67 protein-coding genes (1 of these 67 only partly in view) are annotated in these 55836 nt (G+C 50.1%); 36 read left to right on the top strand and 31 right to left on the bottom strand.

What is annotated here, in order from left to right; translation table 11 throughout:
* On the top strand, positions 1-99 hold the 3' portion of the coding sequence (locus Q4491_RS19330; RefSeq protein ID WP_368393618.1) for a LysE family translocator. It extends 576 nt beyond the left edge of the window; only the last 99 of its 675 coding nucleotides appear in the window; its start codon lies beyond the left edge, outside the window; the stop codon is at positions 97-99.
* An 81-nt stretch (positions 100-180) separates the two neighbouring features.
* Here Q4491_RS19330 and fliJ read toward each other — a convergent pair whose 3' ends face one another.
* Genes fliJ through Q4491_RS19290 form a run of 8 tightly spaced genes read right to left on the bottom strand, consistent with a single transcriptional unit; the run spans position 181 to position 8100 of the window.
* Positions 181-615, bottom strand: coding sequence for a flagellar export protein FliJ (gene fliJ, locus Q4491_RS19325; RefSeq protein WP_218384747.1), 435 nt, complete (start codon positions 613-615; stop codon positions 181-183).
* Between the two features lie 17 nt (positions 616-632).
* On the bottom strand, positions 633-1970 hold the full coding sequence (gene fliI, locus Q4491_RS19320) for a flagellar protein export ATPase FliI (RefSeq protein WP_303460018.1): 1338 nt from the start codon (positions 1968-1970) through the stop codon (positions 633-635).
* Complete coding sequence (fliH, locus tag Q4491_RS19315) at positions 1963-2760, bottom strand: flagellar assembly protein FliH (RefSeq protein WP_303460016.1); 798 nt, start codon at positions 2758-2760, stop codon at positions 1963-1965. The genes fliI and fliH overlap by 8 nt, the downstream gene beginning before the upstream one ends.
* Before the next feature lie 3 nt (positions 2761-2763).
* A complete protein-coding gene (locus Q4491_RS19310) occupies positions 2764-3792 on the bottom strand; it encodes a flagellar motor switch protein FliG (protein WP_303460013.1) in 1029 nt (342 codons plus the stop codon).
* Positions 3770-5479 carry a flagellar basal-body MS-ring/collar protein FliF gene (gene fliF / locus Q4491_RS19305; protein WP_192016561.1) on the bottom strand — a complete coding sequence of 570 codons (1710 nt, stop codon included), beginning with the start codon at positions 5477-5479 and terminating at the stop codon, positions 3770-3772. The genes Q4491_RS19310 and fliF overlap by 23 nt, the downstream gene beginning before the upstream one ends.
* 3 nt (positions 5480-5482) lie before the next feature.
* Positions 5483-5833 carry a flagellar hook-basal body complex protein FliE gene (gene fliE / locus Q4491_RS19300; protein ID WP_192016560.1) on the bottom strand — a complete coding sequence of 117 codons (351 nt, stop codon included), beginning with the start codon at positions 5831-5833 and terminating at the stop codon, positions 5483-5485.
* Between the two features lie 18 nt (positions 5834-5851).
* Positions 5852-7216 carry a sigma-54 dependent transcriptional regulator gene (locus Q4491_RS19295; RefSeq protein WP_303460008.1) on the bottom strand — a complete coding sequence of 455 codons (1365 nt, stop codon included), beginning with the start codon at positions 7214-7216 and terminating at the stop codon, positions 5852-5854.
* Positions 7216-8100: an OmpA family protein gene (locus Q4491_RS19290; protein WP_192016558.1), complete on the bottom strand. Its 885-nt coding sequence runs from the start codon at positions 8098-8100 to the stop codon at positions 7216-7218. The genes Q4491_RS19295 and Q4491_RS19290 overlap by 1 nt, the downstream gene beginning before the upstream one ends.
* Before the next feature lie 517 nt (positions 8101-8617).
* Here Q4491_RS19290 and Q4491_RS19285 point away from each other — a divergent pair.
* From Q4491_RS19285 to Q4491_RS19240, 10 genes are all read left to right on the top strand, one after another.
* Complete coding sequence (locus tag Q4491_RS19285) at positions 8618-9433, top strand: FliM/FliN family flagellar motor switch protein (RefSeq protein WP_192016557.1); 816 nt, start codon at positions 8618-8620, stop codon at positions 9431-9433.
* A gap of 29 nt (positions 9434-9462) precedes the next feature.
* The gene (gene fliN, locus Q4491_RS19280; RefSeq protein ID WP_027252352.1) at positions 9463-9861 is read left to right on the top strand and encodes a flagellar motor switch protein FliN; all 399 of its coding nucleotides are present in this window, start codon (positions 9463-9465) and stop codon (positions 9859-9861) included.
* 2 nt (positions 9862-9863) lie between these two features.
* Positions 9864-10640, top strand: coding sequence for a flagellar type III secretion system pore protein FliP (gene fliP, locus Q4491_RS19275; protein ID WP_051288165.1), 777 nt, complete (start codon positions 9864-9866; stop codon positions 10638-10640).
* Positions 10641-10649: 9 nt separating this feature from the next.
* Positions 10650-10919: a flagellar biosynthesis protein FliQ gene (gene fliQ, locus Q4491_RS19270; RefSeq protein WP_027252354.1), complete on the top strand. Its 270-nt coding sequence runs from the start codon at positions 10650-10652 to the stop codon at positions 10917-10919.
* On the top strand, positions 10919-11698 hold the full coding sequence (gene fliR / locus Q4491_RS19265) for a flagellar biosynthetic protein FliR (protein WP_192016556.1): 780 nt from the start codon (positions 10919-10921) through the stop codon (positions 11696-11698). The genes fliQ and fliR overlap by 1 nt, the downstream gene beginning before the upstream one ends.
* On the top strand, positions 11695-12822 hold the full coding sequence (gene flhB, locus Q4491_RS19260) for a flagellar biosynthesis protein FlhB (protein ID WP_192016555.1): 1128 nt from the start codon (positions 11695-11697) through the stop codon (positions 12820-12822). Before fliR ends, flhB begins: the two co-directional genes overlap by 4 nt.
* A gap of 21 nt (positions 12823-12843) precedes the next feature.
* A complete protein-coding gene (gene flhA / locus Q4491_RS19255; RefSeq protein WP_218384754.1) occupies positions 12844-14937 on the top strand; it encodes a flagellar biosynthesis protein FlhA in 2094 nt (697 codons plus the stop codon).
* A complete protein-coding gene (locus tag Q4491_RS19250) occupies positions 14930-15736 on the top strand; it encodes a hypothetical protein (RefSeq protein ID WP_218384756.1) in 807 nt (268 codons plus the stop codon). The genes flhA and Q4491_RS19250 overlap by 8 nt, the downstream gene beginning before the upstream one ends.
* Positions 15737-16281: 545 nt before the next feature.
* Positions 16282-17163 (top strand): lateral flagellin LafA, encoded by an 882-nt coding sequence (lafA, locus tag Q4491_RS19245; RefSeq protein ID WP_192016552.1) that lies wholly within the window; start codon positions 16282-16284, stop codon positions 17161-17163.
* Between the two features lie 398 nt (positions 17164-17561).
* Positions 17562-18518 (top strand): transposase, encoded by a 957-nt coding sequence (locus tag Q4491_RS19240; RefSeq protein ID WP_303459996.1) that lies wholly within the window; start codon positions 17562-17564, stop codon positions 18516-18518.
* 331 nt (positions 18519-18849) lie between these two features.
* On the opposite strand, the gene Q4491_RS19235 is transcribed toward Q4491_RS19240, so the two are convergent.
* Positions 18850-19947, bottom strand: coding sequence for a hypothetical protein (locus Q4491_RS19235; protein WP_303459993.1), 1098 nt, complete (start codon positions 19945-19947; stop codon positions 18850-18852).
* An 861-nt stretch (positions 19948-20808) separates the two neighbouring features.
* On the opposite strand from Q4491_RS19235, the gene Q4491_RS19230 reads away from it, so the two are divergent.
* The 13 genes from Q4491_RS19230 to Q4491_RS19170 all read left to right on the top strand — a co-directional run bounded on the left by Q4491_RS19230 (position 20809) and on the right by Q4491_RS19170 (position 31715).
* Positions 20809-22338 carry a M28 family metallopeptidase gene (locus Q4491_RS19230; RefSeq protein WP_192016549.1) on the top strand — a complete coding sequence of 510 codons (1530 nt, stop codon included), beginning with the start codon at positions 20809-20811 and terminating at the stop codon, positions 22336-22338.
* A gap of 414 nt (positions 22339-22752) precedes the next feature.
* Positions 22753-24093: a flagellar filament capping protein FliD gene (fliD, locus tag Q4491_RS19225; protein WP_303459991.1), complete on the top strand. Its 1341-nt coding sequence runs from the start codon at positions 22753-22755 to the stop codon at positions 24091-24093.
* A 12-nt stretch (positions 24094-24105) separates the two neighbouring features.
* Positions 24106-24495, top strand: coding sequence for a flagellar export chaperone FliS (gene fliS, locus Q4491_RS19220; RefSeq protein ID WP_192016547.1), 390 nt, complete (start codon positions 24106-24108; stop codon positions 24493-24495).
* A complete protein-coding gene (locus Q4491_RS19215) occupies positions 24488-24793 on the top strand; it encodes a hypothetical protein (protein WP_303459989.1) in 306 nt (101 codons plus the stop codon). Before fliS ends, Q4491_RS19215 begins: the two co-directional genes overlap by 8 nt.
* Entirely contained in the window at positions 24793-25899 is a 1107-nt protein-coding gene (locus Q4491_RS19210; RefSeq protein ID WP_303459985.1) for a flagellar hook-length control protein FliK, read from the top strand. Before Q4491_RS19215 ends, Q4491_RS19210 begins: the two co-directional genes overlap by 1 nt.
* A 15-nt stretch (positions 25900-25914) precedes the next feature.
* Positions 25915-26388, top strand: a complete 474-nt coding sequence (fliL, locus tag Q4491_RS19205; protein ID WP_192016545.1) for a flagellar basal body-associated protein FliL — start codon at positions 25915-25917, stop codon at positions 26386-26388.
* Positions 26389-26395: 7 nt separating this feature from the next.
* On the top strand, positions 26396-27124 hold the full coding sequence (locus Q4491_RS19200) for a FliA/WhiG family RNA polymerase sigma factor (RefSeq protein ID WP_192016544.1): 729 nt from the start codon (positions 26396-26398) through the stop codon (positions 27122-27124).
* Positions 27125-27139: 15 nt separating this feature from the next.
* Positions 27140-27997, top strand: coding sequence for a flagellar motor stator protein MotA (motA, locus tag Q4491_RS19195; protein WP_027252369.1), 858 nt, complete (start codon positions 27140-27142; stop codon positions 27995-27997).
* The gene (locus Q4491_RS19190; RefSeq protein ID WP_303459979.1) at positions 27997-28962 is read left to right on the top strand and encodes a flagellar motor protein MotB; all 966 of its coding nucleotides are present in this window, start codon (positions 27997-27999) and stop codon (positions 28960-28962) included. Before motA ends, Q4491_RS19190 begins: the two co-directional genes overlap by 1 nt.
* A 61-nt stretch (positions 28963-29023) precedes the next feature.
* Positions 29024-29335, top strand: a complete 312-nt coding sequence (locus Q4491_RS19185) for a hypothetical protein (protein WP_081669253.1) — start codon at positions 29024-29026, stop codon at positions 29333-29335.
* A gap of 135 nt (positions 29336-29470) precedes the next feature.
* A complete protein-coding gene (locus tag Q4491_RS19180) occupies positions 29471-30421 on the top strand; it encodes a M23 family metallopeptidase (RefSeq protein ID WP_192016542.1) in 951 nt (316 codons plus the stop codon).
* Complete coding sequence (locus Q4491_RS19175) at positions 30325-30921, top strand: polymer-forming cytoskeletal protein (protein ID WP_303459974.1); 597 nt, start codon at positions 30325-30327, stop codon at positions 30919-30921. The genes Q4491_RS19180 and Q4491_RS19175 overlap by 97 nt, the downstream gene beginning before the upstream one ends.
* Positions 30922-31109: 188 nt before the next feature.
* Positions 31110-31715 (top strand): hypothetical protein, encoded by a 606-nt coding sequence (locus tag Q4491_RS19170; RefSeq protein WP_303459972.1) that lies wholly within the window; start codon positions 31110-31112, stop codon positions 31713-31715.
* A gap of 93 nt (positions 31716-31808) precedes the next feature.
* Here Q4491_RS19170 and Q4491_RS19165 read toward each other — a convergent pair whose 3' ends face one another.
* Together Q4491_RS19165 and Q4491_RS19160 are read right to left on the bottom strand one after the other, a co-directional pair.
* Positions 31809-32126 (bottom strand): DUF4144 family protein, encoded by a 318-nt coding sequence (locus Q4491_RS19165; RefSeq protein WP_303459969.1) that lies wholly within the window; start codon positions 32124-32126, stop codon positions 31809-31811.
* 98 nt (positions 32127-32224) lie between these two features.
* Complete coding sequence (locus Q4491_RS19160) at positions 32225-32587, bottom strand: VOC family protein (protein WP_303459966.1); 363 nt, start codon at positions 32585-32587, stop codon at positions 32225-32227.
* On the opposite strand from Q4491_RS19160, the gene Q4491_RS19155 reads away from it, so the two are divergent.
* A complete protein-coding gene (locus Q4491_RS19155; RefSeq protein ID WP_303459964.1) occupies positions 32586-32720 on the top strand; it encodes a hypothetical protein in 135 nt (44 codons plus the stop codon). The two genes, Q4491_RS19160 and Q4491_RS19155, sit on opposite strands and share 2 nt — an antisense overlap.
* 66 nt (positions 32721-32786) lie before the next feature.
* On the opposite strand, the gene Q4491_RS19150 is transcribed toward Q4491_RS19155, so the two are convergent.
* The 5 genes from Q4491_RS19150 to Q4491_RS19135 form a co-directional block, all read right to left on the bottom strand.
* Positions 32787-33191, bottom strand: a complete 405-nt coding sequence (locus tag Q4491_RS19150) for a DUF1801 domain-containing protein (RefSeq protein WP_303459962.1) — start codon at positions 33189-33191, stop codon at positions 32787-32789.
* 130 nt (positions 33192-33321) lie between these two features.
* Complete coding sequence (locus Q4491_RS19145) at positions 33322-33864, bottom strand: hypothetical protein (protein ID WP_303459959.1); 543 nt, start codon at positions 33862-33864, stop codon at positions 33322-33324.
* 15 nt (positions 33865-33879) lie between these two features.
* Positions 33880-34011 (bottom strand): hypothetical protein, encoded by a 132-nt coding sequence (locus Q4491_RS19140; protein ID WP_303459955.1) that lies wholly within the window; start codon positions 34009-34011, stop codon positions 33880-33882.
* Positions 34012-34014: 3 nt separating this feature from the next.
* Complete coding sequence (locus Q4491_RS21535) at positions 34015-34248, bottom strand: DUF805 domain-containing protein (RefSeq protein WP_368393616.1); 234 nt, start codon at positions 34246-34248, stop codon at positions 34015-34017.
* 415 nt (positions 34249-34663) lie between these two features.
* Entirely contained in the window at positions 34664-36163 is a 1500-nt protein-coding gene (locus Q4491_RS19135; RefSeq protein ID WP_303459953.1) for a glycosyl hydrolase family 18 protein, read from the bottom strand.
* A gap of 201 nt (positions 36164-36364) precedes the next feature.
* On the opposite strand from Q4491_RS19135, the gene Q4491_RS19130 reads away from it, so the two are divergent.
* Positions 36365-36565 carry a hypothetical protein gene (locus Q4491_RS19130; RefSeq protein WP_303459950.1) on the top strand — a complete coding sequence of 67 codons (201 nt, stop codon included), beginning with the start codon at positions 36365-36367 and terminating at the stop codon, positions 36563-36565.
* Positions 36566-36799: 234 nt separating this feature from the next.
* Here Q4491_RS19130 and Q4491_RS19125 read toward each other — a convergent pair whose 3' ends face one another.
* The 14 genes from Q4491_RS19125 to flgB all read right to left on the bottom strand — a co-directional run bounded on the left by Q4491_RS19125 (position 36800) and on the right by flgB (position 48098).
* Positions 36800-37267, bottom strand: a complete 468-nt coding sequence (locus tag Q4491_RS19125; RefSeq protein ID WP_303459947.1) for a GNAT family N-acetyltransferase — start codon at positions 37265-37267, stop codon at positions 36800-36802.
* 62 nt (positions 37268-37329) lie between these two features.
* Positions 37330-37806, bottom strand: a complete 477-nt coding sequence (locus Q4491_RS19120) for a GNAT family N-acetyltransferase (protein ID WP_192016532.1) — start codon at positions 37804-37806, stop codon at positions 37330-37332.
* 386 nt (positions 37807-38192) lie between these two features.
* Complete coding sequence (locus Q4491_RS19115; RefSeq protein WP_192016531.1) at positions 38193-39227, bottom strand: flagellin; 1035 nt, start codon at positions 39225-39227, stop codon at positions 38193-38195.
* Between the two features lie 15 nt (positions 39228-39242).
* Entirely contained in the window at positions 39243-40142 is a 900-nt protein-coding gene (flgL, locus tag Q4491_RS19110) for a flagellar hook-associated protein FlgL (protein WP_303459942.1), read from the bottom strand.
* Between the two features lie 9 nt (positions 40143-40151).
* The gene (flgK, locus tag Q4491_RS19105) at positions 40152-41525 is read right to left on the bottom strand and encodes a flagellar hook-associated protein FlgK (protein WP_303459939.1); all 1374 of its coding nucleotides are present in this window, start codon (positions 41523-41525) and stop codon (positions 40152-40154) included.
* Positions 41525-42046, bottom strand: coding sequence for a rod-binding protein (locus Q4491_RS19100; protein ID WP_303459936.1), 522 nt, complete (start codon positions 42044-42046; stop codon positions 41525-41527). Before Q4491_RS19100 ends, flgK begins: the two co-directional genes overlap by 1 nt.
* A gap of 9 nt (positions 42047-42055) precedes the next feature.
* A complete protein-coding gene (locus Q4491_RS19095; RefSeq protein ID WP_255558004.1) occupies positions 42056-43147 on the bottom strand; it encodes a flagellar basal body P-ring protein FlgI in 1092 nt (363 codons plus the stop codon).
* Between the two features lie 29 nt (positions 43148-43176).
* Positions 43177-43839: a flagellar basal body L-ring protein FlgH gene (flgH, locus tag Q4491_RS19090; RefSeq protein ID WP_192016526.1), complete on the bottom strand. Its 663-nt coding sequence runs from the start codon at positions 43837-43839 to the stop codon at positions 43177-43179.
* Positions 43840-43862: 23 nt separating this feature from the next.
* The gene (flgG, locus tag Q4491_RS19085) at positions 43863-44648 is read right to left on the bottom strand and encodes a flagellar basal-body rod protein FlgG (protein ID WP_218384790.1); all 786 of its coding nucleotides are present in this window, start codon (positions 44646-44648) and stop codon (positions 43863-43865) included.
* Positions 44649-44665: 17 nt separating this feature from the next.
* Positions 44666-45397, bottom strand: a complete 732-nt coding sequence (gene flgF, locus Q4491_RS19080; RefSeq protein WP_192016524.1) for a flagellar basal-body rod protein FlgF — start codon at positions 45395-45397, stop codon at positions 44666-44668.
* A gap of 10 nt (positions 45398-45407) precedes the next feature.
* Positions 45408-46595 carry a flagellar hook protein FlgE gene (gene flgE, locus Q4491_RS19075; RefSeq protein ID WP_303459932.1) on the bottom strand — a complete coding sequence of 396 codons (1188 nt, stop codon included), beginning with the start codon at positions 46593-46595 and terminating at the stop codon, positions 45408-45410.
* Between the two features lie 26 nt (positions 46596-46621).
* Positions 46622-47299, bottom strand: coding sequence for a flagellar hook assembly protein FlgD (gene flgD, locus Q4491_RS19070; RefSeq protein ID WP_192016522.1), 678 nt, complete (start codon positions 47297-47299; stop codon positions 46622-46624).
* Entirely contained in the window at positions 47296-47733 is a 438-nt protein-coding gene (gene flgC, locus Q4491_RS19065; protein WP_192016521.1) for a flagellar basal body rod protein FlgC, read from the bottom strand. Before flgC ends, flgD begins: the two co-directional genes overlap by 4 nt.
* 5 nt (positions 47734-47738) lie before the next feature.
* The gene (flgB, locus tag Q4491_RS19060) at positions 47739-48098 is read right to left on the bottom strand and encodes a flagellar basal body rod protein FlgB (RefSeq protein ID WP_027252394.1); all 360 of its coding nucleotides are present in this window, start codon (positions 48096-48098) and stop codon (positions 47739-47741) included.
* Positions 48099-48285: 187 nt separating this feature from the next.
* On the opposite strand from flgB, the gene flgA reads away from it, so the two are divergent.
* The 7 genes from flgA (at position 48286) to Q4491_RS19025 (ending at position 53233) form a co-directional block, all read left to right on the top strand.
* Positions 48286-48975 (top strand): flagellar basal body P-ring formation chaperone FlgA, encoded by a 690-nt coding sequence (gene flgA, locus Q4491_RS19055; RefSeq protein ID WP_303459922.1) that lies wholly within the window; start codon positions 48286-48288, stop codon positions 48973-48975.
* An 80-nt stretch (positions 48976-49055) separates the two neighbouring features.
* Positions 49056-49337, top strand: coding sequence for a flagellar biosynthesis anti-sigma factor FlgM (gene flgM / locus Q4491_RS19050; protein WP_192016519.1), 282 nt, complete (start codon positions 49056-49058; stop codon positions 49335-49337).
* Between the two features lie 8 nt (positions 49338-49345).
* Complete coding sequence (gene flgN, locus Q4491_RS19045; RefSeq protein WP_303459918.1) at positions 49346-49777, top strand: flagellar export chaperone FlgN; 432 nt, start codon at positions 49346-49348, stop codon at positions 49775-49777.
* 1 nt (position 49778) lies between these two features.
* Positions 49779-50552: a lytic transglycosylase domain-containing protein gene (locus Q4491_RS19040; RefSeq protein WP_303459915.1), complete on the top strand. Its 774-nt coding sequence runs from the start codon at positions 49779-49781 to the stop codon at positions 50550-50552.
* Between the two features lie 113 nt (positions 50553-50665).
* On the top strand, positions 50666-51862 hold the full coding sequence (locus Q4491_RS19035) for an amino acid ABC transporter substrate-binding protein (protein ID WP_237794490.1): 1197 nt from the start codon (positions 50666-50668) through the stop codon (positions 51860-51862).
* A gap of 216 nt (positions 51863-52078) precedes the next feature.
* On the top strand, positions 52079-52741 hold the full coding sequence (locus Q4491_RS19030) for a Bax inhibitor-1/YccA family protein (RefSeq protein ID WP_192016516.1): 663 nt from the start codon (positions 52079-52081) through the stop codon (positions 52739-52741).
* Positions 52742-52903: 162 nt separating this feature from the next.
* Entirely contained in the window at positions 52904-53233 is a 330-nt protein-coding gene (locus tag Q4491_RS19025) for a TusE/DsrC/DsvC family sulfur relay protein (RefSeq protein ID WP_218384800.1), read from the top strand.
* Between the two features lie 28 nt (positions 53234-53261).
* Here Q4491_RS19025 and yccX read toward each other — a convergent pair whose 3' ends face one another.
* Positions 53262-53534, bottom strand: coding sequence for an acylphosphatase (gene yccX / locus Q4491_RS19020; RefSeq protein ID WP_192016514.1), 273 nt, complete (start codon positions 53532-53534; stop codon positions 53262-53264).
* 85 nt (positions 53535-53619) lie between these two features.
* On the opposite strand from yccX, the gene Q4491_RS19015 reads away from it, so the two are divergent.
* The 3 genes from Q4491_RS19015 to Q4491_RS19005 form a co-directional block, all read left to right on the top strand.
* Positions 53620-55020, top strand: a complete 1401-nt coding sequence (locus tag Q4491_RS19015) for a methyl-accepting chemotaxis protein (protein WP_192016513.1) — start codon at positions 53620-53622, stop codon at positions 55018-55020.
* Positions 55021-55296: 276 nt separating this feature from the next.
* Positions 55297-55587, top strand: a complete 291-nt coding sequence (locus tag Q4491_RS19010) for a hypothetical protein (protein WP_303459909.1) — start codon at positions 55297-55299, stop codon at positions 55585-55587.
* A gap of 31 nt (positions 55588-55618) precedes the next feature.
* A partial coding sequence (locus Q4491_RS19005) for a hypothetical protein (RefSeq protein WP_303459906.1) occupies positions 55619-55836 on the top strand: 218 nt, incomplete at its 3' end.

The following is a 55836-nucleotide window of genomic DNA, read 5'->3' as shown; positions in this document are numbered from 1 at the left end:
TATTTATCGGTCAGTCGCCTGAAATCGCTCAACAAGACCTGTGCTACCGTGCTGGTCGCGATGGCGTCGGGGTTAGCATTCTATAAAGAAGCAGCCTGAGAGTTTTTCACTTCAAAAACAATCACCAACGCCATAGGCGGTGGTTTAGGGGTGACAAAGAAAAGCGCCCGCGGGCGCTTGTTATATGGATGGACGTTTGTATCTGGCATTGATCAAATCTTCAATGAGCTTTTGATCTTTTCTGGCCTGCTCATAACGTTGCTTAGCTTGCCAGCGCTCCATCACGGTTTCCAAGCCTTTTACCTTTACCTGACTTTGCTCCAGCGCCTTTTTCGTGCGCTGACTTTCTGCGTGCATCAGCGCCATTTCGTGCTGCTGATGGGAAATCAGGCGGCTGAGCATAGTATTGACCTGAGTGGTGTTCTGCAGCGCCAATGCGTTCAACCCGGCGCTTCCTTCTTGCTGACAGCCCGATTTCAGCCCGGCCAGCGCCTGTAGTTGCTGGGCAAAAAAGCCGACCTGATCTTGCTGACGTGCAAAGTGCTGTCCGTGACGATCACGCTGCTGCTCAGCAATCTGCTGAAGCTGACTCACAGCTTTCAGTCTGCCCTTCATCACACCGTCTCCTAACCTTACTGCGTTTGCGTAAACAACTCAGCAAGCCGAACCAGCGACTGTTGGTAGTCAGTCACTTCATCAACCTGCTGAACCAGAAAATCTTTGAGTTGCGGAAACACCTGGACAGACAGATCCAGTTCGGCGTCTTGTCCGGGCTGATACCCGCCTAAAGGCAACAGCTCTTTGACTTGCAAGTAGTTAGCATTGAGCTGCCTGAAACGGTTGGCCACTGTGACATGAGAATTTTCGGTACAGCTGCTCATACAACGGCTGATAGAGGCATTAATATCGATTGCCGGATAATGCCCCTGCTCTGCCAGCGTACGGGATAACACCACATGACCATCAAGAATGGCACGGGCAGAGTCCACCACAGGATCCTGCTGATCATCGCCATCCGCCAGTACGGTGTAAATTGCCGTCAGGCTGCCATCCGGGTGCTCACCGTTACCGGCACGCTCAAGCAACTGAGGCAACTGGCTGAACACTGAAGGCGGATAACCACGAGAAGCAGGCGGCTCACCCAGGGACAAGGCAATTTCACGCTGCGCCATGGCGTAACGTGTTAAAGAGTCCATCAGCAGCAGGACATCTTTGCCTTTATCGCGATAATATTCCGCTACGCGGTGACACAGTTTAGTGGCACGCAGGCGCATTAAAGGGGATTCATCGGCCGGCGCCGCTATCACCACAGCACGCTTCATACCCTCTGCACCGAGATTGCGCTGTATGAATTCCCTGACCTCCCGGCCTCGCTCACCAATCAGACCCACGACAACAATATCGGCTTTGGTGTTTTTGGTGATCATGCCCATCAGGACACTCTTACCCACGCCACTGCCTGCCATGAGTCCGATCCGCTGGCCTTTGCCCAGGGTCAGTAATCCGTTGATTGCACGTATACCCACATCCAGCGGTGTATCGACCAGGCGACGCTTTAACGGATTGATCGGTGAAGGGTTCAGCGACACTTTCTCTCCGCCTTTTAGCGGGCCAAGATCGTCAAATGGCTCGCCAAGACCGTTAACGACCCTGCCAAGCCAGTGATCACCGAGCGCGACTGTACTGTCGCCGTCCAGCGGGACGACTCTCGCTCCGGCGTACAGCCCGCCTAACTGCCTCACGGGCATCAAATACGCCACGTCGCGGTCAAAGCCCACCACCTGGGCTTCAATGGCTTCACCATCATCCGTTTCAACCAGACAGCGCTGTTCCAGTCTGAACTTACAGCCAACGGCCTGAAGCATCAGGCCGTTGACTTTGACCAACCGCCCGGTGACCCGGGCAATCGGAATGGATGACATGGAGGCGATAGCATCATTCAAACGATCATGAAATGCACCGTCACTCACTGATACTCTCCGCCGTTTCTGCTGCTGCGATATGACTAGCTTCAGCCGCTGGATTCTCCAGTAAGTGCTCGCGCAGCGTTTCCATACAGGCTTCCAGTCTGGCATCACTGCTGGCATCGGCTTCTGCTTGATCCGTTACCAGCTGAACACCGCCGACAGGCATTTCTTTGTTCGCGACCAGTTTCCAGCTCGGGTGCAGGGTTGGACTGAGATTGGTAATACGCTCAAGATCCTGCGGATTAAGATTGATCACCACCTTGTCGCTGTTACCCGGCATGCTGTCTAAGGTTTCTTCCACCAGCGCCAGAATTTGCTGCGGCATCAGTGTCAGCTCTGCACGAATAACCTGCTGGGCAACTTTCTGCACCAGGGAACAAATCTGCTCGCGCTGAGCATGTTCCCGCTCATCCTGCCATTGCTGAATATGCGCCTGCAGTGCCTGTACCGGCGCAATGGCAGATTCATATTTTTCGCGGCCCTGGCTTTCGCCTTTGCTGTATCCCTGCTGAAAACCGTCTTGCTGACCTAAGGTAAAGCCTTGCTGGCGACCCTGCTCAACACCCTGACGCAGGCCTTCTTCATGGCCCCGCTGCAAGCCTTGCTGAAACCCTTCTTCCAGCTGTTTTTGCAAAGCTGCCTGGTGTTCCTTGGTATTGAACTCCGCCTGGGCAACATAATTGTCTGCATCCTGTGCACCACTTTCGTGCTGTACAACAGGCTTCACCATGGGCGGAAAGCGGTGTGAGCGGTATTCACCAGGATTCAGCTGCATCACTTTTACTGAACGCATCACTTACTCCACTGTTTGTTCCTGATACAGGCTCAGTTCGATCTCACCGGCATCGGCCAGTTCACGAACCACTTGCATAATATCCTGGCGGGCTTTCTCAACCCGGGATAATGGCATCGCACCACGCATGGCCATTTCATCATCCAGCGAGTTGGCCATACGCTGTGGCATGGACTGTTTGATTGCCACTTGCAGCTTGAGCTCTGCCCCTTTCAGCGCGGTTGCCCACAAGTCGAGCGGAACTTCCTGGATCAGGCGATCCATCGTTGCTTCACGCTGACGGGAAAGGATAACGAAGTCGAACATATTTTCTTCGATTTCGCTGACCACTTTTTCGTCATGCAGTTTCAGCATTTCCATCAGCTGAGCACGATCACCCTCAAAGCGGTTAATAATGTCGGCAGCCTGCTTGGCACCCAGCACCGATGCGCCCTGACCGCCCGAAACCTGCTGGATACAGCGATCGATCAACAGATGCAGATCTTTGGCGATCTCATGGTCGATTTCACTCAGACGGGCGACGCGGTAAATCAGTTCATCATGCTGCTCTGACGGCAGTTTCGCCAGCACCTGAGACGAGGTTTCCGGCGGCAGATAAGCCAGGAAAATCGCCTGCATCTGCGGGTGTTCCTGACTGATAAATTTTGCAATAACGTCAGTATCAACCCACTGCAGGCGCTGCATGTTATTTCGCAGCTCATCGCCATAAATACTGTTCAGTACACCTTTGGCAAGATCATTGCCCAGGGCTTTCGACAGTGTGTTCGACAGATAATCTTTCGACGCGCCGCGAATACCACTGTGGTCGCGAAAATCATCGAAAAACCGCTGAATCACGACTTTGGCGTTCTCACTTTTGATGCCAGTGAGTTTCGCCATGGATCGGGTGACGCGTTGTACTTCATCGCGGGAGAAATAACGCAGAACCTGAGCGGCTGCATCCTCTCCCATGCCCAGCAAAACCAGCGCTGTTTTATCCACGCTGCTTAAGGTTTGCATGTCTGCCGGATTAGTTGTCTCGGTTGTGCTCATTTCCATTTACCCATTGTTTGAGGACTTCAGCAACGCGCTGCGGTTCTTCGCTGGCAATTAATGTCAGATGTTTCAGTTGGATGTGCAAAGGCGAACCTGAAGGCGGCAACATCATCTCAGCATCTGCATCCAGTCCGTTGGTGGTATTGCTCAGGCCTCTGTCGGACAGACGTCGATTGAGTTCATTCTCCTGCGCCTGCTCATCGAGCTCTTTGCTCAGAATGTTGTCTGGCAAAGTGGCAATGTCCATTTCCTGGCGTGCTTTGTCCACACCGGTCAGGTGACGAATCAGAGGACGCAGAACAAAGAAGATCATCGCCAGTCCCAGCAAGCCGCCAATGATGTAACGCAACGGCTGCTGTAATGCTGTATCCTGCCACCACGGCATAGGGGCAACAGGTTCAATGTTGACCGGGGTAAAGTTGAAGCTCATCAGGCTCAGGCTGTCGCCACGCTCGGCATTCAGGCCGACCGCTTCAGAGATCATCTGGCTGATTTCGGCTTTCTGTGCCTCATCCCAGACGGCACCGTCCGGCGCAACAGCATTGTTCAGCAACACAGACACATTCAGTTTCTTAATTTGCCCCTGCTGGTACTGGGTATGCCTGACACTGCTGCCTAATGCAAACTGACGATTCACTTCAGAGCGCTCACTGGTGTTCTTCGGTGCCTCACCTTCACCTTCTTCTTCAACCGTTGGTGGCTGATTGCTCAGTGAACCCGGCACCCCTAAGGCAATTTTATCGGTTGAGTTGTTCTCAATGCTGTGTTCTGAACGGACAACCGGATTGTCATCCACCATTTCACGGGTTTCTTCAATGCGGCTGAAATCCAGATCGGCCGCCACCTGCACCCGGAAGTTGCTCGGGCCGAGAACCGGAGTCAGCATGTCAGAAGCACGCTGAATGACCTGCTTCTCCAGATTCTTTTGATACTCCAGATATTTGGTATTCATTCGGCCGGACGTTTCCGAGCCGATATCGGCGCTCAGTAAACGACCGAACTGATCCACCACTGAAACGTGTTCAGCCGTCATGCCGGTGACACTGCCCGACACCAGATTCACAATCGCTTCCACCTGTTCAGGTTTGAGATCTTCACCCGGCTTAAGCTCCACCATGACAGAGGCCGTGGTCTTCTCCGTGTTCTGGCGCACAAACAGAGTCTGGCGTGGAATCGCCAGGTGCACACGGGCGTTATTGACGACATTAAGTGAAATAATGGTACGGGCCAGTTCCCCTTCCAGACCATGACGGTAACGTGCCGTTTCCATAAACTGGCTGGTACCCAAAGCAGAATCAGTCTGAAGTGTTTCCAGACCGGTCGGCAGTTTGGCTTTCACCCCTTTGGCGGCCAGTAACATACGGACCTCAGCAACTCGGCCGTCTTCTACCAGCACCTGACCATTGGTTTCCTGTAAGCGGTATGGAATGCCTTCCGCTTCCAGTACAGAGATAATCTCGCTGGTATCAAAGCGCTCCTGCTGGCTGTAAAGCGGGCGATAGCTTTGTGTCGACGTCCAGAGTGCAACCACTATGATAGCGGCAACCACAGCCGCCAGCGCAGCAGACAAAACAAGATTACGCTGGCTGCTGTACCAGGCGCGTTTAGCCCGATCCAGCAGAGAATGATCAGAACGGTTGGCAGCAGTCAGTTCCGCTGCCGCTGCTTGAGTAATCATGGTCATAATTTACACCGGCATCTTCATTACATCTTCAAACGCACCGACCACCTTGTTTCTTACCTGCATCAAGGCAGAAAAAGACAAACTGGCCTTCTGGCTGGCAATCATCGCGCCAACCAGATCATCACTTTTCCCGGTTTCAACCGCCGTCATCTTCGCACTTGCAGCGGCCTGATGGCCGTTTACCAGGTCAAGCACTTGTGTCATGGCAGAAGAAAAAGCAAGTGGTTTAACCTGTTGGTCTAATGGATTGGCTTTCACAGCAATGTTCTGCTCAGCCTGAGCTTGCATGAGCTGCATTTTATCCAGCATTAATTGCTGGGCGGTGGTCGTCTGCGTCAAATTCGTCGCAAGCATACTTGTGTCTCCTGATCGTTAGGCTGCTGAGCCAATTTGTGAAATATCAATGCCTTGCTCACGCATTGCCGCCAATTTGTAACGTAAAGCTCTTGTCGTCACACCCAGTGCTTTTGCCGTGAGTGTTCTGTTACCCTCATGCTGTTTAAGCACGTCCAGCACATACTGATATTCGGCCTGTTTCTTCGCACCAATATGGCCCTGTTCTGTTCCTGCGCTGCCCGTCGCTGCAGGCATATATTCAGGTTTAATCGCCTGAATTTTGCTGCTGTCTACCGGCAGCATGAGATCCTGGGAGGTCACGAAATCGCCGTGTCTCATTACCAATGCGCGCTGGATAATGTTTTCCAGCTCGCGGATGTTGCCCGGCCAGTGGTACTGCATCATCATCTGCTGGGCATCCGCGGATAACTGGCAGGCACTGCCTTGCTGATACTTACCGATGAAATAATCGGCCAGCGGAAGAATATCCTCAGGACGCTCGCGAAGCGGTGGCCAGTGCAGAGGTAACACATCCAGGCGGTAATAAAGATCTTCCCGGAACACCCCTTCCTGTACCGCGACACGAAGATCTTTATTGGTGGCGGCTATCACCCGGATATCGAGCTTGATGGTTTTATGGCTGCCCACACGCTCGACTTCGCGCTCTTGCAGCACACGTAATAACTTGGCTTGCAGCGCCGGCGACATTTCGGCAATTTCATCCAGCAAAATGGTGCCGCCGTTTGCTTCTTCGAACTTACCGCTCTGGCTGCCGGTTGCCCCGGTAAAGGCCCCTTTTACATGGCCGAATAAGACAGCTTCAAGCATGGATTCCGGGATAGCAGCACAGTTCACCGCGACAAACGGCATCTTGCAGCGTGGTGACTGCTGATGAACATAGCGCGCCAGCACTTCTTTGCCTGTTCCTGATTCGCCGGTGATCAGCACACTGGCATGCGTACAGGCCGCACGGTGGGCCAATTGCAAAATCTGCTTACTGCGCCAGGATTGCGCCACTATGTCAGACATGGGCTTTTGCAGCGCTTCAACCCGGGCAATCAGGCTTAACAGCTGGCTGGGTTCGAACGGTTTTAACAAATAATCCGTCGCACCGGCTTTCATCGCTTCCGCCGCCAGCAAGCCTTCGTGCTGATCGACAATCGCAATGGCAATCCGGCGCTGCTGTGTGTCCGCCACTGTCTGGCTGTAGCGAACCCATTCGGTCAGTGACATATCCGGCAGCGAGGAGCTGACCAGAGTGATCGCCGCCTGGCGTGACTGCAAGCCGGCTTTGCCGGATGTCAGATAATCCACCTGATAGCCCGCCTGCTCCAGCACCTGAATCACTTGCTGAGCCTGCTGCCTGTCCGGTTCAATGAACTGAATTGTCTTCGTAATCATTACTGAACCCTGCTTTCATCATTGTTGCCAGCACGCATAACACGCACTGTTACCCGACGATTTAACGCTTTCCCTTTCGCCGTTTCGTTATGGGCGATCGGATAGCGGGAACCATGTGCCCTGATTTGAATCAAGCTGTCTTTTACGCCGGCTTCCCGGAGAAAACTGGCCACATCATCGGCACGGACTTTAGACACCTGCACATTGCCCAGCCTTGAGCCCACATTATCTGAGTGACCATCAATCAACACCTGATTGACTGACGTATCAAGACGAATGTATTCAGCCAGATTTGACAGCGTTGCTTTTTGCTCAGTGGAAACTGTGCGTTGTCCCAAATCAAACTGAAACACCAGGTCACGAGCCTGTTTGTACGACATGGCCGGCAGGCGGGAACGACAGAGAGTAAAATCAGCCAGTGCCGGTGCCATATTAACGCTCGATAGCAGCAAATCGACCGGGGTATTGTTGTTCTGATAGAGCATCCCAACCCGCGCCCACTGGCCAGCTGTCATACCGTCAAGCAATGCATCAACTGCATGAGTGAACGACACTTCAGTCGGACTGACTTGCTTACCCGGGCTCAGAGATGTCTGCTTAGGTGTCGCCACCCAAGGACCATCCTGCAGATACAGACCTGCAGATTGAAACTGAACCACAGGTCGCATAGGCTTCACTTTCAGCGTCAGATTTTCCCCGGCATTCGCGATAAAGCTCACCTGACCGAAATTATCCACCTGCTGATTTAATGAACAGTGAAATTTGTCGCCTTGGTATTTCCACTCGACAAGATCCATCGGTGTTGAAACAAGCTTTGCTTCAACCGAACCTGCCGCAAGAGCAATAAATAAGAATGTGTATTTCTTGAGAAATGAAATTAACATTTTTACCCTTCTCAGATTTTGGAAAAAAACCAAAATTCATTTTTTAATCATAATATCCAACTTAGCCACAAAATATTAAACAGCCAAATTGGTTTGTTGTTTCTATATATTTGTTTCTTGCTCAAAATCACTTTAATAAAATAAAGGTGATCTTGATTCAATTTATATTTGACGCCACTCTGACACTAATTTGACACCGTACCGACATTCTATCCGTCAGAATGATTTTTTTGATATGGCTTCAAAAACAGCTACTTGTGGCAAGCAAAACCTAACAAAACACAGGGTATTTCAAAGGCGGCCATAAAAGTCTCATCAATTCATATATAAGAAAACCCTATAAATGAAGATATAATCAACATGTGGACTAACATCACAAATTCAAAATCAATAACTAAAACACAGGAAATAGCTCAGGCTAGACTTAGCGAAACTAATAGTGGTTTTACCAAAATAGAAGTAAATTAAATCCGCAACAGTTAATAAGTTGCATATGAGTTCTGACGGATATGCCAATATGAAAAAAATTGAGTTAAACAATGCTCAACATTTCCCCACACTGAACGTTGAACATTTAGGGCGCCCAATCCATGTCATCCGGGAAGAGTTGCAGAAAATCTTTTCGCAGGCAGATTCGTCAATTACCCAGGATTTACAACGCTGGGTGAAAGACAAAAATCTGACCATTAAGCTGGCTGACATTCAACTCTCCAACCGGGATGCCACGGATCAAAGCAACAATGCCTCTGTCATTCGGCATCAAGCCGGAGGGCTGATTGAAGCGCAACTGGATACCCAGTTGTTACTGGCGCTGTCGGATAAATTTTACAACGCCGATATCGATCGCAGCGATGCCGGTTACGCGAATTCGACGCTGACAGCCAGTGACCTGCGTCTTCAACAGCGATTACTGCAGCGTATTTGTTCACTGGTTGCCGATGAGAAGGCGTGGCAACTGACCGATGATGGCATGACTTACGGTGTCGGCTTACTCGCCACTTTCACTGTGAGCTACCGTAAAAAAGTGGCGGCGTTCCGCCTGTACTTCGATGAAAACATGCTTCAGGTACTGATGGATGATATGGCGTTCCAGACCAACCATCACCTGAGCGATGATTTCAGGCTCGCGCTGGAGAATACGCCGGTTCAGCTTCATGCCACGCTTTGCCAGAAAAAAATGCCGCTGGATGATGTGCTCAAGCTGCGTCCTGACGATGTACTGAACATTGATCTCCTCACCAATGTGCCGGTGCGTATCGGACAGGAACATTTATTTAACGGATGCGTGGCCGACAAAGACGGCCAGCTCGTCCTGATTCTTAAAGATAAATAATACTATTACAGGATTGAAACATGACTGATTTGAATGAGATGACAGACGTAAACGCATTCAGCGAAGACGATCTGAACTTTGACGATCTGAATTTGGACCAGCTGGATGATGATATTGAAACCGAGCAGGATTCAGCTGCTTCGCCCTTTATTCCCTATGACGACGTGCCTTCACGCGATATCAATTTCTTCAAAAAAATCCCCGTCACTGTCACGCTGGAAGTGTCCAGTACCGAAGTCTCGCTGGGTGAACTGATGAAAGCCGGTGAAGGCAGCGTGATTGAGCTGGATAAGCTCAACGGCGAACCACTGGATGTCAAAGTCAATGGATCGCTGATGGGCCATGCCGAGGTTGTTGTGGTCAATGATAAATATGGTCTGCGCCTGATCGACATCGTGGATTCGCCGCTTAACTCCGTGGAATCCTGATGATGCTCCGCAGTACCTGTCACCGAATAGCCCGCACAGGCGGGCTATGTATCACCGGTTTTCTCGTATTTCTTCTGTCTTCACACCCGGTATTTGCGGCTGAAAGTGGCGGCCTGACACTGATGACAGTGTCTGATGGTGCCGCCAATCAGGAATACAGCGTTAAGCTGCAGGTGCTGCTCTTAATGACGGCGCTGAGCTTTTTGCCCGCCTTCCTGCTGATGGCCACCAGCTTTACCCGGATTATCATAGTGCTGGCCATTTTGCGTCAGGCGCTCGGCCTGCAGCAGAGTCCGCCTAACCGGGTTCTGGTCGGCATAGCGCTGGCGTTAACCTTGCTCATCATGCGCCCTGTGTGGACAGACGTCTACGAGCACGCTTTCAAGCCGTATGACGCAGGCCAGATGACCTTGATGGATGCCTTTGCAGTGGCAGAAAAACCCGTCAAAGATTTCATGCTCAAGCAAACCCAGCAAAGTTCTCTGGAACAAATGCTGCACATTGCCAACGAGCCCATCAATCAGAACGCTGAAGATCTGTCGTTTGCCGTCGTGTTACCCGCTTTCGTGATCAGTGAACTGAAAACGGCATTCCAGATTGGTTTCATGTTGTTTATTCCCTTCCTGATTATCGACCTGGTGGTTGCCAGCGTCTTGATGGCGATGGGTATGATGATGCTGTCACCTCTGATCATTTCTTTGCCGTTCAAGCTGGTTATATTCGTGCTGGCGGATGGTTGGGCAATGACGGTTGGCACACTCGCAGCCAGTTTCGGGTAGGAGAACAACATGACACCGGAACTCGCTGTTACCCTGTTTTCAGATGCCGTGTGGATGATCATTACCATTGTGACGGTACTGGTCATTCCTGGGCTGCTTGTCGGGCTGCTGATTGCCGTGTTTCAGGCGGCAACGCAGATTAATGAACAGACCCTGAGCTTTCTTCCGCGCTTATTGGTAACCCTGCTGATGGTGATTTTCGCCGGCCACTGGATGATCCGAAAGCTCGTCGACCTGTTCACCTATCTGTTCCATAACATTCCGGGAATGATTGGCTGATGGATCTGACCTTTGCGCAAATCACAGCCTGGCTGGGGCAAGTCTGGTGGCCCTTTTTCCGCCTCGGGGCGGCGCTCGTGGCTATGCCCTTTTTTGGCGACGGCGCCATTCCGATTTGGATAAGGCTGCTTTTCGCCTTGTCGATCAGCATTCTGATTGCGCCACTGATGCCAGCGATGCCAGCTGTGGATCCCCTTTCCCTTAAAGCACTGGTGCTCGCCTTCGAGCAAGCGATCTGGGGAGTGTTCTTCGGATTTATCATTCACCTTTTATTCAACACCATGACCATGCTCGGGCAGATTGTCTCTATGCAGATGGGCCTGAGTATGGCGATCATGAATGACCCGGTGAACGGCATGTCTGTCGCCCTGCTCGGCCGCCTGTTCCTGATGTTCAGCACCTTGCTTTTTCTGGCACTGGACGGCCATCTGATCGTGATTGATATTCTGGTCCAGAGCTTCCATATCTGGCCAGTCGGCGCTGGTATCAGTGAAGCAACGCTGCACCAGATTCTGTCCATGGTTGGCTGGATGTTCGCCTCAGCACTGGCGCTGGCCTTACCCGCCATCGTTTCCATGCTGCTCGCCAACATCAGCTTCGGTGTCATGAACCGGGCCGCGCCCAGCCTGAACGTGTACGCATTAGGCTTTCCAATGACCATGCTTTTAGGCCTGTTCAGTATTCTCATTGCTATCAGCGGTGTACCCAGCCGCTATACCCAGTTCGTGCATACCACCTTGCAGGAGCTGACCTATTATGTCGCAGGAAACGGCCTATGAGTGACCAGAGTACGCAGGACAAAACAGAAAAAGCTACGCCCCAGAAAATCCGTAAAGCCAGAGAGCAGGGGCAAATCCCACGGGCCAAAGATCTCACCGCCGCAGTGATTTTTATCGTTGTGGTGTATTTCTTCTCGGTCCAGCTTGAGGCCATCTGGGATGCGCTCAGCGGTGTGTTCCGGTTCAACATGCAACTGACCCGCGAAGATCTGCAGTCACCCTGGCAAGGTATTGAACATATGGGGCAAAGCCTGGCTATTTTGATAGAACTGCTGCTGCCACTGTTTGCGGTCATACTGTTAGCGGCTATCGCGGGAAGTCTGATGCTGGGCGGCTGGCTGTTCTACCCTGCCGGTGTGCTGCCAAAACTGTCGAAGATCAGTCCGATTGCCGGCATCAAACGTATGTTCTCGACACGCTCACTGGTTGAACTGCTGAAATCGACCCTCAAGGTGACCGTTATCTTCTTGCTGCTATATACCTATCTGGATTCTCATCTGGCTGAGCTGATGGCGATGCAGAACCTGCCCTTGCGCCAGGGCGTCGTCGCCGTCATGAGTATCCTTTTTCACGGTGTGCTGCTGATGGGCGTTGCGCTGATCATTTTTGGCTTGCTTGATGTGCCCTACCAGCGCTGGGAGCACTTAAAGCAGCTGAAAATGACCAAGCAGGAAACCAAGGAAGAATACAAAAACAACGAAGGCCGGCCGGAAGTGAAACAGCGTATCCGCCAGATTCAGCAACAGTTTGCGCGGCGTAAAGTGGAAAAAACCGTGCCTCAGGCAGATGTAGTGATCACTAACCCAACCCACTATGCGGTCGCCATTAAATACGATCCGACTATGTACGACGCCCCTTTCGTGGTTGCCAAAGGGGTGGATGAAATGGCCCTACATATTCAGCGTATCGCCCGCGAAAACAATGTGGAAATACTGAATTCCCCGCCACTTACGCGTGCTATTTATCATACCACTCAGTTGGAACAGGCCGTGCCGAACCAGCTGTATATCGCCGTGGCGCACATTCTGACTTATGTCATGCAGCTCAAAGCTTTCCGTACCGGGAAAGGCGGCAAACCACAGGCATTACCGACTTTTGCGATTCCACGCCACTTACAGTATTAAGGCAGGAGAGAGATCAAACCCATGTTAAACAGGCTACCTAAATTTAACCATTTAAAGCGCAGCTATATCAGTATTCCTGCTGCGCTGCTCATGATACTGGCCATGGTCATGCTGCCCCTGCCTCCTATGCTGCTGGACGCCATGTTCACCTTCAACATAGTGCTGGCAATCATGGTACTGCTGGTCAGTACCACGGCAAAACGACCACTGGATTTTTCTATCTTCCCGACCATCTTGCTGGTGGCTACGCTGCTGCGTCTGACGCTGAACGTAGCGTCCACACGGGTAGTGTTACTTGAAGGTCACAATGGCGGCGATGCGGCCGGTAAAGTGATCCAGGCATTTGGTGAAGTGGTGATCGGCGGTAACTATGTCGTCGGTATGGTGGTCTTTGTCATTCTGATGATCATCAACTTCGTGGTCATCACCAAAGGTGGCGAGCGTATTTCAGAAGTCGCTGCCCGATTTACCCTCGACGCCTTGCCGGGTAAACAAATGGCCATTGATGCCGATTTGAATGCCGGTTTGATCGATCAGGAACGTGCCAAGCTGCGCCGGAAAGAAGTCGCCAATGAAGCCGATTTCTACGGCTCGATGGACGGTGCGTCAAAATTCGTCCGTGGTGATGCCATCGCCGGCCTGCTGATTCTGTTCATCAATATTATTGGTGGTATCAGTATTGGCGTGTTCGAATACGATATGACGGGCGCAGAAGCATTCAAAACCTTTGCCTTACTGACTATCGGTGACGGTCTGGTTGCACAGATCCCGTCCCTGCTGCTGGCCACCTCAGCGGCGATTATCGTAACGCGTATCAATGACAGCGATGATGACATGGCTGAGTCGATGCGCAATCAGCTGCTCGCTTCCCCAACCACTTTGTTCACTGCCGCCGCGATTATGGCGATTGTCGGCAGTGTACCGGGTATGCCGCATCTGGCATTTTACGCATTCGCTGCCGTACTGGCCTATTCGGGCTGGCGACAACTCAAATCACCCACCCATGACGATCAACTGGAACAGGTTGAACAACTTGGCTACGCCATGCGCCGTGAAAGCGATCAAGTGCTGGCCTGGGATGATATTCCGCATGTTCAGAGCCTCTCGCTGCACCTGGGTTTCCGTCTGGTCCATCTGGTCAATAAAGATCAGGGCGCGCCGCTGTCGCAGCGGATCCGGGGGATTCGTAAAACACTGTCCGAGCAAGTGGGTTATCTGCTGCCTGAAGTCAGTATTCAGGACAACCTCAGCCTGCGGCCAAACCAATACACCATCGCCGTACAGGGTGAGATAGTTGAACAAGGTGAAATTGAACCGGATCGCCTGATGGCCATTGCTGTGGGTGAAACTTACGGTGACATTGACGGTATACTGGGTACTGACCCGGCCTATCAGTTACCGGCCGTCTGGATTGAGCCCGGCGACAAAGCCAAGGCACTGAATATGGGTTATCAGGTCATTGATGACGCTACCGTCATCGCTACGCACCTGAGTAAGGTAATGAAAAACAACCTGGCCGATTTGTTCACCCACGATGATGTCGACAACATGATCCACCGCTTGTCGCTGCAGGCACCGAAACTGGCCGAGGCACTGGGCAATGTCATGACACCGGCTCAGCAACTCAAGGTGTTCCGTCACTTACTGCAGGATCAGGTGCCGGTCAAAGACATACGCACCATAGCCAACACCATGCTCGACAGTGCAGAAAATACCAAAGATCCTATTTTGCTGGCCGCCGATGTGCGTTGTAGTTTACGCCGCACTTTAGTCAACCTGATTAACGGTGACCGCAAAGATCTGAACGTGTACACCTTGTCTGATGATCTGGAGCAGATTTTGCTGACATCTTTGCAGCAGGCACAGTCAAACGGCCAGGCCATGCTGGACAGTTTCCCGGTTGAGCCCAATATCCTTCAGCAATTCCAGCAAAACCTGCCATTAGTCAAACAGCAGCTTAAGCAGCAAAACCTGCCTCCGGTTCTGCTGGTGATGCCACAACTTCGGCCACTTCTGTCACGTTATGCGCGTACTTTTGCACAAGGTCTGGCTGTCTTGTCATATAATGAGATTCCAGAACACAAGCAAATCAATGTGGTAGGAAACCTTGGCTAAGTTGTTTACCGATGCCGCGTTAGGCGAGCATGCACGCGGGCTGCTGATTCAGGCAGCCCAGACTCCGGATGATCACATTCTGCTTGAGGCCATGCAGCACAATGATATACGTCATGTCTGTCAGCCGATAAGACACACAGAAACCAACGAGGTCACATTCCAGCACCTCACTTTACGGTTCGGCAGCAATAACGAGCAGAGTGTCTACCGTTTCGACCTGTCTGAAGAGATGCGTTATGCGCTGGATTTGTTCGGGCTGCTGCTGGCTGTCAGGCACATTAAATTTCAGCAAGAAACCATTCATGCCAGCCTGATTAATCCGTTAGTTGTGCCCCTGCAGGTGGAAACCTTGCTGAAATGGGAACCCGGCCAGCATTTTTTATCTTCCCTGTTTGAACACCATAGCCAGGCGATGCAGGACGTCGTGCCCTGCCTCCAGCTTTTTCAATCCGATTCAGATACCGGGCAGTTAGGTAAACTGCTGGGCTGGTTACATGACACCTGCCCGGCGTTTTGGGTGGATATCAGGCTGCCAACCGCCTATCTCCCTCTGCTGGAAACGCATCCACCCGCAGCCATCAAGATTGCCCAATTCAATGAAGACACCAGTTTCAAGCAAGGCTTACTGCCGGTCATCCGCTTTTTGAAACAGTGCCATGTCGAGTTTGTCGCCGGACGCGTGGCCACTCAATACGATCTGATCCGCTTCCGCCGTCTGGGTGCGGGTTATTATTTCGGGTACATCAGCGATATACCCACCTCCTTCTCCGCACCGAGAAAATTTAAACTCGTTAAATAGCCCCCTCAACACTGTTATTTATAACGCTAGTATTTATAACGCCAGAATTTACAACGCCAGCACTTCAGCTGGCGTCTTGCTTTTTGTTGTTGCCCGCCAAATATTGAATCTCGATCACAACTCTTTGCTACCTATTTACCTGGCTCTTTTCTGTCTTTACCTAATCCTTCACTCATTCAGGTATAGACCATTTACTCTAACCAGCACCTTGGCTGATTATTTCATTGCCCGGTTTAATAAAATTGAAACCTCATACCATGGCTTTTACAACTGGAAACTGTGAATTTAGCAAATTTTTCAAAATTTATTTTAGCATTCCATATAAAAATCAAGTTACTGATTTTTAATAAATTTATCTCATAAAACCCAGATAAAAAACCGCTAAACATCAAGATGAAATCATTTTTTTTCACTTTTCTGATTAATGTTCTCAGAGCCTCTTCCGCCTCATATTAGCGAGTAGGAATAACGGCCACACAGAACAACAAACTGATTTGTGTGCCGATATAAACCAATATAAAGAAGCAATACTTAGGAGAATTTTCATGGCTCTATCAATGCACACCAACTACGCATCTCTGGTTACGCAAAACACCCTGAACGGCACAGGCAACATGCTGAACACGGCCATGGAGCGTCTGGCGACTGGCTACCGTATCAACTCTGCTGCTGACGATGCGGCTGGTCTGCAAATCGCAAGCCGCCTGGAATCTCAAACTCGCGGCATGTCTGTTGCAATGCGCAACTCTCAGGACGGCATCTCTATGATGCAAACGACTGAAGGTGCACTGGACGAAGCAAGCAACATCCTGTACCGCATGAACGACCTGGCTACTCAGGCAGCGAACGGTACTAACTCAGTCAACGATCAGGAAGCTCTGTACGCAGAATTCACTGAGCTGACCAGCGAGCTGGGCAGCGTAATGGCCAACACTAAGTACGCTGGCGAAACTGTGTTTGACGCAGCGGGCGTGAAAGGCGGCGGTATCGTACTGCAAATCGGTGGTTCTTCTGCTGAAACTCTGGACTTCGCTACTTCTATCGATGGTAAAGTTGGCGCAGCAGTAACTATGCTGGAAGCAGGTGGTACTATCGCTTCTCTGGGTACCTTCGGTGACACAGGCGCAACTGTAGCGGCTAACCAAACTGCTGCACAGACTGCAATGGACACTATCCAGACTTCTCTGGACACCATCGGTGGCGCACGTGCTGCTCTGGGTGCGAACATCAACCGCCTGGAACACACCATCACTAACCTGGGCAACATGGTTGAGAACACCTCTGCTGCGAAAGGCCGTATCATGGATGCTGATTTCGCTGTTGAAACCTCTAACATGACTAAGAACCAGATGCTGATGCAAGCCGGTACTTCTGTACTGTCTCAAACTAACCAGCTGTCTGGCATGGCAATGTCTCTGCTGCGCTAATCAACTGATTAGTCTCAGATACCTAGTCAAAGTCACTCCAATGTTCAAAGCCCCGATTTTCGGGGCTTTTTTTCGTCTCCCCCTGAATGTCCCACCTTGAATGATGCTGACGCTTTCCCCTCCTATATGGACAGACACGTGAGCCTCCTATCAGGACAGGCATGTTAACCAGTAACTCCATTTTTATCAGGACAGACATATTACGAAACAGCAGCACGCAGCCAGCCTATCAGTCATTCTCCTACACATCATTCCTACAAGGACAGGCACATTAAGAAAAATACAACTTCATCAATTTCATGATTTTCATACCTGGCCCGAAATTCTGAACTTCTCCCTTTCGTCTGCGCTCAAACACATATACTGTAAATTCATCCAGTATCAATCAATCATTACCAATGACAACAGCACGTAGCCAACTCATTAGTGTAGAAGCAACGCCCTATTACCATTGTGTTTCCCGCTGTGTTCGGCGTTCATTTCTGTGCGGATATGACGAACTTACCCAAACCAGCTATGAACACCGGCGGGGCTGGGTTGAAAAACGGTTGAAACGGATTACCAGTGTATTCTGTGTTGATGTTTGTGCTTACGCCATCATGAGCAATCATTACCATGTCGTTCTGCATATCAACAAAGATCAGGCCTATCGCTTATCAAATCACGAAGTCATTGATCGCTGGCTCACCTTACATCGTGCTCCCATGCTGATTCAACGGTTCTTAAAAAGCGAAAACTTATCTGAGATCGAGCAAAATGCTTGCTTGGCCATCATCCAGACCTGGCGGGAAAGACTCTGTTCCATCAGCTGGTTCATGCGCCTGCTGAATCAATACATAGCAAGCGAAGCTAATCGTGAAGATAACTGCACCGGCCACTTTTGGGAAGGACGTTTCAAAAGCCAGGCATTGCTGGATGAAAAAGCCCTGGCTGCTGCAATGGCATACGTTGATCTAAACCCCATACGAGCCGGAATCGCAGACACACCAGAAGCCTCCAGCTTCACTTCAGTGAAAGCACGCATAGAATCACATCGGAAAGATCAGATAACGGCCCCATCTCTTTTTCCCTTCGCCGGTAATCTGCGAAACGATATGCCGGAAGGACTGCCATTTAGCCTGGCAGATTATCTTGAGCTGGTTGATTGGACAGGACAACAAGTCAGAGGAGATAAGTCCGGACATATACAATCAGCTCAGCTTCCTATCCTTGAGCGACTTGGTATCAAGGCTGATTCGTGGCTGGATGTTTGTACAAATATAAAAAAATGCACACTCATTGGTTCTGCAGCTGCAATTCAAACAGCATTACCCAAGTTTAACAGGCAACGGCGAACCGCTTTACAAATTCCATAATCCTGACCCGCTACACTGAACTCTCTGCACACAACACATTGAATGTCATATGTACGCTACACTCTCCTGAAAATCAGACCAGAGACAAAAGAGCCGCTGTTGATATCAACAACTGTAAATCAATATTATTAAGATGCTTTTAACAGCAATTCGGTGAAATCAACACAAAGCGCACTACCTTTTTCAGGCCGATGACCCAAAAGGCCCATAGTGACTGTCCTTGTAACCCCGAAAGTGACTGTCCCTTTAAGCCCCTTTAAGCCCGCCCGATTTTCATGAAAAAAAGAGCGCTTGAAGCGCTCTTTTTATTTCTTTTCGGGTGATTGAGGAATTAGGCCGTCGCGTATCCCTGTGCTTCAGGTGTCGGCGCTTTCGCGTAATCTTCTTCTCCCACACTGTAACAAAGATAGTAAATCGCGCCCTGCTCTCCTGCCTTCGTATCTCCCATCCCGGAAAGGACAACCACCTGAGCCCCCAAATCCTTCAACGTATTATACTGACTCTCGTCGATCGTCAGTGCTCCCAGATCGATGTCTTTCTTGATTGGGTCTCTGTCACGGATTTTGATTGTGACTGGCCCACGGTCCAGCGGGAATCGATAGTAATAGGATTCGCTTTCAACAAAAGCGAACTGGTCTTCGTCCGTCATTTTGATATTCGACCCCGACTCCGGCCAGAAGGCACCACCCGTTGGATCGCTTTGCACATCGTCAAGATGCTGGATATACACGTCATCATCGCCTTCAATGATTTTCGCAAGCCATTCGATCAACGCCGCCTCAAACTTGATCACGTAAGAGGCAGCATTAAAGGCATCAGACATCAGCTGTGCCTTTGGCGTTTTGATTTCACCTAACACTTCAGCTGCCGCAGCTTCCGCCTGAGAGGTATAATCAGCAACGGTATCAATCACTTCTTTATTACAGCCACAGGATTGTTTTTCACAGTAAATCCCAAGCACGCGCAGACTTGGCAGAGGTTTGTTCATCACCCGCCAATAGATATTGTACTTGCCGTATTTATCATGTGAGGGCTGATCAATTTCATTGCAAATGTCGGACGTCGTGACTTTCGCTGTGTCACGCGTAATCGTCATCGTGCCGAGGTCATCGTCCTTTCCTTTGCTCATATCTGATTTATCCCGCTCCCAGAGCTGGAATTCAATCTTGTGCAAGCCACTGGCCGGAACCACAATATCAACATTCCGATGACCGTCCTCATTGGATGGATTCATTTCCAGTGGGCTGTCGTGGTAATAGTATTTTCGCTCGAACTCATCAGGATTTGACGGATTCGAATAGGTCCGTACTTCAAAGTACACTTCATCGTGTGCTGAACCTTCGTTGGTCTTTGAAATACATTCGATCTTATTAAATTGAACTGAGTAAGCGTATTGCTCCACGTAACTCTCCTTAAACGTGATTGTCATGCCCAGCCTCCGTTTCACCGAAACGATGCCTGAGCATTTACCTGAAAGACAAAGAACACCCGCGATACGTACTTTGAGTTGAAAGCTATATAGCAGGGTTAAATCTTCCGAGTGAATACCATAGAGGAATAAAACAAGTGCTTTTTTGCATGCCTGGTATGCCTGACAAACAAAAAATTACAATAAAGCCTAAACGCAGTATGCGTATAATTGCAATTCAATCTACTTCACAAACTCTATGGCAGATCGCATTTCGCCGCAAACGCGTAAACTCAACTCGGCATCAGTTCAATTTCAGTGATACCAGAACGACGGTTCATGTGCAGGTTGCATCAGGTGCAATGTGCAGACATCTCCAACATTCCCGCAAAAACTAACAGTTCAAAACAATCGGACTCAAATTTATTACATCACCTCAGACATGTTGATAGGTGTTTAAAAACAAAAAATTACCTTGATATGGTTCTAAAGGTGACTGTCCTATTAAGTCCGCAAATTACCGTGATATGGCTCTAAAGGTGACTGTCCATTTAAGTCCCTTTTCAGTCACAACTGTCCGAGAGGAGGTTGCACTCAACAGCATTGTGCTTTTCCGCATAGCTCGCAAAATTGAAATCTAATATCAATCAATCTCAACAATATTTTTCTCCATATCTACCCGAAATTTCTGCGCATAACGTTAATGAAACGCCGTAACTAAGCAGTTCATCATGAATATTTCATTCTCCCTCAGCGCCGAACACTTTATTGATAGTTTTGTGACAACCCTGCGTTACGCATTGATGAAAAAGGATACTTTCGCTTTCCATCCAAACTGGCCTAAGTTTTGTTGGTTTAACAAAAATCTCCAGGGAGGAGAATATGAAAAACACAACAACGTTATTGGCTTTACTCATTTCAGCTGTCTGCAGTCAGGCATATGCTGAGGACAAAGTCTGGATATCCATCGGGTCGGATGCCAGCCAGACAGTGAAATCTGTCATGCAGCACAAAGCACAAGCTATATTGCCAGAGTCCTTGGCCAGCAGCGGGCCGGTGTGGGTAGGACAAGTGGATTACAGCCAGTTGGCTGAGTTATCGCACCACATGCATGAGGACCATCAGCGCTGCGGCGGATACATGGTCCATTCCTCTGCAGAAAGTGCCATTGCCGCCAGCAATATACCGCAGTCACTCGCGGTTTTTCAGATTCCTGACATCAGCCAGCAAGACACAGTCAATGCCTGGTTGCCTCAGGTAAGTTCACAAGCCATTACCGGCACAATCAGTTCACTGACCAGCTTCATCAACCGTTTTTATACCACCACTTCAGGTGCGCAAGCATCTGACTGGCTGGCCAGTGAATGGCGTTCGCTGAGTGCTTCATTGCCCAATGCCAGCGTTAAGCAAGTTTCGCACTTTGGTTACAACCAGAAATCTGTCGTATTCACAATAACAGGATCAGAAAAGCCGGATGAATGGATCGTACTGGGCGGTCACCTGGACTCCACCATCGGCTCGCACACCAATGAGCAGAGTATTGCGCCCGGCGCCGATGACGATGCATCCGGCATCGCCAGCGTAACGGAAATTATTCGCGTGCTGTCGGAAAACAATTTCCAGCCTAAACGTAGTATTGCCGTTATGGCTTATGCTGCGGAAGAAGTGGGATTACGTGGCTCACAGGATCTGGCCAACCAATATAAAGCGGAAGGCAAAAAGGTTATCTCTGCTCTGCAGCTGGACATGACCAACTACAAAGGCTCGGTTGAAGATATTGTGTTTATTACTGATTACACAGACAGCAATCTGACCACTTTCCTGAGCCAATTGGTTGATGAATATCTGCCAAGCTTAACCTACGGGTTCGACACCTGCGGCTATGCCTGTTCAGATCACGCTTCATGGCATAAAGCCGGTTATTCTGCAGCTATGCCCTTTGAAGCAAAATTCAACGACTACAACCCTATGATCCACACACCGAACGACACGCTGCAGAACTCAGATCCCACAGGTTCACATGCGGTGAAGTTCACTAAGCTGGGTCTCGCCTACGCCATTGAAATGGCCAATGCTACAGGCGGAACCCCACCGCCGCCGACAGGTAACGAGCTCAAAGATGGCGTACCGGTTAACGGATTGTCCGGTGCAACCGGCAGTCAGATTCGGTATAGCTTCGAGCTGCCCGCTCAGAAAACACTGCAGATCAGCACATCCGGTGGTTCGGGGGATGTTGATCTCTATGTGTCATTTGGCTCGGAGGCCAGCAAGCAAAACTGGGATTGCCGTCCATACCGGAACGGAAATAACGAAGTCTGTACCTTTGCCGGGGCCACACCGGGCACTTACTCCATCATGCTGGATGGCTATCGCCAGTTTTCTGGGGTGACACTTAAGGCGTCAACGCAGTAGTCTGCGCTGACTCACCAGCAACAGGGGGATGTTTCCCCCTGATATTTTATCCCACCAAGGTTACCGGAAACCCCGGGTTTCCGGTTCTTTATCGTTAGCTCTCCCCCCTGTCCCTGATTTCCCGTTGCACTTCTTAATGACCCCAACCAATTCGCCGCCCTACTTCATAGGGATTGTTGCATAGGCGACAAGGTGATCCTGCAAAGCGAGTTGGCTTCACCTGTCTGTTTCCTGCTGAAGCGGAGCAGTTTCCATCTGGAAGCAATCACTGCCAGACGGAAGACAAAGCGGAAACCCGATCGGAAATCCAGCTTCCGCTTTACGTGGAAAAACCATGACAATTCCAATAATTTCAACCAATTAACACAGTGGCACACTAATTGCTTTAGTAGTCATAAATATAGGAGTTTTTCCATGAGTTCCATCGATCCGATCAGTATGGCAACACAGCTGGCCACCTATGAGATTCAGCCGTTTCAGCAACGTTTTCAGACTCAGGCTGATAAATACCAAAGCCAGATTTCTGCTTACGGCAAAGTTGAAACTGCGTTACGGACATTCCGAACTGCAGTAGAAGACATGAATGGCCTGAATGACAGCGTGGTAAAAAATGGTGCCACTTTCTCGCAGGAAGGCAACATCAGTGCCAGTGTCAATGCCAGCGCGCTGGCGGGTGAGTATCAGGTATTTGTCGAGCAAATCGCGACCTCTCATCAGATGGGTGTTGATTTGGGCGCAGGTACCACAGCCGACACAGCCATTCCTGCTGCAGGTAGTATGGTTATCTCCATGGATGGCAATACCATGACGCTTGATCTGGCGACCGTGGACACTGACAGCGATGGCACTGCCACCCTTCAGGAACTGGTCGCCGCTATCAATACTGATGAAAACAACCCGGGTGTGAACGCCTCACTGGTTCGCGCCAACGGCGAAACCCACTTCATGCTGTCCGGCAAGGAAACCGGTGTCGCCAATACAGTGTCTGTCAACGTGACAGGTACAGGTGATGCCAACTTCGAAAACGCTTTTGCCAACAGCACGGATATCAGCACACCTAAAGATGCGGTGATCTGGCTGGGTGCTGAAGGCACTGGCCTGAAACTGACCAACAGCTCCAATACCTTTGAAGGTGTGATTGACGGCGTTGATCTGACCGTTTCTAAAGCGCAAACCAGTGGTGACCAGCCAATCGGTATCACTGTAGGTTCTGATAAAGAAGCCACCAAAGAACAACTGAATAAAATGGTGGATGCCTATAACGCGCTGATGTCTGAAATCGACAAATACACCAAGGTCGGTTCAAAAGATGAAAAACGTGGCCCATTGGCCGGTGATGGCACCATCCGTTCTCTGGAAAACCAGATCAGCAGTATTTTCCGTCAGTCTTACAACGGCCAGAGCTTGTATTCAGTAGGTGTCAGTATTGACCGAAACGGCAAACTGGCAATCGACAATGACAAGTTCGAAGCCGCCCAGGCCGCTGATCCGGCAGCACTGAACGAAATGTTCAACGGCACCGATAAATTGTTCGACTCGCTGGAAGCAACAATAAAACCTTACCTGTCGTTCTCTGATGGCGTCTTCAATAACCGCAAAGACAGCCTTCAGCAAAATATCAGCCGTATTGACGACAAAATGTCCAATCTGGAGCGCAAGTACCAGATGTCTTACGACCGTTATCTCGCCCAGTTCACTCAGATGAACCAGTTGATGACACAAATGCAGCAAACAAGCGGATTATTCGCGATTTAAAGGAGTTAACCCATGCTAATGCAAAACTCGGGCTTTGATTCGTATCAAAGCGTCGATCTGGATGCCCAGGCCGCATCAGCAAATCCTCACCAACTGGTGATCATGCTGATTGACGGCCTGCTGGATGAAGTCGTCCGGGTCAAAGGTCACATCGAATCCAACCGTCTGGAAGCCAAAGGGAAAGGCATCAGTAAGTGCATGAACATCCTGATTGGTCTCGACAGTGCGCTGGATGTTGAAGCAGGTGGCGAGCTGGCTGCCAATCTTCACGACCTTTACGAGTTTTGCATCAGCGAGCTCTTTAAGGCCAGTTCCCAGAACAAAGTCGAACACCTGGCAACGGTGGAAAATGTCATGACTAACGTCCGTGAGGGATGGGAAGGTTTTGGTCAGCATGTCTAACATCACAGTGAGCCAGCTCGTGACTCTCAGACAGCATCTTGACCGCACCGTGACTGATAGCGACTGGGATCGCCTTCAGCAGCTTGATCAGACGTTACAAAAAGTACTGCGGAATCTGAAAGGGACTCAGCTGACTGAAGATTATCTTCAGGCGCTTGCCCATTTGAAAAGCAGTCATCAGGCAGCCATCGCTGCGGTCAATGCAGCGAAAGAAAAGTTACAGCAAGACATGAATGCCGTCGGTGAAGGAAAAGAAGGACTTCTGGCATATCAAATGGCCATGAATATGGAGCTTTAATGAACACTATCGTCTCACATTCCAAACTGGCTAACAGTGACAACGAGTCGGCGGACATGCTTTCCGGCAAAGTCAAACCGTCCAATGATGGCACTGCTTCTAACTTCAGTGACACGCTGCAATCCAATGCCGCCGCTGACAAACAGGAAGCAGCCATTACTGAGACCTCTTACACGGCCGATGCTGCCGAACTGTCAGACCAGCAGCCAGACAGCAAACCGGTACTGTCTCCCGCCGCGGCAGCGGACATCATTGCCAATCTGCTGGCGCAGGCCGAAAAGCAGCTGGGAGCAAGCTCGGCAACCAATACCGGGGCGCCCGGAGCGGCGGTCAGTACTGCAGAAAACGCCATTTCAGCGTCCGCGAATACCGGCATGCGAGAAACGCGCTTGATGCAATCCGGCGCTACCGCAACACCCGCAGCACCGACAGACAGCCAGGCTGTCAGTACACAGTCAGCCGACAACGCTCGCTTTACTGCCCTGCTGCAGCAACGCAGCCAGTCACCGGCTCAGCAGGATCTCGCGTTAACAGGATTAGTTGAATCCCGCAGCGCCGGCACAGCCCCTTCTCTGCAAACCCTGATTGCAGGACTGTCTGCAGACAGTGCCGCTAACTCTGCAGCCTTGCAATCCGGTTCATCCCAACAGGCTCAAAACGCCGCGGCTCCCGTGGAATGGGCCAGTGTCAAACTCCCTCAGAGCCAGCAAGGTAAATGGGGAGAGCAGATGATCCAGGTACTGCAGGACAGAGTGCAATTGCAGGCCAGCCAGAATTTGCAGGAAGCACGCATTCGTCTGGATCCGCCTGACCTGGGCAAACTGGATTTAACTGTTCGTATGGATGGCGATCGTCTCAGTGTTCAAATCCATGCCAGCCAGTCGGCCGTCCGTGATGCGCTGGTTCAGGTGTCTGAGCGGCTGAGAGCCGAGTTACAGGAACAGAATTTTGTTCATGTTGATGTCAATGTCGGTGATGGCCGTCAGGGTCAGCAGCAAGAGCATACACAAGAAGACTCACAACCCGTTATTTTTGCCAACAATCAGGCTGATGACAGCCAGATAACAACAACAGATTCAGGCCATTGGTTATCAACCAGAGCCTGATGAGGAGCCATTTACATGACCCAGCGTAATCTCGTCTTGATCATTATCATCATGCTGATCACCAGCGTACTGGTCGCTGCTGCCAGTGTTGGCGGTACCCTTTGGTACGTCAAAAGTCATCAGGGCGAAGGCGGTGCCAGTTTCAGTCTCCCCTTTAGCCAACCAGAGAATACCGATCCTATTTTCCATCCGCTGGAAAAACTGGTTCTGTCGGTGAAAGGCGAGCGTCAAACGCACTTCATCATGATGGAACTGGCGCTGGAAACACGTAACGCAGAAGCGATTGAAGGTATCGATAACTATATGCCGGTTGTACGCAATGCCCTGCTCAAACTCTTCAGCAATAAAACCTATGAGCAACTGCAGAACCAACGGACGATTGAAGAGCTTCAGGATGAAGTCAAAGGTACATTGCTGAACGCTTTCAGTCAGACACGTTATGCCCGCGCCATCGACAATGTATTGCTGACCAAATATGTGATTCAGTGAGGCGCCTATGCTAGATATCAACCCGACTGAAGAGTACGAGAAAAAACACGACACCGGGCGTAACAACCCGGTAGTGAACGAAGATAAGCTGATCCGTGATCACCTGATCTTAGTCAAACGTGTTGTCAATCAGCTACGCAGTCATGTCAGCACCCACTGCAGTCTGGAAGATATGCAGCAAATCGGTCTGATGGGACTGCTGGAAGCAGGTCGTCGCTACGGTAACGTGGAAGACCCGAATTTCCCGTCTTTTGCCGTATGCCGGATCCGCGGTTCCATTCTCGACGAACTGCGCCGTCTTGACTGGCGCTCGCGCCAAACCCGTCAGCAGGCGCACGAACTGAATGACGTTACCCGCGACTTAATGAAAAAACTCGGCCGCCAGCCATCGGAGGCCGAAATCATCGCAGCGTTAGGCACGGACCAGGCAGATTATCTGCAGCGCCTGAATGCCTCTATGGCCAGCGAAATGCAAAGCCTGGATCAATTGCTTGAAAGCGGTTCCGATTTTTCGATGAACCATGACGGCGGTGAATCGGTTCGTCATGAACATATTCGCCGTACGCTATCGGCGGCGCTTGGCAAGCTCAAACCGCGTGAACAGCTTCTGCTGACCCTGTTCTATCAACATGATATGAACCTGCACGAAATTGCACTGGTGCTGAACCTGACACCGCCTCGTGTATGCCAGCTTCATAAGCAGGCACTGAAACAACTGAATCAATATCTTTGCTGATAGGAGCAAATTGACATGCAAAAATTTACCGGCGCAATCGTCATTCTGTTGTGTGTTTTCGGCGGTTACCTATGGGCCGGCGGTACTTTGATGGCCATCTGGCAGCCTGCTGAAATTCTTATTATTACCGGTGCTGCACTGGGCTCTATCATCATAGGCAACCCACCACATGTTATTCGTGAAATGCGTATTCAGTTTCGCCAGATAATGAAGCCCCGCAAAAACGAACAAGAATACTACATGCAGCTGATGGGTCTGATGCAACTGTTGCTGGAAACCATACGTAACGGTGGTTTCAAATCACTGGACAGCCACATAGAAGATTCTCAAAACAGCGAGATTTTCGAACGTTATCCGCTGGTCAAAGACGACAGCCACCTGGTGGCTTTCATTACCGATAACCTGCGACTAATGGCCATGGGCCAGATGTCACCCCATGAGCTGGAAGCTCTGCTGGAGCAGGAAATCATGGCCATTGAAGATGACCTTCTGCTGCCTTCTCGTTCACTGCACCGTACAGCTGAGGCCCTGCCAGGCTTCGGGATTCTGGCGGCAGTGATGGGCATCATTATCACTATGCAGTTCATCGACGGCTCTATCGCGCAAATTGGCTACAAAGTTGCCGCCGCACTGGTGGGGACATTCCTCGGTATTTTCGGTTGTTACTGTGTGCTTGACCCGGCCAGTAATGCCATGTCGCAACGTGTTAAACGTGACATGACCGCCTTTGAATGTGTCCGGGCCACACTGGTCGCTTATGTGGCCAAGAAGCCTACTCTGCTGGCCATAGATGCTGGTCGTAAACACATTCAGCTCGATGTGAAGCCAAGCTTCAATGACATGGAAAAATGGCTGTCTGAGCAGGAGGCATAATGCAACGGCACGATCAGATCATCATCAAACGAGCACGCCGCAATTCGCATGAAGCAGGGCATGGAGGGGCATGGAAAGTCGCATTTGCCGACTTCATGATAGCCCTGATGGCGCTGTTTCTTGTGCTGTGGATCCTGGCCATTGTCGACAAGACGGAACGCCAAGCGATCGTTGCTTATCTCAACAGCTCCAGTTTGTTCGATCAGGCTTCAGGTAATCCGTTTAATACCTCCACCAGCCTGTCTCCTATCGATCTGGGCGGTGAAGCGGCGGACCTCAGCTCGCATGATGCTGCTGTGACTGTCACCTCCTTCTACGACGGAAATGGCGATGGTTCACAAACTGATGCACTGGTTCAGGGTACATATGAAACTCAGGAACAACTGAAAGTACTGGCGCAAGTGGTTGAGGAACTGGCGAAGCAGGTTTCAGCAGAAGGAAACGTGCATGTCGATGTGACGCCGCAAGGACTTCGCATTGTCTTGCAGGACGACTTCCGCCAGAACATGTTCCACCGGGGAAGCAGCGAGCTGACGCCTTTCTTTGAGGATTTATTACTGGCACTGGCCCCCATTTTCCAGAAGATTCAGAATCCGCTGATTATCAGTGGCCACACAGATGCGGTTCGTTACAGCGGCACTTTCAGCGAAAAATCAAACTGGGAGCTGTCGGCTTCACGCGCCAATGCAGCTCGCCAGACTCTGATTGTCGGCGGAGCGCCTGAAAATCATGTCTTGCAGGTTGCTGGCATGGCTGATCGTGCGCCGCTGAACCCTGAAGAACCGAAAGCCAGCGAAAACCGACGTATTGAGTTGTTTGTCCTCACATCAGTGGCTGCCCGAATGGTGGAAACACTGTTCAAAGGGCCACCGGCTAACGATGACGGTCCTGTGATACAGCAGGCCCGTGAGAAAGCAGAATTTAATCAGCCTGTTATCCGTCAGGACTACATTGAAGCGTCTTAATTGAGTAACCGGCAAAGGGATTATCCCTTTGCCACCTGGAGAACTTTAGCGAAGTTAACCCATGAAAAGAGCTGCATCTTCTTCCGCAATTGTCCCAAGTGAACGTCGACCGGACAGTCTGCAAAAGTTATTTCTCTGGCTCATAGTGCTGGATTATTTTCTGCTCAGCCATTTTTTGCTGAGGATGCACAGCATGACACTGAATACAGGGACGACAATCAGTTTATTGCTTTTAGGCTACAACGGACTGCTTTCCTATCTGTGTTTCAAACGCGCACGACGTAGCGGTGATTTCTACATTATCTACCCTACGCTTGCCGCGATATTGCTGGCTTTTATTCTATTTTTGTATTTTTTCTTTCTCATCGCTTAACGGGACAGGCAGCAGGACACGTTTCAGGAACTTATGCCACAGAGCACAGTTTTGCATCATCCTTTCCTGGCAAGAGTTAATCCTGCATCCAGCTTGTCGCCTTATGCGTAAGAGAAAGCGAATGAGCTTAGCGTAATGAAAGATCAACTCACTATCTCGATATCAACGATTAACGGGTCTTACCATTTTCAACTGGGTAAGTATTTACGGCGGAACCTGATTGCAACCCTGCTGTTGTTCATCGTCGCCGTCGTGGTCATGGCATTTTCGATTCAGTATTTATGGAATGCTGTTGATCAGACACAACAGGAAAAATCGCAGTTAAACCAGCATGCCAATGAACTGAAAGATGAAATTCTTAATCTGGAAAGCGACCGGCAGTCGCTGGAGCAAAACCTGGCTGACAGGCGCTATGAACTGGAGCAGATTTCTGGCCGCGTGAATGAGCTGGAAAACGTTTTGGGTATTGAAAGCGAAGGGGAACAACCTTTGGATACCCGTCTGGATACAGCTGCACTGAACTCGGCGGTACGTGTCGCCATGCTGAAAGTAATACCTAACGGTAGCCCTATGGAATACCGGCGTATTTCTTCCTCATACGGCTCGCGTAACCATCCGGTTTACGGTAACAAGCGTCGTCATCTGGGTATCGATCTCAGTGGACACACGGGAACATCAGTGCACTCCCCTGCCGATGGCGTGGTAGAGCTGGTACGACCGAGTAAAAAAGGCTACGGCAATTTGATGAAAATTGACCACGGCTATGGATTCATGACTCTGTATGCGCACCTGAAAGCATTCAAAGTCAAAACCGGTGATTTCGTCAGAAAAGGCGATTTAATTGCATTATCAGGCAACAGTGGCACCTCGACTGGCCCCCATCTCCATTATGAGGTCCGTTTTCTGGGTCGGGCTTTGAATCCCAAGTATTTTATCAACTGGGGACCCGACAACTTTGACTATCTGTTTAACCATGAGAGGAGCATCCAATGGGACTCTTTAGTAAAAGTGCTGGAAGCACAAGCAAGCACTCAACTGCAACTATCATTGCACAAGGCTGTTCCTTTAAAGGAGATATCGAACTAAGCGGTAATATCCAGGTTGATGGCTACATCGAAGGACGTATTCGTACCGAACAAACGTTATCGATAAGTGCAACGGGCCGTGTCTCTGGCGAGATCTTTGCCAGCAAAGTGGTCATCAACGGCCTGCATGAAGGAGCCTGCCACGCCGACAGCATTGAGATCCTGGAAAAAGGCAAAGCCAAAGGTGTCATTTACACTAATGATATTTGCATTGAGCGAGGCGGTTGCTTCCACGGTCAGACTTACCCGGCTGATAAAGAAAAAGTCGTCACTATTAATAAAGAAGAACCGGTAAAAGCCGCCGAGGCCTCCCCAGATCTCAGCAAGAAAGAAAGCGGTAAAGAGACCGCACCACTAACGCCACCGACTCAGCTCAAATCAGCAGAGGCATCCAGCACTACGGATAAAAGCGCAGCGCCAGTGAAACCAGCAGCTTCTGCAGCATCAACAGTGACGGCGCCTGTCACTGATACCAGAAAGCAAGCCAACGCCCGCAAATAAACGGCATAACCGGAATCCAGCATTCCGGTTATTTCTGTTTTCCCTCCGCACTCTCCTGCTGACCGCCTGCCAGATAAAAACTGTTATCTGCTTCTCAAATTCATCGTTTACTTTCAGTTAGTCCAGAAAAGCAATCATCAAGATACGATAATCAGTACATATTCAGTTGGATACATAAGGATCATGAAATGAAAACAAGGCTTACCCTGACCGCCATCTTTATTGCCAGTTTTGCACTCTCAGGCTGCACATCAACTCCGGGCGATACCGCACAAACTGATACGGCCAATCCCGCCAACGCTACTCAGGACATTCTTGATGCCAGTGCCTGTATTGGCTCAACAGAGCCGCCTGCGGCATGGGCCAGTAAGCTAAACCTTGTCGATGATCCCCAGTTGCTGGCCAGTTCTCTCGGTCAGCCTACTAAGGGCAAATTGTGTCAGGGAAAAGTGTACGAAGTGAAAGAAGGGGAAGCACTGACCGTCTTTCGGGCCTGGAACAGCACCAACCCCAACAGCCAGTTTGGTGCCTGGTGGGCGGCAAACCAGCCAAACGGAAAAGTGGCCCAGTATCGGGAAGGTTACGAAATTTGCTATCAATGGTCGCCGCTGGACAAAATGACACAGTGTGAACTGAAACCAGGCAGCAAACTGGTGATCGGCAATGGGCAGAGCGCGCAGTGTTCAGAATGGCTGACTTATCCGGTATCGGCTGAGCAACAGCTCTACCTTGAAGATACGGAAACTCTGGTCAGCAATTGCCAAACCTACGATGCGGTTTTTGGCTGGGAATAAGGTAATCAGCCCCTGCTCGTGCAGCTAGCCGGCGTCTTGTATTGCACTGTCTTGTATCGCACTTTTTTAAGAGCGCTTTTTATAAAGCGCTTTCTATAAAGCACTGATAGCCTCTGCGACAGAGGCAAAAGACACCTTAGCCGCACAACATGCGCCCAGACAAGACTGATGCGCTTTGATGATCTCAACAATCTCATCAAGGCGCATTGTCTGTTCCGTCTTTTCTAAGCTGGTGTCGCCAGAGCGCAGGCTCAAAAGACGAAACACCTGCCCGGCTGAATCAATCAGCACATCACCCGGCTGAAAGCCAAAGCAATGCAAATCAGAATCCGACTCCCAAGTATGGCGATCAGCAACAACACTCAGCTCCTGATCACCCTCATATTTCAACACCGCGGGCCAAACAACCATGAATAATCCACCTTGCTGGTTCAATCCGCCCATATTGCCTGCATTCAGGTACAACAGGCAAGTACCCAGCCAGCCGGTGTTATTTGCGGGAGCGACGCTTAGTCAGATTGCGATACCAAATGAATAATATTCGAAGGGCTGGCAACCCAAAATGCGGCAAATCCTTCCGGCAAAGGTTCAATCTCATCACATCGGGCAATCTTGTGGCTCGCAAGATGCTCTGCTGCAGCGGCAATATCATCAGTCACAATTTCGAGCCAGATTTCGGCCTGGCTGATACCCGGGACGTTATCGAGCCACAGCGTTTTATCACCAAACTGAAAACGGGGCGTATCTGTGTCTTTTTCACGAGCCAGTTCCGGAATGGCAATCACTTCACGATAAAAACTCAGCGTTTTCTCATACTCATGCGAAGGTATCTTCATTGCGATATTGTTGCCGGGTTTAAACACAGCTTTCATGATGAATCCTCCTATTTACCAGACGGCACAAGTTACCCGATGGTTCAAAGACTATGGCGGTAAAACACTCACACTGGCAAACACTCAGGTTTTCACTGATAAACCGACCAAGCGTGAGCATGCATTAGCATAGTCTGCAAAAAGGGCTGCTGTTACTGCATTGCGATACTCAACGATGGGGATCAGTGTCTACCTTAAGTTACACACCTAACAGCGGCAAATGACGCAGACGTTTATAATTGAACGCCAGCTCGACGCAATGACTGACAATCGCTGCTGGCAGAGGATCAGCAACATTCAAGACGATAGCTCGGTTACCCTGCAAGGACAGCGAGTGTCCGTATACTTCACGGAAAGTATCCACTAACCGGGTATTGCAGTTAAAGTAGAGAAAATAGTGTGCAGGATCTTTGGATGACCAGTTCATCCTGACCGGGCTACCCCCTTTCACCTGATAGCTGGGTTCGCCCCATTTCAGTGCTTCTTCAACATTCCCCAGATCATGGGCTTTAGCAACACCTAACACCACACTGCGCAGGTTTAGCATCACAGGTTTGATATGAGCCGGATAACTGTCAAACTTTGCTTTTACTGTTTCGTCCATGTCTTTTTCCTGAAGGTGGCATTGAATTCCAATCACTCCCTGATTTTTATTTCAACATTGCTATAACCTATCGACTGAAGCAGCACCATCACTGAATCCCGGTATTTATTAGTAATCAGCGGTACTGTGCTCACAGATACTGGCTGGCTTCACGGTAGGCTTCAAGCTCCATGGGCGCATTGCGGTACCCGTAAATAAACAATTGCAGTAAATACTGTTTAGTCTGTTCCCGAACGCCCAGCTGCTCTGCCTGACGGACGTGGATGAGCTCGTGTGCCAGCAGCTCTTGATTGTCTTTCTCTGAACGTTTAATCCAGAGTCCGTAGCCATAAGTATACGCCCCCGTTAAAGGGGAACTGTAGCCATACTTTGTGGCTAACGCAGCAAGCTCAGGATCATCGGGAAAAGGGAGTTTATCGACATAATAAACACGCACTTTATTTGGCGATTTCAAACCAACCCTAGAGGCAATCCTCAGCTGATTTGCATTTAATGGCTCCCCCTTCTCCAATGCTTCTGCTTCATTACCGTGCACATAGTGTTCTGCGGCCGGCAGTAACCTTTCAACATGCAGCAGCAGCTCCTGCGGCGGGTTTGCATAGGTTTCATCGCGATCTTTACAGCCAGAAACAGCAAAGATGACGGCAATTAAAACGATGATTTTCTGATACACATAACGCTCCTTGTTTTACACATATTGGATTGGGCCAGGCGTCGCTTTCGGGTCAGTGCCATCGTCATTATCGCCCGAAGTACCGACTTCCATCATGACACTGATACCAATAATTGCGCCAATCAAGGGTACAATAGCAACCAGCATCCATCAATCACTACGATTGGTATCATGTAATCGGCGTACAGTGAGCATTAGTGAAGGTATTAGAGTCAGGCTGGTATACACAGCGAAAAGTGCATAGTCATCGTTAATAGCCTCACTAATGAAAAGAAACAGATAACTGATAAGCGCATTAATCAGGCAGAACATCCAATATTCCTGACGACGAGCCCTGCCTTCTGAATCCGCATGTTTTTTAATCACACTTAAATAATGTCTCATATCTGCCAACTCTTAATTTTATCAATATCATTATTATTGGATGCTGTGAAATCACTTGAATGACAGGCAAGCCATACATGCCATAGCAATCAAACAGCTTTCATGCACAGCTAAGGACGACGGGCTGCAGGTTAAATTAATGCTTTTTTTAAGTAAATAACGCCAGAGCGACACACCTGTTGATTATTAGTTTCGACATTGCTTAAAAGGTGTGGTTATTGCGAGTGAATATCTTTTATTTCAAGGAACTTTTCGACGAATTGGGCGCAATACCCATTTCTGATGAAAATTCAGCTCGTAGTTGTCAACTAACTGTTGAAATAGGATTAGAGCGATTCAAATGATAACCCCCACTTAAGTAGGGGTTAGAAATTAGGAGTGAAAATAAAGCTTATCGATGACTAATAATTCAGCGTTAGTAACGCTTGGTATTTTCTCCTCTGAAATAGAACGGTGCCATATCAACTTCTTGGTGAAGAATGGAGCATCCTAGTCCTTCGCGAACGGCGTTCACCAGCAAACCGTTATCCTGATCAATGGTCCAGGTAAACACGCCCCCTAATCCTAAATTGGCAGCATAAGCCCCTTTGGCTCTGGCGGTTCTGGGTGTATATAAAGACATAAAGAGTTTTGAGTTGGGATTGTAGAGATAATCTGCGTCAGCCTGTTCATCGGTATACAAGGAGAACCCGTTTTTGCCTGATTGAGCATTCAGGTCAAGATAGTTATAAAGAATGTCATACCATTCTGATGTACCTGACTCAAACGTGCCGGTTGTGGTATCAGAACCGGGTTGATAACTGCCGGAAAGCGGTGATTGACTAGTAAGCTCAGCGCCGCGTGCGTTTCTGGTATATCCGGCATAACCAATATTGATGTTGCCTGGTTGAACGCCGAGATCCAGTAAGTACATGACGGCGGTATCGACACTGAATGCGGTTTCTTTAGTCGAATACAGGTTAGTGTGGTGATTCAGTGCATCTGCCCAAGGCGTGCCGAAAAAATCGTACGTCATTAGGTTAATGCCCTCAACACCAGCGGCTATCAGCTCAGGGATATGAGACAGAGCCATGATTTCAGGATCTGCTGATGTTGCAATGCTCACTTTTGTTTTACCTAGGCCTGCATTGGTCAGTGCGGCTTTTAAGTCTTGAACAAGCAGCTTGTAGTATTGCCAGTCATCTGCACCGTGGTGGTTTCCATTACCAGGGGCGCCAGGGTATTCCCAGTCTAAATCCAGCTCGGTGAACATTGGGAATCGCTGTAGCATGTCGACGACACTGGCGCAGAAATTAGCACGTTTAACCGGATCTCGGGAGGTGTGGTAAAAACCGTCACTCATAGTCCAGCCACCGATACTAAAAGAAAGGACTAAAAAATGTCCAGCACGGAGAGCTTCGGCTTGTTTTTCACGTAGGCCGCCCAACACACCTTGTACTTTAGCTTGGTGAAAGTCCGCTGGGATCTGAATATCTTTCCAGCTATCAAACCCGTTGTTTCGGTAAGCCTGAGCATCACCCCAGCTATCCAGGAAAGTGATATCACCGTCTTGGGTTCTTTGGAACTCGAGTGCAGCATTACGGATTGCCTGCTCCTTCTCGCCCAGATCACCTAAGATCCCAGCAAAACCGACAATGATTTTATCGTATGCGCGCGGATCCAATAGCGCTAAGTCCCCTCCCCGTCCACGTTCCCAGGGCGGGCACTCTATGTTGTCGAGCCGACCATCATATTGCGACCTGTCAGTGTAATAACCAAACACCTTAGGTTTGTGAGTTGTCTCGTAGTGATTGTAGAGTCGATTGGCAACACGTTCAGATGTGTAGCTCAGCTTTTGAGTTTCTGAAGAGGGAGAAAAGCCATCTTTTTCATAACAATAATCTGTTGCATGATCAGGTTTTGTAAATTCCACCATGGTACGCTCTCCTTGTAAGAGGTCAATTTCATATAAACGCTAGATGCGAAAATCGAAATTTCAACAATCACAGGACCGCACTTGCGATACATTTCACAATTTTTCAGGTCGGATTTTTCTACGGCTTATTAGTCGGATAGGCAACCAAAGCGTATACCAAGGTCAAATATCCTTCCTCTGGTAACTGTGATGGATACATCAATGCTTGAAGCAGAATTTCAGTGCATTGATGGTAGATATTATTTCAGGCTGGCAGATGCACTGCTTATGAAAAAACGGCCTGCTAGGCAGACCGTGATTCAGTGTGGCGGGAAAACTTATCCACTCAGGCGGAAGCTGAGCTTCCTTTCACTGGCGTTTCAACAAAACAGTCGCTACTTCAACAAAGCAACCACAGTATGACGGTGAACGTTAGCCTGGGCTGATACCACCTGGAAGGCGGCAGCAAAGGAGCGGGTGTCCTGCAACGATTGCAGCTTGGTATCAATACTCTCAACAGATTGACCCGCCGGGCAATGATGGCCCTATTTTAAAAGTGACTGTCCTGTTAAAACCTAACCCTAAGTTCGGCATGCAAGTCGTGCCATGTGGGATAAAAGGATCGAGAACAGCAACGATTGGCACTATAGTAAATTGCTATGCGCACGTATTGAGATATTTCTGCCAATGTTGCTGACCTTTCAAAACTACCCTGTAATCTTCGTACTGACATGAACTATACAGTTTTTTAGCAGCAACATTATCATCGGCCACTTCCAGGGTAATTTTCAGATAGTGATTATCGCGACAATACTGCTCTATCGCATGAAGTTGCGCCTTACCTACCCCTTTACCTCTACAGCGATTCGCAACCATAAAGTCATGAATGTTCATGACTCTCTGCAATCGATATGTAGAAAAAGATTCAAAGCAAACAGCAAAACCTGCAGGCTTGTCGTCAATGAAGCTCATAAAACCGTGAAAATAGGACAACGCAAACAATTGTTCAATGACTGCAGGATCAAACGCTACAGAAAAGCCGGAAAGATACTCTCTGAACAAAGACTCAAATAGATTTTTATGTTCACTATTTCCTGGTTCGAGATGTTTGACTAAAATTTCCATATTCATTTCCGCTGAAAACTCATAACGAGACTGTCCTGTTAACGCTCACTTACCCATCTCTGTTATACGTATTTTGTCAGGGGTTTTTCCATTGGAATACAATCCAAACTCACGCCTCTTGGAGAATGATAAGTAGAAAGCGCCTCACCAATAAAACCACAGGAGCGATAAAAAGGCGCTGCGTTCAACGTCGATTCTAACTTTAGCAATGACAGGCCATGTTGTTTGCCTAACTCCTCTAGAAATGCCAGCATTTGCTTTGCAGCACCTCTACCAAAGTAATCAGGATCGACAAAAATCGCATCGACCATACCCGTAGCAGCAGTAAGCTTACCGCAACCAATCACTCGATCATCTGCTTCTGAAACATAGAATGTTTCGATAATGTCCCGGATTAATGAGTCCGTTATTCCGCTCTGAGTCCACAATGCTAACTGCTCTAAGGAATAGTATGCTGAACATTGGTCAAGAATCGCACGACTTCTGAGATCGAAAATTGCCTGAACATCTGACTTAATCGCCTTTCGGATTGTGATCATAAAGTTGCTTCCTAAGTTACACACATAACATTTCCTGCACCATCGCGCCGCCCAGCTCGTTTCGCTCTGTACCGCAGTGCCATTTCCGATAGACATTGCCAGACATGTTACCGCCCCTGACAATCAAGTCACGAAGTGGGTTTAGCGTTTTGATGGTAGGTATTATTTAAGGCAAGCATCATATTTTGATATGAGTGAAGTTTCACTAAATATCATGTGTTTACATGCATATCTGTGGCTTTGCACAGATTTTTGTGCAGGCAGATACACTGCCTATGAAAAAAGAACGGCCTGCTAGGCAGACCGTGATTCAGTGTGGCGGGAAAACTTATCCACTCAGGCGGAAGCTGAGCTTCCTTTCACTAGTGTCTTCAACAAAACAGTCGCTACTTCAACAAAGCAACCACAGTATGACGGTGAACGTTAGCCTGGGCTGATACCACCTGGAAGGCGGCAGCAAAGGAGCGGGTGTCCTGCAACGATTGCAGCTTGGTATCAATGCGCTCAGCAGACTGCCCGGCCATCGCCTTGCCGACTTTCGAGTCCAGATCGGCCTGGAAGTTTCTCAACTGATCCAGCCCTTTCTGGATCTGTTGCAACCCCTGATTGACATGGCGCATGGTGTGGCGAATTTGTTCACCGTCTGCCAGTTTCAGGGAGATACTTTCAATGCCCTGTGGCTCGGGCTGCACTTTAATGCGATTCGGCTGACCGGCCGGGTAACGGTGGCCCTGCCCGCTGATGGTGACATGCTGGCCTAAGGTCTGAAAATCCGACTGAGAGGTTGAGAAGATCACATCGCCGCTTTCTGTGGCAGCCGCCCGCAGACCGAGCGGAATGACTGCTTTGTCTATTTGCTGGGTCAGCTGGCGATCGGTTTGCGAGGCATCAAAGGTCAGCAGCGCCGTGCCGCGATCCTGTACCGTCAGGTGAAGCTGCTCACTCTGCTGTCGCTGGCGTACCAGGTTCAGCCCGTTCACCGTAAAGCTTTGCTTGGGATCGCCTTTGGGCTGAAACTGAAGCTGACTGTCCAGCACCCGTTCACCATCAAACCGACTGCCATTCAGCGTTTGCTGTATGTGGCTATGGTGGCGCTGAAGCTGATCCACACGGCCTTGGGTAATCGCGGTCGAACTGCCCAGCATCTGAGTGAGGATTTTTTTCATCCCCTGTAGATCACGGCCCACGCTGACCAGACTCTGATACGCAATCTGACCCCGGGTCACTTGTTGCTGGCCCTGCGAGAATAACTCGCTGGTTGCCGTGTATCCGCCTTTGACGACAGCCGGGCGTTGCGCCGGTGCCGTGTCCTGAACAGCGGAAACAGAGCCACCGGCAGGTGCCGGTGGTGAAATTGTTGCCTTGTCATTTTTCAGCAGTGAAATCGACTGTTGCCGAATCTCTGCAGTAGAGTTCACCATAGTGTTCTCTCTTCCTTATAAGCGATCAAACAATGACAGATCGTTAATCTTGGTAAAGCTGGCCTGTGATGCCTGAAGTGCCGAGAGATAATTGCTCAAACGTACAGACGCTTCCGCGTAATCCAGGTTTTTCAGGTCGCCTTCCACTTTATCAACGAACAGCTTGTTATCGGCGTGTCCGTCTGACATCAGATCCAGGTTATTGTGGCGGCCGCCCATGTCGGTCATGGCGCCTAACACGTTGCCAAAAGTGGTATCTATAGCCGCCAGGGTGTCATCCACTTCTGTTCTGAAATTGGCCGTCGGGGCCTGAAATTCCGCAATCAGATCATCAATTTTCTGAAAGACAGTGGCACCGCCACCTAAATCCAGCAACTCCAGCGCCGTCACGTTAGATTCCATCGTGACCCCTTTGGCGACTGTCACCAGACGCTTATCAGCATTGCCATTCAGCGTGTAACCTGCGCCGGTATCCGTCAGAGCCTGTGTGTCGGTCTGGGTGCCGGAAAACAGATAGATACCTTCTTCGTCCTGCGCATTGAACACCGCCTGTAAGCCCTCTTTCAGGCTTTCCATTTCCGTGATAATGCCCTGACGATCTTCATCTGTCATGGTGCCGTTTGAACCCCATAGCACAAGATCACGTAAACTCTTTAAACTTTCGCTTGCCGTATCTAAATAGGCTTCCTGACTTGACAGCGTAGTTTTCACGTTGGCGATATTGGCCTGATACTGAGTCAGTGCGCTGCCTTCGCGCCCGAGGTTCAGAAGCTTGATGGAATCAATCGGGTCGTCCGACAGCTTAGTCAGACGGTCACCGGTCGACATCTGTTGCATCACTTCGCCCAAACCCACATTGTTTTTGCTCAGGCTGCTCAGCATCATCTGGCTGAATTGAGTGTCACTGATACGCATAATTATTCCTTAAAACAGAGCCAGTACAGTATCGAACAGGTTATTCGCCGTACTGATCACCTTCATGTTTGCCTGATACGCATTGGCAAATATCATCAGATTGGCGGCTTCTTCATCGCTGTTCACTGAACTCAGGTTTTCTTTGACTGAGATCGCTTGTGCATTCAGGTTTTCCGCCGCTTTTGCGTCTGAGGTGACCTGGCGTGCTTTGATCGCCGTATCCCCTACCATGGCAGTAAAGGTATCGCTGATAGCGATATTGCCGTAACCGGTAATTGCAAAGGTCTGGTTGCTAAGAGCAACTAAATCGGTCAGCACGTCACTGTTACCCGGAGTACCGTCTGAAGACAGTGCCAGCTCTTCCGGTTTCAGGGCGGTAATCTTCAGGCTCGAAGACGGGCTGGCCGGGTCATAGGTAAACAATGGCTGGCCGGCATTGCCGTTCAGATCCTGCCCGGTGGCCAGGGTGTTGTTAAAGGCATCAGCAAACGCCACAGCCATTTCATCCAGCGTCTGACGGAAAGGCAGCAGGGTCTCTACCTGATAATCGGCTATCGCGCCAAGCTCGCCGCCAATATTACCGTTAATTGGAAAACGCTGGCCTGCAAAATCGATTTCCATGTCGGCCAGATAGGGATCCGACGGATCGGGAATGGCTTTGATCTGAGAGGCCTGATCACCCAGCACCAGCGGCTGACCGGATGCCAGAGTGACCTGCAGACTGCCATCCGGCTGCTTATTGGTTTTGATGGACATCATTTCAGACAGCTGTCCAATCAGTGCGTCACGTTCATCGAGCAGTTGAGACGGGTTGCCGTTGGTCGAGCTCATTTCAACAATACGCTTGTTCACATCGGCAATATTCACCAGCAAGCTGTTACTCAGTTCGACCGCCGCCGTGCGCTGTTCACTCAGATCTTTATGCTGGGAGTAATAAGACTCAGACAGCGTATTGAAACGGCGCGTCAGAGCATCTGCTTCACTGATGATTTGCTGACGCAGCGGCGTTGACTCGGGTTTCACCGACGCATCATTCAAGGCGGCGTACAAGTTGTCCAGACCTTTGGCGATGTTAAAGCTGTCTGCCCCCATCACGTTTTCAAGCTGAGACATATTGCTGAGATAACGTGAAGAATAGGACGCCTGGCTTTGGGTCGCCCAGGTTTGTCTCACTACAAATTCATCGGATATACGGCGAATACTGGTGACTTCCACACCGTTACCTGCACTGGTGCCCAGTGCAGAACTGGGACCGAGCGCAGCAAACTGCGCCTGCTGACGGCTGTAACCCGGCGTATTCACGTTAGCGACATTTTGCGCGGTAACATCAAGGCCAGCACGGTTTGCATTCAAACCGGTTAATGCAATGTTGATTATGCTCATTAAGATCCGTGCTCCATTTTCGCATCAATCCTGGAAATTAGCGGCTGCTGAAACGCCATATTGTTAATGGCTGTCACTCGTTGAGTAGCCGGAAGCTGTTCTTTATCAAGGGCGACCTGCTCACTGGCGGTGTTAAATTTGCCCGCCTCCGGTGCCAGCGACGGGCTGTTGGCCGCCAGATTTTCACGGTTGAGCGCCGAATCGCCGCTGTCATGCGGGCTAAGTTGCTTAACCAGCATGTCGGCAATGCCGGCACTTTGTCGCTTCGCCATGTCCATCGCCAGTTGGCCGTCATAGAAGTCGCGAAAAACGCCTTGTTCTTTACTCGAAAACGGGTTGTCTTCCGCTGCCAGTACATCACTGCTGCTGCGCATCTGGCGCAGCACCATCTGCAGAAACATGGCTTCAAACTGACCGGCCACTTCATGCAGGGCCTGTTTTTTATCAGCCTGAAACTTCAGGTTATTCACTGCACTGTTATCGTGATACAGCATGGCGTTAGCCTGACCATCAATTTTCATTGCCACTCCTTAAATAACCACCAGCTCAGCATTCAGCGCACCCGCTTCATGCAGGGCCTGCAGAATTGACATCAGATCATCCGGCGTTGCCCCCAGGCTGTTCACCGCATCGACAATCGTGCTCAGTTCAGTACCTTCCGGCCAGATATACATAGGTGCTTCGTCCTGGCTGATATCGACCAGCGAGTTATTCACCACCTTGGTTTCACCGTCGGCAAAGGCGTTTGGCTGGCTGACAGACTGCATTTCACGAATGGTGACTGTCAGGCTGCCATGACTGACGGCTGCGGCGCTGACTGTCACGTTTTTGCCGACCACCACAGTACCGGTACGGGAGTTGAACACGACTCTGGCCGGACGACGGCCTTCTTCGACAACCAGCTCTTCCAGCATCGACATAAAGGTCACGCGCTGCTGGGTATCCATAGGGGCCAGCACTTCCACTTTGGCCTTATTGATAGCCGTTGCCACACCCGAACCAAAGGTGTTATTGACGGCGCGGGCAATGTTTTTCGCGGTGGTGAAGCTCGGGGTACGCAGGTTGAGCGTGATATTGGGCTTTTGATTGAAATCAGTCGGGATTTCTCGCTCCAGTGTGGCGCCGTTCGGAATACGCCCCGTTGTTGGGGTGTTAATGGTCACTTTCGAGCCACTCAGACCTTCAGCACTGGCGCCGCCGACAATCACGTTGCCCTGTGCCACCGCGTAGACTTCACCGTCCACGCCCCGCAAAGGGGTCAGCAGCAATGTCCCGCCGCGCAAGCTTTTGGCATCACCCAGGGATGACACCACAATATTCACTGTCTGGCCTTTCCCTGCCATTGGATCGATAAACGCAGTCACACTGACCGACGCCACGTTTTTCAGCTTAGGATCGGTGCCCTCGCTGATCTGCACACCAAACTGGCGCAGCATATTGGTGACAGACTGACTGGTAAATTTCACCTGGTTACGGTCACCCGTACCATCAAGACCAACGACCAGACCATAGCCCACCAACTGGTTACCACGGATGCCTTGCACATCCACTAAATCCATAATAGGCATAGCAATGGAGGCGTTGGCAGAGACAGAGTGAGCTCCCCAAAGCGCCACTGCCATAAACAGCAATAGGGTTTTGAACGATTTCATCAGAACGGCATCCATGGGCTAGTAAAGAATTGAGTCAGCCAGCCGGCTGAGTTACTGTCAGCCAGTGCTCCGCGGCCAGAATAGGTGATACGCGCATCACCGATACGTTGCGAAGACACCTGATTCAAGCGGTTAATGTCGTCGACCCGCACAATCCCTGACAGGCGGATAAATTCATCGCCCTGATTGAGACGCAGCCATTTTTCCCCGCGGATACGCAGCACGCCGTTAGGTAGCACGGCGTTCACCGTCACTGTAATCGCCCCTTTCAGTTTGTTACCCTGCGAGCTTTGCGATGAACCATCAAAGCCGCGGCTGGCATCCACACTGGCCGATAAGTTGTCTGCGGTGTAATTGCCAAATACCGGCGCACTGATGCCAACTTCTGAGTCTTTGGAAAACTGGGTATTGGCTTTTTTGCTCGACTGGGTTTCTTCGTCCAGCACTATGGTGAGAATGTCACCTACCCGGTAAGCACGGCGATCCTGAAACAAGGTCATCATGTAGTTGTTGCGATAAAGACTGCCGTCAGACGCTTCCGGCAAAGAGTAATCCAGTACCGGTGGCGCGAAGGCTTCATCATCGGGTTCTGGTGTGGAGAATTCAGGGCGCATGGTGCACCCTGTCAATAACACCATGAGAAATGGAATCAGCCACTTCATAGGATTTCCTTTCGGTGTAAGCATTAAACTGACTGCGCGACAAACTTCAGCATGTCATCCGCAGCTGAGACGACTTTGGCGTTCATTTCGTACGCACGTTGCGTGGTGATCATATCGACCATCTCTTCCACCACCTGCACGTTAGAGCCTTCCAGCGCACCTTGTTTGATGCTGCCCGCCCCGTCCAGACCCGGTACCAGTTCATCCGGCTGGCCGCTGGCTTCTGTCTCGCGATACAGGTTGCCGCCCAGCGCTTCCAGACCGGCCGGGTTTGCGAATTGCGCCAGAGTGATCTGACCCAGTTCCTGCGGCTGCGGATCACCGGCAACCTGCGCCGCGACTGTGCCGTCTACACCGATACTGATTCGGGTGGCCGCATTCGGGATCTCAATTTGAGGAATCAGCGGCAGACCCTGAGTATTGACAATCAGCCCTTCCGAGTTGACATGAAACTGGCCGTTGCGGCTGTACATGACTTCACCGTCAGAGTTTTCAATCTGGAAGAAGCCACCACCCATGATGGCCATATCCAAGTCCTGGCTGGTGTTTTGCGTGTTACCCTGGGTAAAGACTTTCTGTGTGCCGACAACACGCACACCGCTACCCAACTGCACACCTGTCGGCAGTTCATTAACCTGATCGACCGGCGCACCCGGCTGACGCTGAATGGTGTAGAAGAGGTCTTCAAAAACAACGCGGTCGCGTTTAAAACCTACTGTGTTAACGTTTGCCAGGTTGTTCGAGATGGCGGTCATCTTGGTGTCTTGCGCCGCCATACCCGTTTTGCTGACCCATAATGCAGAATGCATGTGATCTCTCCTTTTTATTAGCCGTTACGCAGCAGACGGTTACCAGCCTGAGCGAGTTTTTCTGCGGTTTTCATCATCCGCACCTGCATTTCGAAATTACGCGTCAGCGACATGACGCTGACCAGTTCTTCAATCGCGGAAACGTTACTGCCTTCCAGGTGTTCAGGTGCCAGACGCACTGTGGCATCCGCAGCGAAATCATTACCGTCACGGGCTTGAAGCAAGCCATCATTCATTTTCTGAACATCGGCAATATTCGGGTTAACCAGTTTTAGCTGACCGACTTCCAGTTCCGCACCACCACCCGGCGGAATGACAGTCACCATGCCGGTTTCACTGATTTCAATGCTCTGGTTAGGCGGAATAACGATAGGTTCGCCTTCTGCCATTACAGGGAAACCGTTGACTGTCAGGTTGCCCTGCTGATCAATTTTCAGGTTACCGGCACGGGTGTAAGACTCGCCGCCATCCGGGCTTTGTACTGTCAGAAAACCATCACCATTAATGGCGATATCCAGCTTGCGACCGGTTTTCACCATGTCACCAGCATCAAAACGGGTCGAGGCCGAGTTCGTTACCACCATAGTGCTGCCGTCAAAACCACGTCCCTGAATGGCATAACTCTTTGCTCTTTCCATGTCGGCACGAAAACCTGTGGTATCGGCATTCGACAGGTTGTTCGAGCGCACCTGCTGTGCGCTCAGTACCCGACTTGCTCCACTGGTTGCTGTGTATAACAGGCTATCCATCAACTCACCCTTAAATTGCGTTGAACAGCGCTTGGGTCAGCTGCTCTGTGGTCGAGATGGTTTTGGCGTTCGCCTGATAGTTACGCTGTGCTGTCATCAGGTTGACCAGTTCGCTGGTCAGATCCACGTTAGAGCCTTCCAGTGCCCCCGGCGACAGGCTGCCCAGGATACCGCTGCCAGGCTGCCCGGTAATCGGTGCACCCGATCCAAAGCTTTGCTGCCAGCCAGTGTTGCTGACTTTGACCAAGGCTTGCGGGTTAGCAAAATCGGCCAGCATGACCTGTCCCTGCAGCAGCGACTGACCATTGGTGTAAGTGGCGTATACCATGCCGTTATCTTCAACGCGCACGCCTGTCAGTTCACCGGATGAATAACCGTTCGGGTTGTTGGTGCTGGTGCCGAAATCGGCGCCGAACTGTGTAGTACCCAACAGGTCGATGTCCACACTCATTGGGTCTGCACCGGCAGGGTTAAAGGCAATATTGAAAGGTGCCGCCGGTGTGGCCAGCGTACCGTCAGTATTAAATGTCGCCGCCTGAGGTGCACCCGGTGCAGCACCGTCAACAGAAACATGAATGTCCCAGGCGTTAGCACCGGTTTTCACGAAATACTGGGTCATGGTGTGCGGATTACCCAGCGAGTCGTACACCTTGGTGGTGTAAGAAGAGTTATACGTATCGTGGTCGCCCATATTGAACGGCGCAACCGCAGGCGTGTTCACGCGAGAATCGAAGTTAGCAACGAAATCCACACGATCAGTGGCTTTGGCAGCCAGCGACGCTGTTTTAATTTGCAGATCACCCACAGCGCCCGATTGCAGATTGTTATTACCGTCAACGGTATAACCTTGCAGCTTCATGCCAGTGTTACTGATAATGTTGTTGTCTTTATCTGTGTTGAACACGCCAGAGCGGGTATAAACAACCTGACCACTGGTATCTTTAGTGACGAAAAAGCCGTTACCACCAATAGCCAGATCCAGTGAACGACCCGTGCCGCTCACTGAGCCATTTTTATCAAAGTTCTGAGAGATAGCAGCCACTTCCACACCACCGGCCTGAATACCGTTGTAAACAGAAGAGAACTCAGTACGTGATTCTTTAAAACCCGTGGTCGACACGTTTGCAATGTTGTTACTGATGGTATTGAGCTGTGTATTGGTGGCTCCCAGGCCACTCAGCGCGATATCAAAACTCATAATATCCTCGTTATCTTGTATGAAAATCAGCTGCCGAACTGGCTAATCTGGTAGAAAGGAATGCTGCCGACACCGGCAACATTGACCAGGGCTGAGCCCCCGTTACTTGGAACACGTACTTGTTCAACCTGACCAGCCAGCAGCACCTTGGGCTCTGTCTGGCCGGATTGGACTTCCACTGACACTGTGTAGTTACCTTCCGGCAGTTCCAGCGCTTCCGGGTCAATGGTGAAATCCACATCCCCGGCACCGTGCGCGCCCAGCGGTACTTTGGTCACACGGCCATAGTCATCTTCCAGCAGCAGGTTGACCTGATTAGACGCGTGCGCCAGTTCAATCTTGCCGCTCTGCGTGCCTTCACCCAGTGTCATTTCATTGGTGCTGACATACACGGTCTGACCGACTAAACCCGCTGTTGCCAGTACCTGCATGTTGTCCATCAAGACCATGCTGTTCTGCATCATCTTGGACATATTCTCGGTGCTCTGAACCTGAGAGAACTGCGCCAGCTGACCGACGTATTCTGTGCCGTCGAGCGGGTTGAGCGGATCCTGATTCTGGATCTGAGCCACCATCAGGGTCAGGAACTCGTTCTGCAGGGCATCGGCGCTGTTATCACTGGTACGGTTTGCCTGAACACCGTTATTGCCGCTTGTGGTTGCCGGGCTATCCCCGGACAAGGCGGTGTATTGTGCTAAGCTCATCGGCTACCCTCCCCCAGACGCAGCAGGCCCTGCTGCATACTTTTCACATTGGCCAGCACTTCGACATTGGTCTCGTAACTGCGGGTGGCGGACATCATGTCTGCCATTTCCGCCACAACGTCGATACCCGGATAGAAGACATAGCCTTCATCATTCGCCAGCGGGTTATTCGGTTCGAAACGCTTGTCCACTTTGCTCTCATGCTGAACCACATCGACAATGCGCACTTCCGCATTCGGGTACACATCTTTGTCGGCAGTTAATTGTGTCTGGCTGTACACAGTAGCAAACACAGGTTTCAGCGCTTTGTAAGCATCATTAGGATTGCTGGCTACTGCATCGGCATTAGCCAGGTTACTGGCTACCGTATTCAGACGGACGGTTTGCGCCGTCATTGCAGAACCAGCGATTGAGTAGATGTCCGTAAAAGCCATAGTGTTTAACGACCCTCAATTGCTTTGGCCAGTCCGCTGAACTTCATGTTCATAAAGGTCAGACTGGTTTGAAAATCCATGTTGTTCTGGGCAAACTTGGCTTGTTCCACGCCCAGCTCAACGGTATTACCGGTTTTGCTGTTCTGGTACGGCACCCGGTATTTCGCGCTCACATCCAATTGCGGTGGGGGTGTGTCCACTCGTGAGCTTGTGTTTTTCATCACGCTTTCAAACGCCAGGTCTCTGGCGAGATATCCAGGGGTATCGACATTTGCTAAGTTGCTTGCCAATACTTTGCTGCGCTGTACCCTGAAATTAAGCGCATCAGGATGGACACCCAGCGCATTTTCAAAACTGATCGCCATTGTTTTTCCTTTAAATCGGTCACGCTTGCACCATGACTACTAACAAGAAACATGCCAATATTTTATGTATTATTTTTCAATAGGTTACAAAGAGGAAAGGAAGCGGAACTTCCGCTCTTTCACACATAAGCGGAAATCAGGAAACAGGAAATCCGGCCACATTCTCGCGCTGTGGGCAACGGCATTAATGATCCCTTCTGCTGTCCTGGCTGACAGCGGCAACAAACAGGATGAGTCTGAACTGGTGGCCTGGACTCAGGCTCAGATAGAGCAGGAAATCGCCAGCTATGCGTCAAGGCAACAATGGCCGGACTATCACACTGAGATCAGTATTAGTGTGCCGGCTTCCGTGGATCACCTACCGGCCTGTGACACTGCGCTGTACATCAGCGCAGCCGATCAGCAGAGCCTGCCGGTGGGCTATTTGCGCCGTCAGCTCGAATGCCAGTCCGGCCCTCAGCCATGGAAACTGAACATTACGGCGCAGGTCAGTATCCGGTTACCGGTTATCGTCTCAACCACACACATCAGGCGGGATACCAAGCTGTCGGCAACCATGCTCAAACCTCAGACCCTGACTCTGAGCCGCAATGAAGCGTTTGCGACCCGTCCCGAGCAGCTCATTGGCCAGCGAACCCTGAGACGAATCCGCAGCGGCCAGATCATCAACCCACTGCAGCTCCAGCCACTGTGGCTGGTCGAGGAAGGTGACGCTGTCGTTATAGTGGCCAGCAAAAATGGCCTGGAGGCCAGCATGAAAGGAGAAGCTTTACAAAGTGGTGTTAAAGGTGAACAAGTTTCTGTCCGCAATATCAGTTCAGGAAAGGTCATTCAGGCTTTAGTGGTTGAGCGTGGAAAAGTTGAAACTATTTTTTAATTTCCGCCCGGAAGCGGTCGCTTTTCCTCTTTAGCAGATACTTAAATTCAAGCGGTAGAAAAAGCGAGCAGGATAAATTCATGAAAATTGACAAAGTAATTAATTCTCAAGTGGCGTCGTCAACACAGCGTCCGTCCAGCCCGGCACAAGTGGAAACCGCAGGTAAGGCAAAAGGCCTGGAGCCAGTGATCAGCGTCAGCAACCAGATCATTTCACAGGCGCAGGAAAAACTGGCCGACTTACCAGACATCGATATGGAAAAAGTGAATGCGGTAAAGCAGGCACTGGCAAAAGGCGATCTCAAACTCGACATTGATACCCTGTCCAGCGCGATTCTGGAATTCCACACCGGACACGAATGAGGCCAGACATGAGCAAGCAGCAGATAGTGAAAGCACTGATTCAAGGGATCCGCCACGACCTTCAGGCTTACCAGCAACTCGGACAACTGCTGTTAAGGCAGCAAGCCAGTTATCTGCAGTTTAACGGTACGACGTTATCCGAACTGGTAAAAAAGCAGGAACATTTGCTTGCTCAGCTTCAGCACAGCGCCTCGCAGCGCAGGCAGTTATTACAACAGCTCGGGCTGTCTGCCGATAAGCAAGGTATGACAATACTGATGAAAAAACTGCCGTCACCCCTGAATGCTCAGGTTCGCCAGAGCTGGCAGCAACTGGAGAATCACATCCAGTCCTGCCAGAAAGCCAATCAGGTAAACGGCAATCTGTCCGCCTCTTACGGTGAGTTGCTGATGCAGATTAAAGGCGAACCTGCCTATGGCACGGCGTTGATGCAGAGCTGATATGACGATTGCCCGCAAAACCGGCTCCTGCTTTTGGGCCGGTTTCTGTTGTTGGTTCACACTGATCATCCTGCCGGGTTTTGCATTGGCCAACCCGGCTTCTTCGTCTTTTTCTCTCAGTGCCGATGCGTTACAGGCTCAGGTCGACAAGTTACTGCCCCACCGCCAGCTGATTCAGCGACACCTGCTGCGCAATAAAGAAACACTGCTAAATATTGAGCAGGTACTGCGTAGTAAACAGCTCCCGGCCAACCTGGCGTTACTGCCCATGATTGAATCCACGTTCAGAGTGGATGCGGTCTCGTCAGCCAATGCAGCCGGCCTGTGGCAGCTGATACCGGCCACCGCCGAGCGGTTCGGATTACAGGTACAGGCAGATAACGACGAACGCTTTGATGTTAAAAAGAGCACTCAGGCCGCCGTCGCTTACCTGTCATTTCTGTACAACAAGTTCGATCAGGACCTTGCGCTGACACTGGCCGCCTACAATGCCGGTGAAGGCAGGGTCGGCCGGGCCATAAAAAAAGCCAACAGCCGCCGGTTCACGGCGCTCTCGTTACCGAAGGAAACCCGCGACTATGTGCACAAATTTCATGCGCTGCTTTCGGTTGTGGATCTGGACGCACTGACCCGACAGGCAAGCTCAAAAGACCCTCTTCTGAGGCTGACCGTCAGCCGCCCGCCCACCGATATGGAAACCCGGATACTGACTGATCTGTTTGCTAAACGGGAGGTCATTAATATGTCGCCTGTCAAACCACTGATCCCTTTATAAATATTGATACTCGCACATCCGTGAACGGTTCCTATACTGAAGATTGATATTTCTATTAATTAGCATTACCTGTCGGTTCTCACCGACAGGCCGATGAAGCAGAAGGACACGTTATGACGGACACGATTCAGGCTTGTCTGCTGGGAGCCCTATGCCTGCTGATGATCTCAGGGTGCGATCGCGATAACGCACAAGACAAAGCGTTAGTCAAAGCGCTGGAAAACAAAGTCGAGATGCTCGAACAGCAGCTGGAAGAACAGCCGGTACAAAGCCTCCTGAGTCAGGATTCGCAACGTGTTGAAGAGCTTGAAAAAGAAGTCAATACACTCAGGGGCCGGCTGAGCAAAAAAATCAGCTTTTCCCCGACCTTACAACGTATAACAGAAAAAGGTTATCTCGAATGCGGGGTCAGTACCGGGTTGCCCGGATTCTCCATACCCAATCAGAAAGGCGAATGGTATGGCCTGGATGTAGAGTTCTGCCAGGCTGTCGCCGCCGCAGCACTGGGTGATAAAAGCAAAGTCAAATTTATCCCTCTCAATGCCCGAGAGCGCTTTGCGGCACTGCAGAAAGGCGAAATAGACATACTGTCACGCAATACCACCTGGACCTTGCAGCGCGACACGGCGCTTGAACTGCATTTTGCCGGTATCCTGTATTTCGATGGCCAGGGCTTTATGGTGAAAAAATCCCTCAATGCCAACAGAGCGGCAGATTTGTCCGGCGCCACCATTTGCGTTCAGTCTGGTACCACCACCGAGCTGAACCTCGAGGACTATTTCAAGCTCAATAATCTGATGTACACTCTGGTTCCCTTCGATACTGCGCAGGAAACCATCATGGGCTTTGAAGAAGGCCGCTGCGATGTGCTGACCGCGGATCAGTCCGGCCTTTACGGCTTAAGGCTGAATCTGAAAAATGCCGAAGACGCGATTATTTTACCGGATATCATTTCCAAAGAACCGCTGGGACCTGTGGTTCGTCAGGGAGACGACCAATGGTACAACATAGTGAAATGGACACTGAATGCCATGATCAATGCCGAGGAGCTGGGGATCAGCTCGCAAAATATTGATGAGATGAAAAGCAGCAATATTCCTGAAATACGCCGGTTTCTTGGCTTAGACGGCCCACAGGGGAAAAGCCTGGGTCTTAAGCCTGACTGGGCTTACCAAATTATCAAACAAGTGGGTAATTACGGCGAAAGCTTTGATCGCACAGTCGGCATCCAGTCTCCGCTTCATATACAGCGGGCACAAAACAGTCTCTGGACACAGGGAGGTTTGCATTATGCGCCCCCGATACGTTAGTCTTGCCTGAACCAGATAGGCCAAACCGTCAAATTTACACACTGTTACATCTTTGATCATAGGTATTGGCACTGTCTCCAGTATATTTAAGCCAATAGTTTCGACGATTTTTTCAATTTCGGTTCAAAGTTTCAATTACTTACTATTGAAACTTGCTGGCGTTGCCGCCATATATGGCATAGTAGATTTCAACACTAACCCTAAGGGGAAGCATTTATGAACGATCGTATTGTCCGTAGTAATGGCTACGAAGGCGTACTGTCAACTAACAAGGTTCTGCGTAACACTTATTTCCTGTTATCCCTGACCTTACTGTGGTCAGCCGTGGTAGCCGGTGTTTCAATGGCAATGAACCTGCCACATCCTGGCATCATCATCACCCTGGTTGGCTTTTACGGTTTGCTGTTCCTGACAGAAAAGAACCGTGACAGCAGCCTGGGGCTGGTCTTTACCTTCCTGCTCACTGGTTTCATGGGTTACACCCTTGGCCCAATCCTGAACATGTATATTGGCGCAGGTATGGGACATGTGATCATGCCGGCACTGGGTGGTACTGCACTGACCTTCATGGCCTGTTCTGCTTATGCACTGACTACTAAACGCGACCTGTCGTTCCTGAACGGCATGCTGCTGGCTGGCTTTATTGCTATTGTGGTTGCAGTAATTGCAAACATCTTCCTGCAAATGCCAATGCTGTCTCTGGTGATCAGCGGAATGTTTGTGCTCTTCTCTTCTGCGGCAATCCTGCTGACGACTCAGTCGATTGTTCGCGGCGGTGAGACAAACTATATCTCTGCAACCGTGACTTTGTATGTGTCTATTTACAACCTGTTCCTGAGCCTGCTGCAAATTCTGGGCATCATGGGCAGCGACGATTAATCTCGTCTATCACTGACAATGCCAGAAGCGCCCTACGGGGCGCTTTTTGTTTTTCTGCGATGCGGTAAATGGTCTTCAGTTAAGAGGCAATAGTGCGCAGAACACTTGCGAAGGACGTGCGATATCACTATCCTTGCCGGGCTAATAACTGTGAGACCGACCATGCTTGAATTTGACGGAAATGTTATCGACACCGACGCCCAGGGATATTTAAAGAATGTCAGCGACTGGACACCGGAAATGGTGCCCCTACTGGCGAAAGATGAAGGCGTTGAGCTCACTGACGCCCACTGGGAAGTAGTGACTTTTGTTCGTGAATTCTATTTGGAATTCAATACCTCACCCGCTATCCGCATGCTGGTGAAGGCAATGGCAAAAAAATACGGTGAAGAAAAAGGCAGTTCCAAGTACCTGTTCAAACTCTTTCCCAAAGGGCCGGCTAAACAAGCCACCAAACTGGCGGGTTTACCTAAACCGGCAAAATGTTTGTGATCCTATGGCCGGGGCAACGTTGCTTCGGCTAAATAATTTCAAATCCGTCAATCGCACGCCATTCAAGATCATCCCGGCTTACACTGTCCACCCGAGATGTGCGGGGACCACTTGCCAGCCAGTCTACCAATTGTTCAACTTTTTCGGCTTTACCGCACGCCAATACTTCGACGCTGCCGTCGGGTAAATTCTTCGCATAGCCGCTTACACCGATTTTCAACCCTTCATGCGCTGTATGAAAACGAAACCCCACCCCCTGAACATGGCCAGAGACTCTGACCAAGACGCAAATTTGTGACATATATCACCTCAAGATTAGTCCTATTTAAAAGATAAAATATTAGTATTCACTTACGCCACACCACCCCTATATTCAGGATGAAAAAATGAAAGAAGTTGCATTTCGATGGATTGATAAATATCTCATTCACCTCAGGCTGCAGGAGAAGTTCTACCTCTTGTTCTTATTGCCGCTTATCGGAATGATCACTGTAAGTGCAATTTTAGCTGATGCTGGGGAAAAGCAGTATCAATCACTTATCGCTCAAAAATTACAGGCTTCCGCTAAGTTGCTGTCCGAACTCAACGTTTCTCAGGCTGATGCGGCACGCTTGCTAAGCGGTTCAGATCTCACCATTGGACGTGGGATCGATGCGGTATCGGTGGCGGGAATGAATTACAGCCTGATTTCCACTGAGTCATCGGGCTTGTTTGACTACCTCACAGGGTTTCAGATTGGATTGGGTCTCTTTGTGGTATTCATGGCCTGTGCCATGGTGTACTACATCATGACCTTTATTGGTGGTGCGATGTTCACTACGCACAAAGCACTGTCGACCCTGGCTGATGGCGACCTGACGCAGCGCCTGAACTTTTTTAAAGTCCGGGATGAGTTCAGCACCATTGCCATCACTATCGACAAAGTGGCTGATCGTGAACAGCAACTGGTGCTGGCCACACAGGAAGCCACCGCACTGATGCAGCAAATCAGCAGCGAGCTTCGTCAGCGCTCGATGCAAACTGAAAACCTCTCAGCCGACCAACAAGCTCATCTGGACTCGCTGGCGAGTGCCACAGAAGAGATGGCCTCTTCAATTCGTGAAGTTGCCACCCATGCGCACGACACCTCAGCGCAGACCCAGGAAGCCCAGGACGTGACTGAACAGGGTCGCATCCAGGTCAGCAATACAAAGCAGGCCATCAATCAGCTGACTCGCGAAATTCATCAGGCCGCTGAAGCCGTTAATGCACTCGACAGTAATGCCGCAAAAATTGACGCAGTGGTCACCACCATCAATGCCATTTCAGAGCAAACCAACCTGCTGGCATTGAACGCCGCCATTGAAGCGGCCCGCGCTGGCGAGCAAGGGCGCGGATTTGCCGTGGTCGCGGACGAAGTGCGCACGCTGGCGGGCCGGACACAAACCGCGACCGTCGAAATCCAGCAGATGATTGAATCGCTGCAAAAAAACAGTCAGACCCTGATGGCCGTAATGCAGAGCACAGTCACCAACGCCGGTGAGAGTGAAACTCTGATGGGCTCGGTTGACCAGCAAATCACCCAGATATCGGAGCGAAATCAGCATATCTCAGATCGCAGTACGGAAATTGCGGCTGCCGCGGAGCAACAAGGTTCGGTCGCAGACGGAATTGCCAGCAGCGTTGAGCAGGTGCGGGAACAATCGCGCCAGGTCAAGCAAGTCATTGCCCACACGGCCAGTGATATAGAGCGCTTGAATCAACAGGCGCAGCAACTGGAAATGCTGATGAATGGCGTGAAAGCCTGATCCAGGGCTGCCCCGACATTGCTTCTTAGTTCCTCCCCCTTCTTCAAGGGGGAGGCTAGGAGAGGGTTACGTGGCGACCTCGATGAAATGCCCTACTTCGCGCTGGCGTAGATAAAACTCATCACTCCCAACTCAAGAGCTTTCGTTGGATTTTCCAATGGCAAATCGTGAGGTGTGTTGAAACACTACATATTGTCATATTTGCTGGCTCGTATTTAAGGTGATTCTCATTATAATCTTGGCTATTAAAATATTTGTCGCAATGTGGGAGATGAAATGGATTTTGGTGTTTCGATACTTGTATTAGTTGGCGCGGCAGCATTTTACTACTTTGTTTTATACTCAAAGCCGCAAGATGAAGATTGGCGAAAGCTGCCTACACTTGCAGAGTATTTATCAAAGCATCCAGACTGCAAAACGGATGACCCAGAAAATGCAAAATGTTACAGCTGTAGTTCTGATAATGTTATCTTTCAGCCGCTAACTGTGCATGAAGATCCTCGTTACAAGCATATTTGCCTTTCTTGCAAAAAAGCTCTTTTTAGAAGCAAAGCGATAATGTCTTAGTTTTGTCGGTTAACTTCAGTTCAGGCTCGGATTGAGTATAAGAATATTAGTTATTCGTTATCAAAATTGTGTGGCGAAAGCAAAAGAGCTTAAACAGCGGTTAACGCAACTGACCAGCCTAGCTGATTGCTCATTTTGCTCAGTCAGCAACGCTTTTCTTCTCAGCACCAATGGTAGTGTTCAAAGTTTTGTGTCTTTTCCTACACTTCCTAAAAACGGGGGGAGACACATCATGGCTGATAAATACGA

It is taken from the genome of Photobacterium sp. 2_MG-2023, from assembly GCF_030547675.1.
Taxonomy (GTDB): domain Bacteria; phylum Pseudomonadota; class Gammaproteobacteria; order Enterobacterales; family Vibrionaceae; genus Photobacterium; species Photobacterium arenosum.
This window is presented reverse-complemented; position numbering and strand designations above follow the sequence as displayed.

Coding starts and splice junctions, on each gene's coding strand:
- Q4491_RS19170 (WP_303459972.1), top strand. CDS start 31,110: ATGAAAACAAGGCTTACCCTGACCGCCATCTTTATTGCCAGTTTTGCA.
- flgN (WP_303459918.1), top strand. CDS start 49,346: ATGAGCAAGCAGCAGATAGTGAAAGCACTGATTCAAGGGATCCGCCAC.
- fliF (WP_192016561.1), bottom strand. CDS start 5,479: ATGACCATGATTACTCAAGCAGCGGCAGCGGAACTGACTGCTGCCAAC.
- Q4491_RS19035 (WP_237794490.1), top strand. CDS start 50,666: ATGACGGACACGATTCAGGCTTGTCTGCTGGGAGCCCTATGCCTGCTG.
- Q4491_RS19165 (WP_303459969.1), bottom strand. CDS start 32,126: ATGGTTGTTTGGCCCGCGGTGTTGAAATATGAGGGTGATCAGGAGCTG.
- Q4491_RS19285 (WP_192016557.1), top strand. CDS start 8,618: ATGAAAAAAATTGAGTTAAACAATGCTCAACATTTCCCCACACTGAAC.
- Q4491_RS19230 (WP_192016549.1), top strand. CDS start 20,809: ATGAAAAACACAACAACGTTATTGGCTTTACTCATTTCAGCTGTCTGC.
- Q4491_RS19290 (WP_192016558.1), bottom strand. CDS start 8,100: ATGTTAATTTCATTTCTCAAGAAATACACATTCTTATTTATTGCTCTT.
- Q4491_RS19155 (WP_303459964.1), top strand. CDS start 32,586: ATGATGAATCCTCCTATTTACCAGACGGCACAAGTTACCCGATGGTTC.
- Q4491_RS19115 (WP_192016531.1), bottom strand. CDS start 39,227: ATGGTGAACTCTACTGCAGAGATTCGGCAACAGTCGATTTCACTGCTG.
- flgE (WP_303459932.1), bottom strand. CDS start 46,595: ATGAGTTTTGATATCGCGCTGAGTGGCCTGGGAGCCACCAATACACAG.
- Q4491_RS19010 (WP_303459909.1), top strand. CDS start 55,297: ATGGATTTTGGTGTTTCGATACTTGTATTAGTTGGCGCGGCAGCATTT.
- flgL (WP_303459942.1), bottom strand. CDS start 40,142: ATGCGTATCAGTGACACTCAATTCAGCCAGATGATGCTGAGCAGCCTG.
- Q4491_RS19295 (WP_303460008.1), bottom strand. CDS start 7,216: ATGATTACGAAGACAATTCAGTTCATTGAACCGGACAGGCAGCAGGCT.
- Q4491_RS19095 (WP_255558004.1), bottom strand. CDS start 43,147: ATGGCAGTGGCGCTTTGGGGAGCTCACTCTGTCTCTGCCAACGCCTCC.
- flgA (WP_303459922.1), top strand. CDS start 48,286: ATGATCCCTTCTGCTGTCCTGGCTGACAGCGGCAACAAACAGGATGAG.
- lafA (WP_192016552.1), top strand. CDS start 16,282: ATGGCTCTATCAATGCACACCAACTACGCATCTCTGGTTACGCAAAAC.
- fliH (WP_303460016.1), bottom strand. CDS start 2,760: ATGCGTTCAGTAAAAGTGATGCAGCTGAATCCTGGTGAATACCGCTCA.
- motA (WP_027252369.1), top strand. CDS start 27,140: ATGCAAAAATTTACCGGCGCAATCGTCATTCTGTTGTGTGTTTTCGGC.
- flgM (WP_192016519.1), top strand. CDS start 49,056: ATGAAAATTGACAAAGTAATTAATTCTCAAGTGGCGTCGTCAACACAG.
- Q4491_RS19185 (WP_081669253.1), top strand. CDS start 29,024: ATGAAAAGAGCTGCATCTTCTTCCGCAATTGTCCCAAGTGAACGTCGA.
- Q4491_RS19240 (WP_303459996.1), top strand. CDS start 17,562: ATGACAACAGCACGTAGCCAACTCATTAGTGTAGAAGCAACGCCCTAT.
- Q4491_RS19140 (WP_303459955.1), bottom strand. CDS start 34,011: ATGCTGGTTGCTATTGTACCCTTGATTGGCGCAATTATTGGTATCAGT.
- Q4491_RS21535 (WP_368393616.1), bottom strand. CDS start 34,248: ATGAGACATTATTTAAGTGTGATTAAAAAACATGCGGATTCAGAAGGC.
- flgK (WP_303459939.1), bottom strand. CDS start 41,525: ATGAGCATAATCAACATTGCATTAACCGGTTTGAATGCAAACCGTGCT.
- Q4491_RS19215 (WP_303459989.1), top strand. CDS start 24,488: ATGTCTAACATCACAGTGAGCCAGCTCGTGACTCTCAGACAGCATCTT.
- yccX (WP_192016514.1), bottom strand. CDS start 53,534: ATGTCACAAATTTGCGTCTTGGTCAGAGTCTCTGGCCATGTTCAGGGG.
- fliD (WP_303459991.1), top strand. CDS start 22,753: ATGAGTTCCATCGATCCGATCAGTATGGCAACACAGCTGGCCACCTAT.
- Q4491_RS19135 (WP_303459953.1), bottom strand. CDS start 36,163: ATGGTGGAATTTACAAAACCTGATCATGCAACAGATTATTGTTATGAA.
- Q4491_RS19120 (WP_192016532.1), bottom strand. CDS start 37,806: ATGATCACAATCCGAAAGGCGATTAAGTCAGATGTTCAGGCAATTTTC.
- fliQ (WP_027252354.1), top strand. CDS start 10,650: ATGACACCGGAACTCGCTGTTACCCTGTTTTCAGATGCCGTGTGGATG.
- Q4491_RS19235 (WP_303459993.1), bottom strand. CDS start 19,947: ATGACAATCACGTTTAAGGAGAGTTACGTGGAGCAATACGCTTACTCA.
- fliP (WP_051288165.1), top strand. CDS start 9,864: ATGCTCCGCAGTACCTGTCACCGAATAGCCCGCACAGGCGGGCTATGT.
- fliJ (WP_218384747.1), bottom strand. CDS start 615: ATGAAGGGCAGACTGAAAGCTGTGAGTCAGCTTCAGCAGATTGCTGAG.
- Q4491_RS19310 (WP_303460013.1), bottom strand. CDS start 3,792: ATGAGCACAACCGAGACAACTAATCCGGCAGACATGCAAACCTTAAGC.
- Q4491_RS19125 (WP_303459947.1), bottom strand. CDS start 37,267: ATGGAAATTTTAGTCAAACATCTCGAACCAGGAAATAGTGAACATAAA.
- Q4491_RS19210 (WP_303459985.1), top strand. CDS start 24,793: ATGAACACTATCGTCTCACATTCCAAACTGGCTAACAGTGACAACGAG.
- flgB (WP_027252394.1), bottom strand. CDS start 48,098: ATGGCGATCAGTTTTGAAAATGCGCTGGGTGTCCATCCTGATGCGCTT.
- flgH (WP_192016526.1), bottom strand. CDS start 43,839: ATGAAGTGGCTGATTCCATTTCTCATGGTGTTATTGACAGGGTGCACC.
- Q4491_RS19040 (WP_303459915.1), top strand. CDS start 49,779: ATGACGATTGCCCGCAAAACCGGCTCCTGCTTTTGGGCCGGTTTCTGT.
- fliR (WP_192016556.1), top strand. CDS start 10,919: ATGGATCTGACCTTTGCGCAAATCACAGCCTGGCTGGGGCAAGTCTGG.
- Q4491_RS19200 (WP_192016544.1), top strand. CDS start 26,396: ATGCTAGATATCAACCCGACTGAAGAGTACGAGAAAAAACACGACACC.
- flgG (WP_218384790.1), bottom strand. CDS start 44,648: ATGCATTCTGCATTATGGGTCAGCAAAACGGGTATGGCGGCGCAAGAC.
- Q4491_RS19100 (WP_303459936.1), bottom strand. CDS start 42,046: ATGAAAATTGATGGTCAGGCTAACGCCATGCTGTATCACGATAACAGT.
- fliE (WP_192016560.1), bottom strand. CDS start 5,833: ATGCTTGCGACGAATTTGACGCAGACGACCACCGCCCAGCAATTAATG.
- Q4491_RS19180 (WP_192016542.1), top strand. CDS start 29,471: ATGAAAGATCAACTCACTATCTCGATATCAACGATTAACGGGTCTTAC.
- flgF (WP_192016524.1), bottom strand. CDS start 45,397: ATGGATAGCCTGTTATACACAGCAACCAGTGGAGCAAGTCGGGTACTG.
- fliL (WP_192016545.1), top strand. CDS start 25,915: ATGACCCAGCGTAATCTCGTCTTGATCATTATCATCATGCTGATCACC.
- Q4491_RS19175 (WP_303459974.1), top strand. CDS start 30,325: ATGGGACTCTTTAGTAAAAGTGCTGGAAGCACAAGCAAGCACTCAACT.
- fliS (WP_192016547.1), top strand. CDS start 24,106: ATGCTAATGCAAAACTCGGGCTTTGATTCGTATCAAAGCGTCGATCTG.
- Q4491_RS19130 (WP_303459950.1), top strand. CDS start 36,365: ATGCTTGAAGCAGAATTTCAGTGCATTGATGGTAGATATTATTTCAGG.
- flhB (WP_192016555.1), top strand. CDS start 11,695: ATGAGTGACCAGAGTACGCAGGACAAAACAGAAAAAGCTACGCCCCAG.
- Q4491_RS19160 (WP_303459966.1), bottom strand. CDS start 32,587: ATGAAAGCTGTGTTTAAACCCGGCAACAATATCGCAATGAAGATACCT.
- flhA (WP_218384754.1), top strand. CDS start 12,844: ATGTTAAACAGGCTACCTAAATTTAACCATTTAAAGCGCAGCTATATC.
- flgC (WP_192016521.1), bottom strand. CDS start 47,733: ATGGCTTTTACGGACATCTACTCAATCGCTGGTTCTGCAATGACGGCG.
- Q4491_RS19015 (WP_192016513.1), top strand. CDS start 53,620: ATGAAAGAAGTTGCATTTCGATGGATTGATAAATATCTCATTCACCTC.
- Q4491_RS19150 (WP_303459962.1), bottom strand. CDS start 33,191: ATGGACGAAACAGTAAAAGCAAAGTTTGACAGTTATCCGGCTCATATC.
- Q4491_RS19030 (WP_192016516.1), top strand. CDS start 52,079: ATGAACGATCGTATTGTCCGTAGTAATGGCTACGAAGGCGTACTGTCA.
- Q4491_RS19025 (WP_218384800.1), top strand. CDS start 52,904: ATGCTTGAATTTGACGGAAATGTTATCGACACCGACGCCCAGGGATAT.
- flgD (WP_192016522.1), bottom strand. CDS start 47,299: ATGAGCTTAGCACAATACACCGCCTTGTCCGGGGATAGCCCGGCAACC.
- Q4491_RS19190 (WP_303459979.1), top strand. CDS start 27,997: ATGCAACGGCACGATCAGATCATCATCAAACGAGCACGCCGCAATTCG.